Consider the following 57,671-nt stretch of genomic DNA (forward strand, 5'->3'; position numbering starts at 1 on the left):
AGATCTCTTACATCCTTTGTTACACACTTTTCCCCTCATAGTCTAGCAATTCATGGTTGCCAGGTAGAAACTTATGGACCTTATCTCCAAGATTATATGAGGCAGTGATTCTTTTCGAAGTAATCTTACCACTTGCTCCCATACGTGTCAACAAAATTTAACATTTTTCTACATGAAATATCGAACATTCACAAAAAACCATACCAAAGTATTCGTATTCTAAAGAACCACCTTAAATGTAAGCCCTTTCTTTATCGCTGAATATAGTATATAACAAAACCAGCATATAAAAAAGCCTAATTGTAAAAACAATTAGGCTTTTTTTATGAACTTTTTTCTTGTACATCATTAATGAGCACTTCTCGTGGTTTACTACCTTCATAAGGACCTACTACACCATTCATTTCCATTGCATCAATTAATCGGGCAGCACGGGTATAACCAACTCTAAACCTACGTTGCAACATAGAAACAGAGGCTGTTTGCATTTCCACTACGAGCTGAACTGCTTCATCATATAATTCATCTTCTACTTCCTGCTTCGTATCAGGAACATCTTGCGGGATCATATCTTCTTGATATTGCGCTTTTTGCTGACCAATAACATATTCTACAACTCTCTCAACTTCATCATCTGATAAAAACGCACCTTGTACACGTACAGGTTTCGATGCACCAATTGGTATAAATAGCATATCCCCACGACCTAGCAGTTTCTCTGCACCACCGCCGTCAAGAATTGTACGAGAATCTGTTTGAGATGATACAGCGAATGCAATACGTGACGGAATATTCGCTTTAATAACTCCCGTAATGACATCAACTGATGGACGTTGCGTTGCAATAATTAAATGAATACCGGCAGCACGAGCCATTTGCGCTAGACGCATAATCGCATCCTCTACATCCGACGAAGCAACCATCATTAAATCTGCTAACTCGTCCACAATTACGACAATATAAGGTAATTCCGGTTGTTTCGCTTCTGATTGATTATTATGCTCTTTTATATAATCATTATATCCTTCAATATTTCGCGTGCCACTATGAGCAAATAACTCATAACGACGCTCCATTTCACTTACAACTTTTTTCAATGCTTGCGATGCTTTTTTCGGATCCGTTACAACTGGTGTTAACAAATGAGGCACACCGTTATATACATTTAACTCTACCATTTTCGGATCAATCATCATTAATTTTACTTCATGTGGTTTTGCACGCATTAAAATACTAACAATAATACCGTTAATACATACACTTTTCCCGCTACCTGTCGCACCTGCCACTAGCAAATGGGGCATTTTATTTAAGCGGGCTAATACAGCTTCACCTGTAATATCTCGTCCAAGACCTATTAACAACTTCTCTTCCGGATGATTGTTAGCTTTAGAATCAAGAACTTCTCTAAGCGTTACCATGGAGACTTCTGAGTTCGGAACTTCAATTCCTACAGCTGATTTCCCGGGAATAGGCGCTTCAATACGAATGTCTTTCGCCGCTAACGCAAGTGCTAAATCATCACTTAAACCGACGATTTTACTTACCTTTACTCCCATATCAGGATACACTTCATATTTTGTAACTGCAGGACCTCTATGTACTTTTGTTACTTTCGCTTTCACTCCAAAACTTTGGAAAGTACGTTCTAATTTACGAGCATTCTCATAAATTTCCGCATTTTCATTTGTAACTTGCTTATTCTTTGGAAATTTCAATATATCAAGCGCAGGAAGCTTGTAATCTTTATTTTCTACATTTGAAAATTGCATAGGAGGTGCTTGTGTTTCCCCCTCTAGCGATTCAACGATTTTTTCTCCACGCTTTTTCTTCGGCTCTTCAACTGGTGGAGCCTCTTCAATAAACGGTGAAGTGATTAACTCTTCTTCCTCTACTTCAATTCGTTTATCCTCTTCTTCATTTACAGGATAATTCTCAGTGAAATTCGAAATAATCGGAGGATCAATTGAGATTTCTTCCATCGGCTCAATAATTTCTTCATGTTCTGCAGCACGTTTGCTCCTTGTGCTTCTTGTTGTTTTTTTCTTTTCTGTTTGTTCAGCCGTTCTTTTGGCTCTCCAATCTTTATAGTCCCCTTGCATCACTTGAAATTGACTTCTAAGAATTCTACCAACTGGAGCTAACACTTCTCCAATATGCTTATTTGTTATACAAAGTATACCGAGAATAACTAAAATAATACCAATAATATAAGCTCCAACTTCGTCAAATAAGAAGTAACAAGTGGCGAACATAAGTGCACCAAACATGCCACCACCTAAATGAACGCTATCTGGCCCTTTTTTCATTTCAAGAAAGAAATTATCTTTCGTACTTACAATAACAGAAGTATTTTGCACTGCTCCATCTTTCGTAAGAAGGTTAAATAATGTAATATGACTAAACATTAATATCGCCAATACTATTAAATAAAAACCGATTAACCGTTTATTTAAAAGGTTCGGCCATCCACGTTTTATAACGAATGAAACGGATAAAGCTATTACACCTAACACACCAATTATGTACCACTCACCAAAGAAGAAGCGAAAAAATAACACAAACGATTTTCCTACAACGCCTAGCTGTAAAATCGTAATGATTGAAAGTGCAAAAAGAGTTAAACCGACGATTTCATAATACAAAGTTGGCTTTATCGTACGTCTTGCCTTTGCCTTCGTCCCTCTTTGCTTTTGTTTTGCCATTTCTTCACCTCGTGATCTACATATAAGTAAAAATTCCTAAAAAACTCTGCTTATATGTTTGTTTTCTCTATTTTTTCAGGTCTTTATATCTTCTATTTTTACACTTCTTGTAAAATGTTAAATAAACAGAAGAAAGCAGCCCTCTCATGGCTGCTCAACCGTCTTGTTTTTTATATTATACCATAGCTTCTAAACAAAATCCTTCTTTTTGCTAAAAGGTTATTTTCTGTCCCGGCTCAAACTCTAAGTAGTGAAGCGGATCCGTACTTAACACGCGTACAATAGAATAATACCCATGTTCTTCCTCTGAAACCATTAATTCAACACCATTTATATTTACGACTTTTTGACTTTCACATTGCGAATAATCGGCTGGATACACGAGTTGCTCTGGCATAATTGTATATAAAATCATTGTAACATTGTCCCTTCTACATGATCATCCGCGCGATTATCTATTAATTCGTTTAATTTTCGAATCGCATTTCCGATACCACCGACATCATCTATAAGACCATACTTCACTGCATCTCCACCAATTACATTCGTACCAATATCTCGCGTCAAATTCCCTTTCGCAAACATAAGCTCTTTAAAACGATCTTCCGTTACTTTCGAATGCTTCGTCACAAAGCGAATGACTCTTTCTTGCATTTTATCTAAATACTCAAATGTTTGCGGCACACCTATAACAAGACCTGTTAGACGAATCGGATGAATTGTCATCGTCGCAGTTTCTGCAATAAATGAATAGTCTGTAGAAACGGCAATCGGTACACCGATAGAATGCCCTCCGCCTAAAACTAAAGATACTGTCGGTTTTGAAAGTGAAGCGACCATCTCAGAAATTGCTAGCCCAGCTTCAACGTCACCTCCAACTGTATTTAACACTAAAAGCAAGCCTTCAATTTTCGGATTTTGTTCAATCGCAACAATTTGCGGAATAATATGCTCATATTTTGTTGTTTTATTTTGCGGTGGCAACTGAACATGACCTTCCACCTGTCCAACAATTGTTAAACAATGAATACGTGATTCATTCATTTGCGGTACATTCGTTTGTCCAAGCTGCTGAATTTTTTCCACTATTGAAGCTTCTTTTCCGGTTTCTTTCGGCTCAGCCTCTTTCTCTTCATTTGTATAACGATCACGTTCTGTCATATCGCATCCCCTTTCACTCGTATATAATTAGTATTTCTTAAGTTATAAATTTCATTCGATAGAGTGAAAAAAGAAAAAAAATCACCCGTAAAGGTGATTTTTTTATACTTCCATAATAATCGGTAAAATCATAGGTTTTCTCTTCGTCTCTTCGTACAAGAACTGCCCTAATAATTCACGAATATTTTGTTTTAACATAGACCATTCAATTGAATATTCTTTAATTGATTGCTCAACAATCATACGTACAATCTCTGTAGAGCGGTCAATTAACGCTTCTGATTCACGTACATATACAAATCCACGTGAGATGATTTCTGGACCAGAGATAATTTTCTTTTCATCTTTACCCAGTGTTACAACAACTACTAATATTCCATCTTGAGATAACATTTTTCTATCTCGAAGAACGATATTACCAACGTCACCTACACCTAATCCATCAATTAACACATTACCAGCTTGCACTTTGCCAACTAAGTTTGCTTCATCGTCACCAAAAGCAATTACATCGCCTTTTTCTACAATAAAGATATTTTCTCTTGCAATACCTACATCTTCAGCTAAGTATGCATGTGCTTTTTGCATACGGAACTCACCATGTACGGGTACAAAATATTTCGGTTTCATTAAATTTAACATTAATTTTAATTCTTCTTGGCTACCGTGACCTGAAACGTGAACTTTTCTTTCACCGTAATAAACAACTTCAGCTCCCGCTCTAAATAACAAGTCAATAATTTTTGATACAGATATTTCATTACCTGGAATTGGAGATGCCGCGATAATAACCGTATCACCTTTACGAATTGAAATTTGTTTATGAGCTTGCTTTGCCATTCTAGAAAGGGCTGCCATCGGTTCACCTTGGCTACCTGTCGTTAAAATAGCTACCTTTTTCTCTGGGAAATTGTCTACTTCTTGTAGTGAAATAACCATACCTTCTGGAACATCTAAATAACCAAGACGTCTTGCGATATCTACCACTTTCACCATACTACGTCCTACAACCGCTACTTTTCGTCCTGTTTCAGCAGCTGCATCAAATACTTGTTGAATACGATGTACATTCGATGCAAATGAAGCAACGATAATACGTCCTTCTGCGCCGTAGAACACTTTAGAAATTTCTACACCAACTTCTTTTTCAGAACCTGTATAGCCTGGACGCTCAGCATTTGTACTATCAGATAATAAGCATAGAACGCCTTCATTTCCGATTTGAGCCATTTTCCCAAGGTCTGCTCCACTATTTCCAATTGGAGTTTGATCGAATTTAAAGTCTCCCGTATATACGATCGCACCTTTTGATGTATGGAAACAAACACCAACAGAATCTGGAATACTATGTGTCGTTCCAAAGAATGACACCGTTGTAGTATTGAACTCTACTGTTGAATTTGAATCGATTGTTTTTAAATCTACACGGCCTAACATACCCGCTTCGCCAAGTTTTTCTTGTATAAGTCCTACCGTTAATTTCGTTGCATACACTGGAATTGATAATTTACGAAGTACGTAAACAATGCCACCAATATGATCTTCATGACCGTGAGTAATAAATAAACCTTTTACTCGCTCTTGGTTTTCTACTAAATATGTAATATCAGGAATAACGATATCAATTCCAAACATTTCATCTCCCGGGAACATTAACCCTGCATCTACAATAAAGATTTCAGAATCAATTTCAACACAGTACATGTTTTTCCCGATTTCACCTACTCCACCAAGAGCAAATACTTTAACAGACTCATTCTCTTTTCTCTTCATGTTGTTGCCTGGTTTAAAAATCTTTCAAACACTGATTTCACTAAAATTGCAGAGACACCAGGGGAAACTCTACAACCACCATATATTCACCGTCCAAGACGAATGTCCTTACCGTTATGCGATATCATGTCCTTGTTTATTTTTTAAACCAGGTTTCACCTCTCTTTCATTATATAAATCAAATATCTTATTCGATATGATATGAAAATGTAATCAAATTATAATTTTTACCAATTTTGCTAAGCATACCCGTACTAAGCTACTTAGCCATATTATACCTGATACAAGAAATAGAACACAAGTTAAATCGTGCGAAAGAAAAAGGAAAAGAACGCATTCCCAACAAACTTATCGAACTGATGTCCTTTATATTTACTCCGATTTCGTACCCCATATCGTTTTAAAGAAATAGCTATAAATACTCTAAATTTATTTCATAATATAGATTTTAAAGACTTATTTTTCTAGAATTGAACAAAAATACTTATAAAATGGAGTTTTTTTATGAATTACGTCATATTTGAAGTAATTACTCTCAAAAATAGAATTGGTACTTTATTACGTTTATATAAGCGTTCATTCTATAAATAACTATGACTTTTTAATTCCTTTAAAGGGTTAAGATTATTTTCTTTTACATGTTGCAATATATAATGAAAAACCAGTTAATGATCTTATAAAAACATATATAGGCAAGATAAGAAAAGAGAGGGAAAGACTTTCATACAAATAAAAAATGACCTAGTTCTATACTAGGTCATTTTTTATTAACGAGGGATAGATTGCATAACAGATTGTAACGTTACTCTTTCTTCTTCTGTTAATGGAAGAAGTGGTAAACGTACAGAACCTACATCTAATCCAACCATTTGTAACGCTGTTTTTACTGGTGTTGGACTTGGCGCCATAAATAATGAATCCGTTACTCTTACAAGTAATTGATGTAATTTTTGCGCCTTCTTAAATTCACCTGCTTGGAACGCTGCAATCATTTCTTGCATTTCATTTCCGATAACATGAGATGCTACAGAAACGATACCTTTCGCTCCAACTGCCATAGCTGGTAGCGTTAAACCGTCATCACCGCTGTATACTGCAAAGTCGTCCGCTGTTTTTTCAATGATTTCTGTCATTGTTAACACATCGCCGCCTGCATCTTTAATCGCAACAATGTTTTCTATTTCTGATAAACGAACAACTGTATCAACGGAGATTTGTACAATAGATCGTCCTGGAACGTTATATAGCATAACCGGAAGCGGCGTGCTTTCAGCAATTGCTTTAAAGTGCTGATACATTCCTTCTTGACTCGGTTTGTTATAATACGGTGCTACTAGCATTACTGCATCAACACCAACCTCTGTTGCCTTTTTTGTTAAGTCAATAGAAGCATGCGTATTATTACTACCTGTTCCAGCGATTACGGGCACCCTTTTATCGACAACAGATACGACATGGCGATATAACGCTACTTTTTCTTCTGAAGTTAATGTAGGAGATTCTCCTGTCGTTCCTCCTACCACGATTGCTGTTGTACCGTTATCAATTAAATAATTTACCAATTTCGTTGTCTTTGCAAAATCGATATTGCCGTTTATATCAAACGGTGTTACCATCGCGGTTGCAATTGTCCCAAAATCTATCATGGTCTCACTCCTTATTGTTCCAGTTGCTTTTCTTTTGAAAGCTCAAACGCACTATGTAATGCATTTACAGCCTCCACTAAATCAGTTTCTTTTACAAGAACCCAAATAGTTGTATGACTATCTGCTGATTGCAGAATTTGAATACCTTTTTCAGCTAAAGCTGTAACGATTTTCGCAGTAACCCCTGGGTATCCTGCCATTCCAGCTCCTACAATAGATACTTTCGCACAATGCTCTGTCACAATTGGCTCATATCCAAGGTTTTGTAATAGTTCAACTGCACGATTTGATACATTATCACTCACCGTATAAGCTACCCCAGTAGGTGAAATGTTAATTAAATCGACACTGATTCCTTCATTCGCCATTTCTTTAAACACATGCTGCTGCAAATCATATGCTGTTTCTTTTGCAAGTACTTTAATTTGCGTCACATTTGATACATGTGCAATACCTGTAACAGGACGTTCTTCTACATCACGGCCTTTTGTAGCGCCGTCAGATGCTGAAATAAGCGTACCTTCACTATCAGAGTACGTAGAACGTACACGAAGCGGTACTTTTGCATGCATCGCAATTTCAACTGCACGTGGATGAACGACTTTTGCACCTTGGTATGCCATGTTACAAATTTCGTTATACGTTACAGTTTGAAGATGACGTGCATCTTTTACAATGCGAGGATCCGCAGTCATCACACCTTCTACATCTGTGAAGATATCGATATATTCAGCATGAAGCGCAACACCTAAAGCTGAAGCTGAAGTATCACTACCTCCGCGTCCAAGTGTTGTCGTATCACCTTTTTTCGTTTGTCCTTGGAATCCTGTCACAACGATTACATCTACATTTTCTAGCTCTTCGTGTATACGATCACAATTCATTTCAATAATCTTAGCATTTGTAAAATCATCATTTGTTACAAAACCAGCTTGTGCACCATTTAATGCCGCCGCTTTTATACCGTTCTCATTTAACATGTTAGAGAAAACGATTGCTGAGATTAATTCTCCGCATGATAATAATAAATCTTGCTCACGATTAGAAATGTGAGATTCCTCTTGATTTACAAGACTTAACAACGTATCAGTTGCATATGGTTCACCTTTACGACCCATAGCAGATACGACAGTCACTACTTTATAACCCGCATCTAGCGATTTTTTTATATGATGAAGCGCATGCTTACGTCCATTTTCATCACGTACAGATGTGCCACCAAATTTTTGAACAATAATTTTCATATTTTGCACCTTCTCTTAGCCGTTTACACTAATTGTAATTTTACTAAGCGCTCTGCAATTTGAACAGAATTCCATGCAGCGCCTTTTAATAAGTTATCAGATACGACCCAAAGATGGAATCCTTTATCGTTATTTAAATCTTTACGGATTCTTCCAACGAATACTTCGTTTTTACCTACTGCAGTAGCTGGCATTGGATATAATTGCTCTTCTGGGTTATCTTGCAGAACGATACCTTCCGCATTTGCAAGTAAGTTCTTTAATTCCTCTACTGTTACGCCCTCTTTTTCTACTTCAATGTAAACAGACTCAGAGTGACCTGATACAACTGGTAAACGTACACATGTTGCCGCTACTTCTAGCTCTGGCATATGCATAATTTTTTTCGTTTCATTAATCATTTTCATTTCTTCAAATGTAAATCCATTATCTTGGAACTTATCAATCTGTGGAATCGCGTTGAAAGCAATTGGGAAATGTTTCTTATCACCTGATACAGGTAAAACATTCGCCTTCACTTCTTCACCATTTAAGATTGCTTGTGATTGTTCATGAAGTTCTTCAATCGCTGCCGCACCAGCACCTGATACAGCTTGATATGTGGAAACGATTACTCGTTTTAAACCATATTGCTGACGAACTGGCTCAAGAGCTACTACCATTTGAATTGTAGAACAGTTTGGATTTGCAATAATACCGTTATGTTCTTTTAAGTCGTTTTCATTTACTTCAGGTACAACAAGTGGCACGTTTTCTGTCATACGGAATGCACTTGTATTATCAACAACAATCGCACCGCGCTTTGCTGCTTCTGGCGCTAATTGTTTTGATACAGATCCACCAGCACTAAATAGTGCGATATCTACTCCTTCAAAACTTTCAGGAGTTGCCTCTTGAACTGTAAATTCTTCGCCTTTAAATACAAGTTTCTTACCTGCAGATCGTTTAGATGAAAGTAACGTTAACTTCCCGATTGGAAATTCTCGTTTCTCTAAAGTATTTAACATTTGTTCACCAACTGCGCCGGTTGCTCCAACTACAGCGACATGAAAAGTTTTTTGCTTTTCCATCACTATGCCCCTTTCTAGATACCAATCCTTCTATAACTTAGAATGAGAAGGAGTATAGAATACCCCTTCTAATCTTAATAACGTTAATTTTATCATATTCTACAGTAAGAATGATGGTTTCATCAAAAATTGTCCGTTTTTTTTCGTTTTTTAATTCATATATCTGAATTTTTCTACGACAACCGGTTGCAATTGCTTCCCTTGCAGTGCTTCTAATACTGTATCTTCAAGCAGCTCCATGCGTGCTACCATTGAGTTCGGTTTTTTCTCTGGTGCGTCTTGACCGAATGGGACGAAGTAGATGTTTTTTGTGGCCATTAGGCGCATGAGATTTACTCCATTAAGCCCTAAAGCATCATTCGTCGAAACGGCTAATACGACAGGCTTGCCATTTCTTAGCGTCGCTTTTGCTGCCATTAGTACTGGAGAGTCTGTCATTGCATTCGCAAATTTACTCATAGAATTTCCTGTTAAAGGAGCAATTACCATACAATCTAATGGGATTTTAGGTCCAAGTGGTTCTGCGCCAACGATTGAATTAATCGCTTTAAAACCTGTTACTTCTTCAATCTTTTTAATCCATTCTGCCCCTTCGCCAAATCTCGTATTTGTTGATTGAACAGTGTAAGAAACAACTGGACGCACTTCAGCTCCCTCAGCAATTAACTTTTCTAAATGAGGCATTACTTCTTCGTACGTACAATGTGAACCCGTAAAACCAAACCCTATTCTTTTCCCTTTTAAATTCATTCCCCATTCTCCTTTCTTGCGATTACATCTTCTGCTAATAACTGAGAAAGAACGTTCGCTAAAATTTGTCCTGCTGTTTTTGGAGCAACAATACCTGGTAATCCAGGTGCTAACAACGCTTTGACTCCTCTTTTTTCTGCATATCTAAAGTCGGTACCGCCTGGTTTAGAAGCTAAATCAATTACTAACGTATGAGCCGGCATTTTTGAAATGACATTCGCTGTCACAACGAGATGCGGAATTGTATTAATGACAATATCGATATCCCCTACTTCTTTCTCAATGTTCTGCATATGAAAAGGAGAAAACATCATTTCTGTAATACGTGCAATATGTTCCGATCGTCTTGCTCCAACTTTGACATGGGCTCCTAATGATTGAAATGCTCTGGCAACGCTCATCCCTGTTCTACCAAATCCTAAAACCATTACATTAGAACCATGAATTGTATAGTCGGTATGTTGAATTACCATCATTAATGTACCTTCTACAGTTGGTATAGAATTGTAGATTGCCACATCATCACGATCAAATAATTTAATTAGTTTACGGTTTGTAGTAGATACGAGATTTTCCAAGTAAGGCGTACCAATACCTGAATATATAGTAAAATGTTCTGGTGTATTTTCAATTTGTTCTTTCGTTATAGAAACTTTTTCATTTGAAAAAATAGTATCTACTTCTCCCTTGGCATTTGTACCTGCAACTGGCAAAATAATTGCATCTAAAGAAGTGAAATCTAAATTTTGTATACTTTCTTTTGCTGCCCCTGTGAAGCCATGGTCTAACTGATCAAACCCTATCAATGAAAGTTTCGCATCCAATTCAACGAGCTTGCGAATTACTTCTAGCTGTCTTGCATCTCCTCCTATGACAGCAATATGCATCTCAGTCAACATTCCCTAATTCACCTTCTTTTTCTGTCATTTATAAGAAAAGTGCCTACTTTTTCTTTTTCCTCCACATCATATGTAATGTACGAGTTTTAGGTGATTGAAAAACAAAAAGCACCTATCATGTATCCCGCTATTTGTATGTAGGAAGGCCCTACCTCAAAATTCGGCATAGGAAAGATATTCTGTTGGATTTTGCTCTGAGTAAAATGAACAAAAAAAGATGACCAAAATGGCCATCTTTCACTTCGAATTTGAACGATCTGTAATATCACAAAGAATCATATCATGCCCCACTTTTTTAATTTGCCTCCATGCTACTCTTATTTCTTGTGGTTCCTTTTTGAAACCTCCCCATTTCCCAGCAGGTATAATAAGAGCCTGTATTTGTCCATCCTTCTCATCAACCTCTAAATCCACATAACCTAAAACCCCCATTTTTTCTGCTCTTTCTAAATTAACAATTTCTTTCCCACTTAGTTCACTTAATCGCATACTCTCTCCCCCTACCCAAATTATTCATTTAAGTTATCCATAATTAGTACCTATTCTATATACCCACAAAAAATAACCGTATCTCATTTAAAAGAGATACGGTTATTTTTAAATCATATATAGTAATTACAGTTTTATTCCTTTTGGAAGTTTTCCATCTGGACTAATTAATGCTGCAGAAAATTCATCTGTAAACATGTTACGAATTAACTCATCTACATTTTCTTTTGTTACCGTGTTTACACTTTCAATAATCTCATCAAGTGAACGGTGCTTACGAAGTAGCAATTCATTTTTACCATTACGGCTCATACGACTATTCGTACTTTCTAAACTTAACATTAAGTTTCCTTTTAATTGCTCTTTACTATTCATAAGCTCTTTTTCTGTAATACCTGTATTTTTCAATGTTTCTAATGTTTCTTGCATTGTTTCATACAGTGTATCCAATTGTTGGCTACCTGTTCCACCATACAGCGTTAACATACCTGTATCTTCATAAGAAGAATGGTAAGAGAATACTGAGTAAGCTAACCCGCGTTGCTCACGTACTTCTTGGAATAAACGGCTACTCATACTACCGCCTAAAACGTTATTTAATACAATTAAGTTATAAATATCTTCGTGTCCCATTTGTAAGCCTTTATATCCTAAACATAAATGAGCTTGTTCTGTTTCCTTTTTACGTGCTACCTTATTAAAATGGAAAATTGGGCTATGTACTTGTTCACGGTTTGTCGTTCCTTCATAACTACCGAAATATTGCTCTACTGTTTGTAAAAAGGCTTCATCAATATTTCCTGCAATTGATACAACTACATTTTCAGGTGTGTAATGATCCTTAATATATTGACGTAGCGTATCACCTGTAAACGTATTAAGCGTTTCTTCTGTTCCTAAAATAGGATATCCAAGCGGATGCGTTTCATATGTTGCTTTCGTTAACATATCATGCACAATATCATCTGGAGCATCTTCGTACATTTTAATTTCTTCACATACGACATTCTTCTCTTTTTTCAGTTCTTCTTCATCAAATGTTGAATTAAAGAACATATCTGCTAATACATCTAAAGCATATTTAGCATGCTCATCTAGCACTTTTGCATAGTAACAAGTGTATTCTTTTGAAGTAAAAGCATTCACTTGCCCACCAATGCTATCAAATGATTCTGCAATTTCACGTGCACTACGTGTTTCTGTTCCTTTAAAGAACATATGCTCTAAAAAGTGAGAAATCCCGTTATTTTTTTCATTTTCATTTCTTGATCCTGCATGGATCCAAATACCAATCGCAACCGATCTTACAGTTGGTATATTCTCCATAACTATTCTTACACCATTTTTACAAGTATATTTTTTAATCAAAAACTTTCCTCCTACTGCCAGTTTCTCTAAATAAGTGCTATTATTTAATGATAACAAGTTTAAGGATGAATGTCATGCAAATGTATTTAATCTACACGTTTTTCATCCAGTAATTCTGTTATATTCCCTACTTTATATCCTTGTTCCTTCAATTTTGTAATCATTGTATCTAATGCTTCTGTTGTGGACGAAGTAGGATGCATTAATACGATAGCACCTGGATGTATTTTTCTCATTACTCTCTGCAATAGTACACCTGGCTCAGGTCGCTTCCAATCAATTGTATCAACAGTCCACATAATCGTTCCCATTTGAAAATCATCTGCAATTTTCACGACTTCATCCCGAAAACTTCCACTCGGCGGTGCAAACCATCTTACCTTTTGATTCGTAGCTGCTTCGATCATTCGATTTGTTTTTTGTAACTGATCTCTTATTTCATCAGACGATAACGTTTTCATATTAGGGTGTGTGTAAGAATGATTTCCAACTTCTTGATTTGCATCGACAATCATTTTTGCAAATCGTAAATTTTCTTTCACCCAACGTCCTTCTAAAAAGAAAGTCGCCTTCACATCATGCTTTTTCAATATTTCTAATATACGAGGCAAATATTCATTTCCCCATGCCACATTTATTGTTAACCCGACCATCTTTTTATCCGGATGACCTCTATAAATTGGTGCTGGTGATAAATCTTCTAAGTGGACACTCGGTGATACTTCCTTGAATTCAAGATGTTTTTGATCAAACTGCTTTAATTTCTTCATATTGTTATAGGATGCTTCCATATCAACTTGTCTTCCATTATATCCTGGTGTTGCTTTCCATATCTTATCAATCATCGCATTTTGCGGTGCAATCTCATATTGTTTTGCATGCTTTTGAATTTCTTCATATAAGTGATCCTGTGCAAAAACAGAATAAGAACCTGCACTGACATATAAAAAGAATATACATATGTATGCCAATATACGAGTTTTCATATAAACCCTCCCATTAACTATATAAAAAACCATTTTTCTTCTTATCTTTGTTAATTTGAGCGTTATAATGAAAACTATACCTATACTGACATAAAAATATATGCAAATCATATTTTTACATAACAAAAAAAGCCAGTTAAACTGGCTTTTGCTTATTGCTGCTCTTGTTTGTTTTCTTCTTTAGCAGCTTCTTTTTCTTGCTCTTCTTTTAGCAATACTTTTCTAGATAAATTCACGCGACCTTGCTTGTCAATCTCGATAACTTTAACTGTAATTACATCACCGATTTTCACAACGTCTTCTACTTTACCTACACGCTCAAGTGCAAGTTCAGAAATGTGAACTAATCCATCTTTACCGCTGAATAATTCAACGAAAGCACCGAATTTCTCAACACGTTTCACTTTTCCTTCGTAGATTTCACCTACTTGTACTTCGCGAACGATATCCTCGATAATTTTCTTAGCTTTATCGTTCATTTCTTGATTTATTGAAGAAATGAATACTGTACCATCTTGCTCGATGTCAATTTTAACGCCAGTTTCTTCAATAATTTTATTGATTTGTTTACCGCTTGGTCCGATAACGTCACGGATTTTATCCGGGTTAATTGTCATTGTAATAATCTTTGGAGCGTACGCTGATAATTCAGTGCGTGGCTCTGCAATTACAGATAACATATGATCTAGAATGTGCATACGACCAACTTTCGCTTGTTGTAATGCCTCTTCTAAAATTTCACGAGATAGACCATCGATTTTAATGTCCATTTGTAGTGCAGTTACACCGTGTGCTGTACCTGCTACTTTAAAGTCCATATCACCTAAATGATCTTCCATACCTTGAATATCAGTTAAAATTGTGTAATGCTCACCTGATTTAACTAGACCCATTGCAATACCTGCAACTGGAGCTTTAAGTGGAACACCAGCATCCATCATTGCTAAAGTACTACCACAAATACTCGCTTGTGAAGTAGAACCATTTGATTCTAATACTTCAGATACAAGACGTACTGTGTATGGGAAATCTTTTTCAGACGGAATTACAGGCTCAAGAGCACGTTCTCCTAGTGCACCGTGACCAATTTCACGACGACCTGGTCCACGCATTGGTCTTGTTTCACCAACACTAAATGATGGGAAATTGTAATGGTGCATAAAGCGTTTTGATTCTTCTACACCAAGGCCATCTAAAATTTGCACATCGCCTAATGCGCCTAATGTACAAATACTTAATGCTTGTGTTTGTCCACGTGTGAATAAACCAGAACCATGTGTACGAGATAAAATGCCAACCTCTGATGCTAATGGACGGATTTCGTCACCTTTACGGCCATCTGGGCGGATTTTCTCAACTGTAATAAGACGACGTACTTCTTCTTTTACAATTTTATATAAAATCTCATTTACTTGTCCTAATGTATCAGCATCAGCTTCTTGCGCTTCGTAATGCTCAATTACACGCTTTTTCACTTCGTTAATTGCATCTTCACGTGCATGTTTCTCATGTACTTGAATTGCAGAATGCATATCCTTCTCAGCCATTTCACGTACAGCTTGGTTAAGATCAGCGTCAACTTCATAAAGTTTCACTTCTGATTTCTCTTTACCTACAGCTTGTACAATCTCTTCTTGGAATGCAATTAGACGTTTAATTTCGTCATGACCAAACATAATTGCTTCTAACATTGTTTCCTCAGGCACTTGATCTGCTCCTGCTTCAACCATGTTAATTGCATCTTTCGTACCAGCTACAACAAGGTGAATATCACTTTGTTCTTGCTGTTCTACTGTTGGGTTGATAACGAATTCGCCGTTAATACGACCAACTGTTGCACCCGCGATCGGACCTTCAAATGGAATGTCTGAAATCGATAACGCTAATGAAGAACCAAGCATAGCTGCCATTTCAGAAGAACAATCTTGATCAACACTCATTACGATGCTGACAACTTGTACTTCGTTACGGAATCCATCTGCGAAAAGTGGACGAATTGGACGGTCGATTAAACGACTTGCCAAAATTGCTTTTTCACTTGGACGACCTTCACGTTTAATGAAACCGCCAGGAATTTTTCCGACTGCATATAAACGCTCTTCATAGTTTACTGTAAGTGGGAAGAAATCTACATTTTTTGCTTCTTTTGATGCAGTTGCTGTAGATAGAACCGCTGTATCGCCATATCTTACTAATACTGCTCCGTTCGCTTGCTTTGCAAGCTGACCTGTTTCAACTGTTAGCTGGCGACCAGCTAAATCTATCGAGAAGACTTGCTTTTCTTGACTCATTTAAGTACCCCTCTCAATTTAAAGTATTCAATTCTTCTATGTAAATGGATAGTATATCACAATATTCTACCTCTAGTATTACCGAAAATGAAGTAAGCTATAAAGAGTAGAAGATATATTTTTACCTAACAAAAAAGCGGGAATATTCCCGCTTCTTTGACTATCGACGTAAGCCAAGCTTTGTGATTAATTCACGGTAACGTGTGATATCGCTATTACGAAGGTAAGTTAGTAAGTTACGACGTTTACCAACCATCTTTAATAGACCACGACGTGAATGATGATCTTTCTTGTGAGTACGTAAGTGCTCGTTTAGAGTGTTAATTTGCTCCGTTAGGACAGCAATTTGAACCTCTGGAGAACCAGTATCAGTCTCATGAGTTCTAAATTGTGCAATGATTTCATTTTTACGCTCTTGTGTTAAAGCCATCCTATTTCACCTCCTATTAATTAAACCCCCGATTACCTAGCAAGCGTCGGTGAGTCGCAATGCCAAGCAATGGTTGTCATAAAGTACATAACATAGAATACTACTTTTCATTTGAAAAAGCAAGTATATTATTTTCGTTCGCAAAATATTCTTGTGCTGTTTTCTTATCTTTTGCGATTTGTTCAACTAACTCATCGATGCCATTGAATTTCTTCTCTTCTCTTATACGCATATGCCACTCTACTGTAACATTTTGATCATATATGTCTTTGTTAAATTCAAATAAGTGCACTTCAATAGATAGTTGGCGCTCATCTTCTTTAAAGGTTGGTTTATATCCAATATTACATACACCATCGTACCATTCATCGTGAACTTTTAATCTCACTGCATAAACACCTACAGGTGGTAATAGATACTCATCACTTAAACCTACATTAGCTGTTGGGAAACCAATTTGACGTCCACGTTTATCACCGTGTACAACCGTTCCTCCTACTGTATATGCTCTACCTAAAATAGATGGAATTTGCTCCATTTCGCCATTTCGAATTAACTTTCGTAATGCCGTAGAACTTACTTTCTCTTCTTGAAATTCAACTTTTTCAATCACAGTCTGTGTAAACTCCCCTCTTGCATGAAATGGTAAAGTCTCCATCTTTCCTTTTCCTAAACGTCCATATGAATAATCAAACCCTGCTACTACATGCTTTACATTTAAACCAATAATATAATCATCTACAAATTGTTGTGGCAATAAGCCTGCAAATGATTCATCGAATTTAACAACATATAATATATCGATTCCTAAACTCTCGACTATTTTTTCTTTATCACACATTGGTGTAATATACTCCGCATGCGCTTCCTTTTTACCTAAAACAACAGATGGATGCGGATAAAATGTCATCACTGCACTTTTATATCCCTTTTCATCCGCTATTTGTTTCGCAGTTCGAATCACACATTGATGTCCTAAATGAATGCCATCAAAAAATCCTAATGCCATTACAGTAGGTGGTAATTCTAATTTATTTTGTTCATGTGGATGAGTTAAATGAATAAGTTTCACGCTTGAATTCACCTTTTTCTGTAATAATCCTTCCAATAATTCATTATAGCTTTAGTTCTTGATTATTCACAAGTACTTTCATCGGCTTTAGCATACCAGGGTGCTTTGGATGGTGCTCATAAATTGCAAGGCAACGATCGTTTTTATCAAACACTGTTATAAATGGCGCCGTTATTTGCAATTCATTTTTTAAGAACATACCATTCTTTATTTTTTCTGCTTGCTTTTCATCTACAACCATTTTTGGGAATTTACTTAATGCTTCATCAATTGAAATGAAGATAGACTCTACTGTTCCATTTTGCACGTTTTCCTCAATTTCTTCAAATGATATGCAATCCTCTAATAAAAATTCACCAGAAGCCGTTCTTACAAGGTGTGACATATGTGATGGAAAACCAAGTTTTTCACCAATCATTACCGCTAATGTTCTTACATATGTTCCTTTACTACACGTTACACGGAAACGGAATGAAATATTTTCTCCTTCAAACACTTCACGATCATCTAGTAATACAAATTCATGAATTGTAATTGTACGAACTGGACGTTCAACCTCTTGTCCTGCTCTTGCATATTCATATAATTTTTTTCCGTTAACTTTTACAGCCGAAAACATCGGAGGCATTTGCTCAATCGTACCTGTTAATGTGGCAAGAACCTCCTCCACTTCTTTACGAGTAATAACACGATCTACATGTTTCGTTTCCACAACTTCACCTGAAGCATCTTCAGTTGTTGTTGAAAACCCTAATGTTACTTCACCTTCATATGTTTTCGTTTCACTTGTTAAAAATTGTGCAATCTTCGTTGCTCGTCCAACACAAATAGGCAATACTCCTGTTACATCTGGATCTAATGTTCCTGTATGACCAATTCGTTTTTCACGCAATATCTTTCTTAATTTAAATACACAATCGTGTGATGTCATGCCTTTTGGCTTATGTAATAATACTACACCTTCCATATATGTTCACCTCATCGTAATTCTTTCATAATCATTACCTAAAACTTATTTTACATTGAAAAAATGGATAGACAAATGTCTATCCATTATTCTTCACGTTTACCTTCTTTATTAATTTCATGTAAAAGTGTATCAATTCGATGACCATATCCGATAGATTCATCAAATTCAAAGGAAATTTCAGGCGTTTTACGAAGACGAATACGTTGGCCAATTTCTGAACGAATGAAGCCTTTTGCCTTCGCTAAACCTTTTAGTGTACTTTCTTTCTGCTCTTCATCACCTAAAACAGAAATATACACTGTAGCAATTTGTAAATCTCCACTCACTTGTACATCTGTTACAGTAACAAATCCGACACGTGGATCTTTAATTTTACGACTGATGATGTCGCCTAATTCTTTTTTCATTTGCTCGCCTACACGGTTTGCACGTAATTTCATAACTCTTCACCTCATTCAATACCATTCCAATTGTGTTATCGTACGTTCAATTCCAGGAAATGAATCGATATATTCAAGTACACGATTCATTTCTTTTTCACAAATAACACGATTTGAGGATACGGAAACAATCGCAATTTCTGTACGTTGCCATACATCTTGATGCCCTACTTCTGAAACAGCTACGTTATAACGCTGTTTCACACGAGTTAACACCCGTTGCAAAATTGCTCGTTTCTCTTTTAAAGAATGCACATCGTAAATCATACACTCAAATGAGAGAGAAGCGATAATCATCGCTTCACTTCTTCCATAATGTACGCTTCAATGATGTCCCCTTCTTTAAGATCGTTGTATTTCTCAATTGTAATACCACACTCATAGTTTTGAGCAACTTCTTTTACGTCGTCTTTGAAACGTTTTAACGTATCAAGTTGACCTTCATAGATTACCACACCATCACGGATAATACGCACGCCGCTATCACGTGTAATTTTACCATCTGTTACGTAACAACCTGCGATTGTTCCAACTTTTGTTACTTTAAACGTTTGACGTACTTCTGCTTGACCGATTACTTTTTCTTCAAATTCTGGATCTAGCATACCTTGCATCGCTGCTTCGATCTCTTCGATTACTTTATAAATAATGCGGTGTAAACGAATATCAACGTTCTCTAATTCAGCTGTACGCTTCGCATTTACATCTGGGCGTACGTTAAATCCAATTACAATTGCATTAGATGCAGAAGCTAAAATGATATCAGATTCTGTAATCGCACCTACGCCTGTATGGATAATTTTAACTTTAACACCTTCAACATCAATTTTACGAAGTGATGCTGCCATTGCTTCTACAGAACCTTGTACGTCCGCTTTCACAATTAAGTTAATTTCTTTTACATCGCCCTCTTGGATTTGTTGGAATAAATCTTCAAGGCTTAATTTAGATTTCTCACCACGTTGAGCAAGTAACGCTTCTTGTGCACGTGATTCACCGATTTGACGAGCTTTCTTCTCATCAGCGAATGCCATGAAACGATCTCCTGCTTGTGGTACTTCGTTTAAACCTGTAATTTCAACAGGAGTTGATGGACCAGCAACTTTTACACGACGACCAATATCACTTACCATTGCACGAACACGACCGAATGTAGTTCCAACAACGATTGGATCTCCTACTCGAAGCGTACCGTTTTGAACAAGTAATGTCGCAATAGTTCCTTTACCTTTATCAAGCTGGGCTTCGATTACAGTACCAGTTGCATAGCGGTTTGGATTTGCTTTATACTCTTCTACTTCACTTACAAGAAGAATCATTTCTAGTAAGTTGTCAATTCCTTCGCCTTGAATCGCAGAAATTGGTACGAAAATTGTGTCTCCGCCCCATGCTTCTGGAACTAATTCATATTCTGTTAGTTCTTGCATTACGCGATCAGGGTTCGCAGCTGGTTTATCCATTTTATTCACAGCAACAATAATTGGTACTCCTGCTGCTTTCGCATGGTTAATTGCTTCAACTGTTTGTGGCATAACACCGTCATCAGCTGCAACAACAAGGATTGTAATATCCGTTACTTGTGCACCACGAGCACGCATCGTTGTAAACGCCGCGTGACCAGGTGTATCTAAGAATGTAATTTTCTTGTCATTTACTTCAACTTGGTATGCACCAATATGCTGAGTAATTCCACCCGCTTCACCAGCAGTTACTTTAGAGTTACGGATAGAGTCAAGCAATGTTGTTTTACCATGGTCAACGTGTCCCATGATTGTAACTACAGCTGGACGCTCTTTTAAGTTCTCTTCATCATCTTGCTCATCGATGAATGTTTCAAACTCAGTTTCGCTTACAATTACTTCTTCTTCTACTTCAATACCGTAGTCGTTAGCAATTAACTCAATTGTATCTTTATCTAAATCTTGGTTAATTGTTGCCATAATTCCAAGCATGAAGAGCTTTTTAATAATTTCAGATGGCTCTTTGCTTAATTTCTTAGCAAGATCACCTACTGTAAGACTTCCAGAGAAAGTAATTTTATCTGGTGTTTCTACAGTTTGTGTTTGTTGTCTTCCAGCAAAGTTCTCTTGACGCTTATCTTCGTTTCCTTTGCCTTTTTTCTTTTTCTTATTGCTGTTCTTTTTACTACGAACAACTTTTTCTTCTACTTCAAACTCATCTGCAACAGAAGGTTTTTCAGCTTGATACTCATTATCTAATTTGTTTACTACTTCATCGTCTAACATTGTCATATGATTCGAAACCTCGATATTCATTTCTTTTAGTTTTGTCATAAGATCTTTACTTGAGATATTATGTTTTTTCGCATATTCATGCACTCGAATTTTACTCATACCTTCACCCCCGGTAATTTGTATCGAGCATGCTACGCAGCTTTTTCGCAAAGCCTTCATCTAACACAGCTACAACGACTCGCTCATCTCTCCCAATCGCATGCCCTAATTGTTGTCGATTTTCGACCTTTCTCATTGGTACGTTGTAGTACGTCGTTTTATCCGTGATACGCTTTGTAGTATTTACTGACGCATCCTCAGATAGCAACACAAGTTTTGCCTTGCCACTTCGTACTTCCTTTAAAACGAGTTCTTCACCCGAAATAATTTTTCGAGCCCGGTTTGCTAGTCCTAAAAACGATTTCCAATCGGACACTTATTTCGACTCCTTCTCAACAAGCTCAAGAAGTTCTTCATAAAGAGAACTGTCGATTTTCGCTTTTAGATGATGTTCCAAAACATTTTTCTTTTGAGCTTGAAGAATGCTTTCTTTATCTTTTGATAAATAAGCACCTCGTCCTGATTTCTTTCCAGTTAAATCAATAGACACTTCTCCCTCTTTGGAACGAACAATGCGAACGAGCTCTCGTTTTGATTTCATTTCTTGCGTTGCAACACATTTTCGTAACGGAACTTTTCGATTGCTCATACTCATCACCTCTATTCGATTTCGTCTTCAACAGAATCGAATCCGAATGCGACTACGCTATCTTCTTCTGTTACAATACCAAGTTGTTTCGCATCAGACTCACTCTTAATATCAATTTTCCAACCTGTTAATTTAGCTGCAAGACGTGCATTTTGTCCACGTTTACCGATAGCTAATGACAGTTGGTGGTCTGGAACAACAACTGTTGTTGCTTTTTCTTCTTCATCTACAAGTACTTTCACAACTTGTGATGGGCTTAAAGCATTGGCAACATATTCTACTGGATCATTTGACCAGCGAACGATGTCAATCTTTTCACCTTTTAGTTCGTCTACAATGCGTTGTACACGTTGTCCTTTCGGTCCTACACAAGAACCTACTGGATCTACATCAATGTTCTCTGCATGTACAGAGATTTTAGAACGATCTCCTGCCTCACGTGCTACAGAACGAATTTCAACCGTTCCATCATAGATTTCAGGAACTTCCATTTCGAATAAACGTTTTAAAAGACCAGGATGTGTACGTGATACGTAAATTTGTGGTCCTTTTGTTGTTTTTTCTACTTTCGTAATGAATACGCGAATACGATCATGTGGTTTGTATTGTTCGTTTGGCATTTGCTCACTTACAGGTAATAAAGCTTCTACTTTTCCTAAGCTTACATAGATGAAACGAGCATCTTGACGTTGTACGATACCAACCATGATATCTTCTTCACGGTCACTAAACTCAGAGTAAATAACACCACGCTCAGCTTCACGCACTCGTTGTGTTACAACTTGTTTTGCAGTTTGTGCTGCAATACGACCGAAATCTTTTGGTGTTACTTCAATTTCTAGTACGTCACCATCTTGATAGTTTGGATTAATTTGTCTTGCTTCTTCAACAGAAATTTCAAGACGTGGATCAAACACATTATCAACAACGTCTTTACGTGCTAAAACTTGGATTGTTCCCACTTGTGGGTTAAAGCTCACACGAACGTTTTGTGCTTGGTTAAAATTGCGTTTATAAGCAGAGATTAACGCTGCTTCAATCGCATCAATAATAATATCTTTGCTAATTCCTTTTTCTGACTCTAATACGAGCAAGGCATCTAACAACTCAGTGCTCATGAAGATCCCCCTTCTAACTAAAACGTAACAGCAAGTCGCGCATTTGCAACTTTGTCCATTGGAATTTGGATTTCTTTTTTACGTGTTTTAATTGTTAATAATAGTGTAATTGTAGTACCATCGTAGGAAAGCATTTTTCCTTCAAACATCTTTTCACCATCAATCGGCTCATATGTTTTAATTGCCACTTGTTTTCCTACCGCTTGCTGGAAGTCTTTCTCTTTCTTTAATGGACGTTCTGCTCCAGGAGATGACACATCCAAAAAGTAAAGATGAGGAATTGGATCCTCTTTATCTAAAGCTTCGCTTAAACGTTCACTCACCGCACCGCATTCTTCAATGTCGACTCCCTTTTCAGAATCGATGAATACGCGTAAGAACCAGTCTTGTCCTTCTTTCACATACTCTACATCTACAAGTTCAAGATTTAACTCTTCAACAATTGGCTGCGCAAATGCTTCTACAACTTCTGTGACTTTCTTATCCATAAACAGCCTCCTTCCTGCCGCCATGTACCATTCACAAGAAAAGACCCCGTCCATAGAACGGTCTATCTTATTCTTTCTCGTTAGCTAACAAAAGCCCCTGCCGTTAAGCAGGGAATATCTGTCTTAGTATTACCAAATTTAAGAAGTAAAACTTGTAACAAAATATGTATATACGACAGAAATTTCTTACCTCTCCACATCAATAAAATGTAGATAGTAACACGAAAGAGTGGGTTTCCCCACTCTTCTTTTCACACAATATACATGACATGGTTATCTCGGTTAATAGTATACCATACCAAATGTTGATTTGCAAAGACTTTTCCTACCTATCAGAACAGCGATAACTGGTTTTGATCCGGCAAATCACCTAAACAACCTTGACTATCTAAATACTCAATAATTGTTTTCGAAACCTTACTACGCTGCTGCAAGTCTTCTTTTGATAAGAATTCTCCATTTTTGCGTGCTTCCACAATACTTAAAGCTGCGTTTGTACCAAGACCAGGCACCGCATTAAATGGAGGGATTAATGAGTCTCCATCAATAATAAAGTCTGTTGCATGTGAGCGATATAAATCCACCTTTTGGAATGAGTATCCACGCTCACACATTTCAAGTGTCATTTCTAGTACAGTCAATAAACTCTTCTCTTTCGGTGCTGCATCTAAACCTTTTTGCGCAATTTCATCAATTCTTGCACGTATAGATGCTGAACCTTTTGCCATCGCTTCTACGTCAAAGTCATCTGCACGAACCGTAAAGTATGCCGCATAGAATAAAAGCGCGAAATGTACTTTAAAGTATGCGATACGCACAGCCATAAGTACGTAAGCAGCCGCATGGGCTTTCGGGAACATGTACTTAATCTTCTTACATGAATCAATATACCAACCTGGTACATTATTACTTTTCATGTCCTCTTCCCATTCTTCTGGTACACCTTTACCTTTACGTACTGACTCCATGATTTTGAAGGCTAATGATGGGTCTAAACCTTGATAGATTAAATATACCATGATGTCATCACGACAACCGATAACTTCACTCAGCGTACATGTACCGTTATAAATTAACTCGTTTGCATTACCAAGCCATACGTCCGTACCATGTGATAACCCAGAAATTTGGACTAACTCTGAGAACGTCGTCGGTTTCGTCTCTTCTAACATCTGTCTTACGAATTTCGTACCAAACTCTGGTATACCAAGTGTACCTGTTTTACAGTTAATTTGTTCCTCCGTTACGCCTAACGATTCTGGCCCTGAGAAAATTTTCATTACTTCTGGATCGTCCGTTGGGATTGTTTTTGGATCAATACCACTTAAATCTTGTAACATACGAATAACTGTCGGATCATCGTGTCCTAGTATATCAAGCTTCAGTAAATTATCATGAATAGAGTGGAAGTCAAAGTGTGTTGTTCTCCACTCAGCACCTATTGAATCTGCTGGATACTGTATTGGTGAGAAATCAAAAATGTCCATATAATCTGGCACAACGATAATACCACCTGGATGCTGCCCTGTTGTACGTTTTACACCGGTACATCCTGCTACTAAGCGGTCAATTTCTGCATTTCGAATTGTTAAGTTATGATCATTTGCATAACCTTTTACATATCCATAAGCAGTTTTTTCCGCAACTGTACCAATCGTTCCTGCACGATATACATAATCTTCACCGAATAGTACTTTCGTATAGTTATGGGCACGTGGTTGGTATTCCCCGGAGAAATTCAAATCGATATCGGGTACCTTATCTCCTTTAAATCCAAGGAACGTTTCGAACGGAATGTCATGTCCATCTTTTACATATGGAATATTACAAGTTGGACATTCTTTATCCGGTAAGTCAAAACCAGAACCTACAGAACCATCATTAAAGAATTCTGATTGCTTACATTTCGGACATACATAGTGTGGTGGTAATGGATTTACTTCTGTAATTTCCATCATCGTTGCAACGAATGATGAACCTACCGATCCACGCGAACCTACTAGATATCCGTCTACTAACGATTTTTTCACAAGCTTATGTGAAATTAAATAAATTACGGCGAATCCATGCCCGATGATACTTTTTAATTCTTTTTCTAAACGAGCTTCTACAATTTCAGGTAACTCTTCACCATAAATGCTACGCGCCATTTTATAACTCATATCACGCGTTTCATCATCTGCACCTTCAATTTTCGGTGTATATAGATCATCTTTTACTGGATGAACATCACCAATTAATGATGCAATCTTTTGTGTATTCGTTACGACAATTTCTTTCGCTACATCTTCACCTAAAAATGAGAAACACTCTAACATTTCATCCGTTGTACGGAAATGTACAGGTGGTAATGAATGTCGGTTTAACGGATTCGCTCCACCCTGTGAACTTACTAAAATTTTACGATACATTGCATCTTCTGGATTTAAGTAATGCACGTTTCCTGTAGCCACAACTGGTTTATCTAACGTCTCACCTAGTTTTACTAAGTTAGAAATAATTGTTTTTAATTGTCCCTCATCTCGAACGAGTTCACGCTCTACTAAATGACGTAACACTTCTGGTGGCATTACTTCAATGTAATCGTAGAACTGCGCAATTTCTTCTACCTCTTCAGGAGCTTTTTGCATCATCGCCTCAAACACTTCACCTTTATCACAAGCCGTTCCTACTAAAATACCTTCACGATACTTTTTTAATAGTGATCTTGGTACTCGTGGTACACGGTAAAAGTAATTTAAATGAGAATATGAAACAAGTTTATATAAATTTTTCAATCCAACATCCGATGTAGCAAGTAATGTCATATGACTTGGACGCCCGCGCTTATATGCATCCCCTTGTCCCATACTATCGTTTAATTGATCGTGATATTCAAAACCTTTTTCAATTACATCTTTTAACATTTTCACTAGTAAGTATCCCGTTGCTTCTGTATCATAAATTGCACGGTGATGCTGAGTTAATTCAATGTCCATCTTTTTACACAACGTATTTAAACGGTGATTTTTCATTTCTGGGAATAAGAATCGTGCAAGCTCTAACGTATCTATTACTGGATTTTTTGTTTTTTCTAAACCAGCTTTTTTAAATCCTACGTTAATAAAGCCCATATCGAAGCTTGCGTTATGAGCAACAAGTGTATGGTCGCCCATCCATTCTTCAAACTTTTTAAACACTTCGTCCACTTCTGGTGCGTCGGTTAACATATCATCTGTAATACCTGTTAATTCAATGATCGTTGCCGATAATGGTTGATGCGGATTTGCAAAAGATTCAAAGCGGTCAATAATTTCGCCGCCTTTTACTTTTACAGCAGCTAACTCAATAACTGTATCATATACAGCTGATAAACCTGTCGTCTCAACGTCGAAAACAACATACGTTTCCTCTGCAAGTAAACGATGCGCTTCGTTATACGCTATTGGTACACCGTCATTCACTAAGTTTGCTTCCACACCATATATAACTTTAATTCCAGCTTTTTTCCCAGCTGAATATGCTTCTGGGAATGACTGTGCAACAGCATGGTCTGTAATGGCAATAGCCTCATGCCCCCATTTACCAGCTTGAGCAACAAGCTTAGAAACTGGAGTAACAGCATCCATTTGACTCATTGGCGTGTGAAGATGGAGCTCTACTCGTTTTTCACCTTCTGGTGCTTTATCTTTACGAGACGGTCCTGTTATTTCATTAATATCATTTGCAATCATTACTAAATCTCGAACAAATGTATCATTTTGAACAGAACCACGAGCCTTCACCCACATTCCTTTTTTCAAGGATTGTAGCATTGGAATATCTTCTTTATCACGTGAGAACATTTTGATCATAATCGAATCTGTATAATCCGTTATTTTTAAAGTTAATAACGTACGTCCACTACGAAGCTCTTTCGTTTCCACATGGAAGACATATCCTTGAACTGTTTTTCTTCTTTCTTCATCTTGAATTTCTCGCATTGGTGTAATCTCTTCATCTGGCTTAATAAGATACCCGAGTGTGATCGGCCCTTCATGCACAACGCTGCTTTCTTCAGCTTGCTTCTTCGCCATTTCTTCCATAGCTTGTATAACACGCTCGCGGTCTTCTTGCTGCGTTTGCTCACGAAACTTTTGCATTTCTTCTGTATTTTGCTGTATATGTGTGTCTAACTGGAAACGCGGGAATCCAAAAGCCTCGTATTGATCCCCTACTGGTTTCGCAACGTTTTTCTTTAAAGCAGTAGATTCCAGCTCATTATTCACATTTATAAGTAACTTCACTCCATTGACCTGCGGAAGCTGCTTCTTTAAATAAGCAAACATAGGTGAAAATGTAATTCGTTCCGTACAAAGTGGCCAATACGCCCTCACTTCTTCTTCAGTAAATTGTTTGTTCTCTGTTTCTAATGCAAATGTTGTTCTTGCAATATGAGAAAATGATTGCTTAAGCTTTGTTTCTAGCAATTCATATAATTCTGTAGGCAAAATACGTGGCACTTGTAAATTAAAATGCCAACTTTTATTCGCTTTATCGATAACGAGCCTTTCAATACCACCGCCTTGTAAATATTGATTTATAAGGTCGTCTGGTATTTGCAACTGCTGGAGCAAAATTTGAAATCGCTCTTTTTGTTCATTTGTTAAAGACATAAGCACTCTCCTTCCATTTGCTATTATAAATTGAAACGTACTACAAAGAAAGATTTCTCCCTTCTTCTTTTACAAAATACGTTTACAAAGAAAGAGAAGGTACCTCATTACGAGGTACCTCTTCCTATTTTAAAATATTAGCAATATATGTTTGAAGTTCTTCTACTTTTACTTCTTCAGACTCACCTGTAGCACGTACTTTCACTTCTACAATACCTTCGTCTGCTTTTTTACCAACTGTCACGCGAACTGGAAGGCCGAATAAATCAGCATCAGCAAATTTAACACCTGCACGTTCTGCACGATCATCTAGTAATACTTCATATCCTTGCTCTTGTAATGAGTTGTAGATGTTTTCACCCATTTCACGTTGTGCATCAGACTTCATATTCACTGGAATTACATGCACATGGAACGGTGCAACAGCTTTTGGCCAAACTAAACCGTTCTCATCATTAAACTGCTCTGCAATTGCTGCCACTGTACGAGACACACCAATGCCGTAACAACCCATAATAAGTGGTTGTGTTTTTCCGTTTTCATCTAGGAATGTTGCGTTCATTGCTTCACTATAACGAGTTCCTAATTTAAATACATGACCAACTTCAATTCCGCGTGCGAAAAGAATTGTTCCGTTTCCGTCTGGAGATTGGTCTCCTTCTTGAATGAATCGTAAATCCGTATATTGACTTACTTTAAAGTCACGTTCTGGATTTACATTTACATAATGGAATCCTTCTTCGTTCGCTCCTGAACATCCGTTGACAATTGATGCTACAGCGTGATCAGCAATAATTTCGATATCACCTGTTACACCAATTGGACCTAATGAACCAACTTCACAATTTAATAATTCTTTTACTTCTTCATGAGAGGCAAGCTCAACAACGGAAGCACCGTATACATTTTTCACTTTTACATCGTTTACTTCATGATCACCACGAACAAGTACCACTACTAATTTCTCATCTACTTTAAATACCATAGACTTAATGCACTTTTCAGCTTCGATGTTTAAGAATGCAGATACTTCTTCAATTGCTTTTTGGTCTGGTGTTGCTACTTTTTCAAGCTCTTTTTCTGCTTCGTCACTCTTCGTATACGTAGCTACAACAGGAGCCATTTCGATGTTCGCTGCATAATCAGATGTATCAGAGTATGCAATTGTATCTTCACCAACATCAGATAATACCATAAATTCATGTGTATCTTTTCCACCCATTGCTCCAGAATCAGCAATAACCGCACGGAAATTCAAGCCACAACGAGCAAAAATGTTAGAGTATGCTTTGTATAAGCGATCGTACACTTCATCTAAGCTCTCTTGCGTAGCATGGAAAGAGTATGCATCTTTCATTAGAAACTCTCTTCCACGTAATAAACCGAAACGAGGTCTTTGTTCATCACGGAATTTTGTTTGAATTTGATATAATGTTAACGGTAATTTTTTATACGATTTCACTTCATCACGTACAAGATCCGTAATTACTTCTTCATGTGTCGCTCCTAATGCAAATTCACGAGCGTTACGATCTTTCATACGCATTAATTCAGATCCGTAAGAATACCAACGACCTGACTCTTGCCATAATTCTGCAGCTTGCATCGCTGGCATTAATAATTCTACAGCACCTGCGCGCTCCATCTCTTCTCGAACGATACGTTCTACTTTGTGTAGTACTTTTAATCCAAATGGTAGAAAACTATAAATACCAGAAGCATTTTGACGCATAAAACCTGCACGAAGTAATAACTGATGACTCTTAATCTCCGCATCAGCTGGAACTTCACGTAATGTAGGACTAAATACCATACTTTGTTTCATTTATTCGCACCTCTTCATTTTACTCTTACACGCAGGAAAACCCCTCACCTCGAGTTAGGTGAGGGATTTTATTCTACGAGCTCTATTTCATTATAAGTTTCACTTTATTTTACAAGAAAAACTTACGAATGTCATTCCAAGTTACAACTAACATAAGTAACATTAATAATGCAAAACCAATAAAGTGAACCATTCCTTCTTTTTGACGGTCAATTGGTTTCCCGCGTAACGCTTCAATTAAGAAGAAGAACAAACGTCCACCGTCTAAAGCAGGAACTGGTAGTAAATTAAATAAACCAAGGTTAATACTTAAAACGGCTGCTAAATTTAATACACGCGTAAATCCATAATCTACCACTTGATCTGTAAGATTATAAATTCCTACTGGACCTGACAACTCATTAATAGAGAATTGACCCGTTACTAATTTCACAAGAGATTCAAAAATTAGTTTCGTCCAATAATATGTTTGTTCAAAACCTGATTTAATCGAACCCATTACTGTTTTCTCTACTGGAGTGTAAACACCAATTCTACCAATTTCTTCTTTACCTTCTTTATCAAGCGTTGGCGTTACTTTCACATTAAACTGTTCACTATCACGCTTTACTTGTAACGTAAGTTCTTTATTCGGGTTTTCACGTACAATGGTAACAACATCTTTCCATGTACTTGTGTTTTTCCCATCAATAGCTTGAATTGTATCATTTTCTTTTAATCCAGCTTGCTCTGCTGCACTATTCTCCATCACTTTTCCGACCATTGGTTTGTCAACAGGAACACCTTGTACAAATCCAAGAATCACAAAAATAACAAATGCTAAAATGAAGTTCATTGCAGGACCCGCAAAGATCGTTAAAGCACGTTGACCTAATTTCTTAGAGCCAAACTGTCTATTATACGGAGCAATTTGAATTTCTTCACCAGCAGTAATAATACGGGCCTTTTCATTCACTCGGAATGTTTGCAGCTCTTCCTCGTACTCTTCATAACCCGAAATTGTTAAATTATGCTCTAAATCAGATTGTTCGACTTCAATAACGCGAACATTTGGATACTTTTCATATCCATCAAAAACTAATTTTACAACTTCGTCTTTTTCGTTTAATACAAGTCCAACCTTTTTCCCAGGCTTTAACTCAACTGTATCTGCATCCTCGCCAGCCATTCTTACATAGCCGCCAAGGGGCAGTAATCGAATCGTATACACCGTTTCATTCTTTTCAAATGAGAATATTTTCGGACCAAAACCAATCGCAAACTCACGGCATAAAATACCTGCTCGTTTTGCGAAATATAGATGCCCTAGCTCATGGAAAAATACGAGTGCACCGAAAATTAATATAAAGGCAATCGCTGTATTCAATTCCATACCACCTTTGCTAAATTTGTTCCATCACAAACCGTCTTGTGGCTGCATCAATTTCCAGAATTTCCTCTAAGCTTGGACGTGCAATGACATTGTGATGGTTCATTGCTTTTTCAATGAGGTCTTCCACTGTCAAGAAACCAATTCTCTTTTGTAAAAAAGCTTCAACAGCTACTTCATTCGCTGCATTCATTACAGCTGGCATACTTCCACCTGTTTTTCCAGCTTCATACGCAAAGCGCAAGCAACGGAAACGTTCTTGATTCATTTTCTCAAAATGCAATGTACCCATTTCCCATAAATTTAACTGCTTTGTGTCTGAAAGAGGTAATCGATCAGGATATGTAAGTGCGTATTGAATTGGCACTCGCATATCAGGTGAGCCAAGCTGTGCCATCACACTACGATCTTCAAATTCAACCATAGAATGAATAATACTTTCTTTATGTAAAACAACATCGATTTGCTCATAAGGGATACCGAAAAGCCAATGTGCTTCAATTACTTCTAGCCCCTTATTCATCATTGTAGCAGAATCAATTGTAATTTTCGAACCCATTGACCAGTTTGGATGTCGAAGCGCATCTTCTACGGTCACATGATGCAATTCATCTCTCGTTTTATCACGGAAACTTCCACCAGAAGCCGTTATAATTAGTCGAGAAATTCTTTTTTCATTTTCACCATTCAAGCATTGAAAAATAGCTGAATGTTCACTGTCTACTGGAAGTAACGAAACATTATGTCTTCGCGCTGCTTCCATTACAAGATGCCCTGCAGTTACTAACGTTTCTTTGTTTGCAATTCCAATTGTTTTTTTCGCCTCAATTGCACGAAGTGTCGGTAACAACCCTACGCTACCTACAACAGCATTTACTACAATCTCCGCATCTGGATGTAATGCTACTTCTAAAAGTCCTTCACTACCATATACAATTTTTGTATTACCAGAGACAGCTTGTAATTTTAAAACATCTTCCTCTCTTTGCACAGAGACAATTTGCGGAGAAAATTCTTGAATGACTTTTACTGCATAGTCAATATTTTTCCCTACAGAAAAAGCAACGAGACGGAATTGGTCTGGGTGCGAGCGTAATACATCTAAAGTTTGTGTACCAATTGATCCGCTTGCACCTAATAAACTAATGTTTTTCATGACTCCAACCCCTCGTTCATTTATTAATTGTATTGTAATAAGAAGTAGAGAATTGGTAAAACGAATAACCAACTATCTGTTCGATCTAATATACCACCATGTCCAGGTAAAATTGTACCTGAATCTTTTACGCCATAATGACGTTTAAATGCAGATTGTACTAAATCACCAATTTGTCCAAAAATAGAAATGATAATTGTCAGCACAATTAAAATTACTACATTCGATTCCACTGGGAAGAACATGTTGTAAACAAGCGCCACAATAATTCCACAAACGATGCCGCCTAATGAACCTTCAATCGTTTTATTTGGACTAATTTCTGGCCATAATTTTCTTTTTCCTAATGCTTTTCCTACGAAATATGCACCTGAATCAGTAGCCCATATAACAAATAATGCGCAAAACACATATTTAATTCCTAAAATTCTCGTTTCATTCAAATATAAGAATCCCATTGCAACATATGTTGTCGCCATTAGTAAAAATGAAGCATTATCAAAAGTAAATGTATTCTTAGAAAGGACTGTATATGATAAAAGTAATAGAACAATCACAAATGTGATTTCTAATTTACCTAATCCAATCCAAGTAAACAGTTCTGATGCACTACTTGGAATTAAAATAATCCATAATAATACTGCAGCTAAAACTGTTGGTACTGAAATAAGCGTAAGCTTATTCATACGAATTAATTCATATAAACCTATAGAAGCAAGTGCATACACTAAAACCGTAAAAGGCACGCCACCGTAAATTACGATGGGAATGAATAGCGCGGCAGCAACCACTCCAGTAATAATTCTCTGTTTCACTACCAAACCCTCTCTTTCTACACGCCTCCGAATCTGCGCCCTCTATGCTGAAAGTCTGTAATCGCATTTAGCAAATGTTCCTCGGTAAAATCTGGCCAATACACATCTGTAAACCAAAATTCCGAATATGCAATTTGCCATAACATGAAATTACTAATACGTAGCTCTCCGCTCGTACGGATTAACAATTCTGGGTCAGGTAAAGAACTCGTCATTAGGTAGGAAGAAAGCATTTCTTCGCTTACATCTTCAACACGAACTTTTCCTTCCTCACTATCTTTCATCATATGTTGCACAGCAGAAACGATTTCATCTCGACTTCCATAGTTTAACGCGAAATTCAGAATTAATCCCGTATTCTCTTTCGTCTCTTCCATGGCCTTCTCCATCGCTCTGCGTGTATGCGTAGGAAGACGATCTTGTTGCCCTATTACACGGACTTGTACGTTCTCTTCAATCAATTCTGGTAAAAATGTACCTAAAAATTCTTCTGGAAGCTTCATTAAATAATCAACTTCCTTTTTTGGTCTTTTCCAGTTCTCAGTTGAAAAAGCATAAAGAGTTAATACTTTCACATTAAGTTTGCTTGCAAATTTTGTGATTTTCTTTACAACTTGCATGCCTTCATGATGTCCCGCAATACGAGGCATCGCTCTCCTCTTTGCCCACCTTCCATTACCATCCATAATAATGGCAATATGTTCTGGGATGTATCCTTTTTTCACTTCTTCAACGAGATGATCAAACGATGTGTCCTTTTTACCTTTAAAAAAAGGAAAGTTTTTAAACATCATTCATACCCTCCAACAAGCAGACGTATGCCTAAAAGTGTAAAAAGACCCCCTTAAGAAGAGGGTCATATTTGCGAAAGTATCGCTATTACACTTCCATGATTTCTTTTTCTTTGTTTTTTGCGATTTCGTCAACTTTTGCAATATATTTATCTGTTTCTTTTTGGATATCTTCAGTATATCCTCTTAAATCGTCTTCTGTAATCTCGCCAGCTTTTTCAAGCTTCTTAAGATCATCGTTACCGTCACGACGTACGTTACGAACAGCAACTTTTGCTTCTTCAGCATATTTTTTCACAACTTTTACAAGATCACGACGACGCTCTTCTGTTAATGCAGGGAATGCAATACGAATTACAGTTCCATCATTAGAAGGGTTTAAGCCTAAATCTGCTTTTAAAATTGCTTTTTCGATATCACCGATAGAAGTTTTATCATACGGTTGAATTACAAGTAAACGTGCTTCTGGAACTGTAATGTTCGCTAATTGCACAACTGGTGTTGGTGCACCATAGTAATCAACTTGTACTTTATCTAATACAGACGCGTTTGCACGACCAGCGCGAACTGTTGCTAATTCGCGTGAATAAGCAGCAACCGCTTTTTCCATTTTTTCATTTGCAGACTTCAATACTTGTTGTCCCATATTTATTTCCCCCTTACAACTGTTCCGATATTTTCGCCTAACACGGCACGTTTAATATTCCCTTTTTCCATAACTGAGAATACAATTAATGGAATATCATTATCCATACATAGAGAAGAAGCTGTAGAATCCATTACACCTAAACCTTCTTTTAATACATCTAAGTAAGTAAGTGTTTCGTATTTCGTAGCTGTTGGGTCAATAGATGGATCTGCATTATATACGCCATCCACATTGTTTTTCGCCATTAAAATTACGTCAGCTTCAATTTCCGCTGCACGTAATGCTGCCGTTGTATCTGTAGAGAAGTATGGGTTACCAGTACCTGCTGCAAAGATAACAACACGTTTTTTCTCTAAGTGACGAACTGCTTTACGACGAATGTAAGGCTCTGCCACTTGACGCATTTCAATTGAAGTTTGTACGCGAGTTTGAATTCCGATGTTCTCCAAGCTATCTTGAAGAGCTAATGAATTCATAACTGTCGCTAACATGCCCATGTAATCCGCTCCTGCACGATCCATGCCCATCTCACTTCCAATTTTTCCACGCCAAATGTTACCGCCGCCAACAACAACAGCAACCTCTACATCTAGTTCTGCAATTTCTTTCACTTGTTCCGCAACTGACTTAATAACAGCTGGGTTGATTCCAAATCCTTGCTCGCCAGCTAAAGCTTCTCCACTCAGCTTTAAAACGACACGATTATATTTCGGTTTACTCATAATGAACCTCCAATTGCTTACATCTTTATTTTAAAAAAGGGAACACAATGTGTTCCCTAATCTGTATTAGTTACTACCTTTTACTTGGTTCATTACTTCTTCAGCAAAGTTGTCTTCGCGTTTTTCGATACCTTCACCAACAGCGTAGCGAACGAATCCTTTTAATGTTGCGCCTTTAGACTCAACGAATTGACGAACTTTCATATCAGGGTTTTTAACGAATGCTTGGTCAAGTAAGCAAATCTCTTCGAAGAATTTGCCTAGACGGCCTTCAACCATTTTTGCAACGATTTTTTCAGGCTTGCCTTCGTTTAATGCTTGTTGTGTTAATACTTGACGCTCATGCTCAACTTCTTCAGCTGTTACAGCATCACGATCGATGTATTTTGGGTTAACTGCAGCGATGTGCATTGCTACGTCTTTAGCAGCCGCTTCATCAGTAGAACCTTCAAGAACTGTTAGAACACCAATGCGTCCACCCATGTGTAGGTAAGCACCGAATGCATCTGCATCAGTTTTTGATACGATTTCGAAACGACGAAGTGTAAGCTTTTCACCAATTTTAGCGATTGCTTCGTTGATGTGCTCTTCAACTTTTTTACCGTTTTCCATTGTTTGAGCCATAGCTTCTTCAACGTTAGCAGGCTTCTTAGCTAATAGGTGAGCAGCTAATTCTTTAATTAATGTTTGGAAACCTTCGTTTTTCGCAACGAAATCAGTTTCAGAGTTTAATTCTAAGATTAAACCGTCGTTACCGTTTGTTTCGATGAAAGTTAAACCTTCAGCAGCGATGCGGTCTGCTTTTTTAGCAGCTTTCGCGATACCTTTTTCACGTAAGAAGTCAATTGCCTTCTCCATGTCGCCGTTAGTTTCTGTTAAAGCTTTTTTGCAGTCCATCATACCTGCGCCAGTTTTTTCACGTAATTCTTTTACCATTTGTGCAGTGATTGCCATACTTTTCATCCTCCTAAAATATGTATTTATACCTTTTATAAAGGTGTTTATACCTTAAAAAAGGTGATAAAAGGCCGAACCCCTTATCACCTTTCCAACTTTGTTACGCAGTAACAGTTTCTTCACCTTGTTTTGCTTCAAGGATCGCGTCTGCCATTTTAGATGTAAGAAGTTTTACAGCACGAATTGCATCATCGTTCGCTGGGATAACGTGATCGATTTCGTCTGGATCACAGTTTGTATCAACGATACCGATGATTGGAATGTGTAATTTGCGTGCTTCAGCAACTGCAATACGCTCTTTACGAGGGTCTACTACGAATAATGCACTTGGAAGACCTTTCATATCTTTAATACCGCCTAAGAATTTCTCAAGACGCTCTAACTCTTTTTTAAGTTGAACAACTTCTTTCTTAGGTAGTACTTCGAAAGTACCATCTTCTTGCATTCTTTCGATGTCTTTAAGACGCTTGATACGCTTTTGGATTGTTTGGAAGTTAGTTAAAGTTCCACCTAACCAACGTTGGTTAACGAAGTACATACCAGCACGAGTTGCTTCTTCTTTAATAGCTTCTTGTGCTTGTTTTTTAGTACCTACGAATAAGATGTCTCCGCCTTCAGCAGCGATGTCACGCATAACTTTGAAAGCTTCCTCAACTTTTTTCACAGTTTTTTGTAAGTCGATGATGTAGATACCGTTACGCTCTGTGAAAATGTAACGCTTCATTTTTGGGTTCCAACGACGAGTTTGATGTCCGAAATGAACACCAGCTTCAAGCAATTGCTTCATAGAAATTACTGACATAATATAGTTCCTCCTAAATGGTTTTTGATATCCTCCGTTTACTTCATCTCTAAGCGAAACTACAAACGTAGCACCAACACTTAAATCAGTAAACGTGTGTACTTTGTACTGACACCACTGCTTACTATATCATACTGAAATATTACAATCAAGTCGAAAATGCGAACAATGTAAAACTTTCTTTGTTCATACTCGAATTCTAGTATTACCAACCTACATTTCTTTTAAGCAAAAAAAGTGAAATGCAATTCATGGCCTTTCAAAAAAATGCGATTATGACGCTATGTACGAACAACATCAATCTGTTATACAAAAAAACTCTCCTCAAAAAATGAGAAGAGTTTTATAAATTAGTTTGTTTTTAATTTAGCAAGTTCATGTAAGAATTTGTCGTTTAGTACTTTAATGTATGTTCCTTTCATACCTAAAGAACGCGACTCAATTACACCAGCACTTTCTAATTTACGAAGTGCATTTACGATTACCGAACGAGTGATTCCTACGCGGTCAGCAATTTTACTTGCAACAAGTAAACCTTCTGTTCCGTTTAATTCTTCGAAGATGTGCTCGATTGCTTCTAACTCACTGTAAGATAATGAGCTGATCGCCATTTGAACAACAGCTTTGCTACGTGCTTCTTCTTCAATTTCTTCTGCTTTTTCACGTAAAATTTCCATACCTACAACAGTTGAGCTGTACTCAGCAAGAATTAAATCATCATCTAAGAACTCTTGACCAAGACGAGCTAAAACTAATGTACCTAGACGCTCACCGCCACCAACGATCGGTACGATTGTAGTTAAGCCTTGACCAAATAATTCTTTATTTTCTACTGGGAATGCTGTGTAAGCACTGTTTACATCTAAGTTTGAAGATGTTTCTGTAATGTTGAATAAGCTTTGTGTATACTCTTCTGGGAATTGACGCTCTGCAAGCATTTGTTTCATACGCTCATTCTCGATTTGTTGGTGAATTGCATAACCTAGTAATTTACCACGACGGCTTACTACGAATACGTTCGCTTCGATTACTTCACACATTGTGTCAGACATTTCTCTAAAGTTTACAGGCTTTCCTGCTGCGCTCTGTAATAACGCATTTAATTTTCTTGTTTTTGCTAATAATTCCATTTCAAAAGTTCCTCCTACATGTTACTCACATATTTTTTCATCACTTGGAAACTAGGGCGAGTCACCTGATGACACTATTACAAAATAAACTGGCTCACATCTTTATTTTTAGCAATCGTTGCTAATTTTTCCTCAACGTATTGAGGCGTTATCGTTATTTTCTCTAACGTAATTTCAGATGCTTCAAACGATAAATCTTCAAGGAGCTTCTCCATAATCGTATGAAGTCTTCTTGCTCCAATATTATCTGTATCCTGATTAACTTGATAAGCAATCTCAGCAATCTTACGAATAGCTTCGTCTGAAAATTCAATTTCTATACCTTCAGTCGCTAATAAAGCAATATATTGTTTAATTAACGCATTATCAGGCTCGATTAATATTTTAACAAAATCATCCGTCGATAATTTTGTTAATTCTACTCGAATCGGAAATCTCCCTTGTAATTCCGGAATCAAATCTGACGGTTTAGACATATGAAACGCTCCAGCTGCAACGAATAAAATATAATCCGTTTTTACTGATCCGTATTTTGTCGCAACATTTGATCCTTCTACAATTGGTAAAATGTCACGTTGCACACCTTCACGTGATACATCTACACTATTCGACTGCTTACCAGCAATTTTGTCAATTTCATCGATAAAAATAATCCCGAGCTGTTCAGCACGATAAACAGCCTCTTGTGTAACTTCATCCATATCAATTAAGCGCTGTGCTTCCTCATTTGTCAAGACTTTTCTTGCTTCTTTTACAGAAAGTTTACGTTTTTTTGTTTTTTTCGGCATAAAACTTCCTAATGCATCTTGAAAATTCATCCCCATTTGTTCCATGCCAGTTCCTTGCAGCATATCGAACATGGAAGACTGTTGTTCAGTCACTTCAATCGATACAATTTCATCTTCAAGAAGTCCTGCAGCAAGCTTTCTTTCCACATCTTGACGTTTCTTTTCGATTTCAACATCTTCCTGTGAATCTGTTGTTTGATTCGAATTTTGAGCGCCACCAAATAGCATTTCTAATGGGTTTTTAAATCCAGATTGCTTCTCCGGACTCGGCACTAAAATTTCAACAAGACGTTGGTTCGCTTGTTCTTCTGCTTTGTCTTGTACTTTTACTACCATTTCTTCTTTCACAATGCGAACTGACGTTTCCACAAGGTCACGTACCATCGATTCTACATCTCTACCTACATATCCAACTTCTGTAAATTTCGTGGCTTCAACCTTAATAAAAGGTGCTCCAACGAGTTTCGCCATTCGTCGTGCTACCTCTGTTTTACCAACACCTGTCGGTCCAATCATTAAAATATTTTTAGGTGCAATTTCATCACGTAGATTTTCAGCTAATTTACTTCGGCGGTATCGATTTCTTAAAGCTACAGCAACCGCTTTCTTCGCATCCTTTTGACCGATAATGTATTGATCTAATTTTTCCACAATTTGACGCGGAGTAAAATGTAAATGCATATAAAATGCCTCCCTTACGATTCTACAATTCTTCCACAATTATATTGTGGTTTGTATACACACAAATATCGCCTGCAATGTCTAAACTCGCTTTCGCAATTTGCTTCGCTGTTAAATGTTCACTTGCATATTGTTTTAAAGCACGACCTGCTGAAAGCGCATAATTTCCGCCAGATCCAATTGCTAAAATACCATCATCCGGTTCAATCACTTCTCCCGTACCTGAAACAAGGAGCATCGTTGTTTTATCCATGACAATGAGCATCGCTTCTAGCTGACGTAACATTTTGTCACCGCGCCATTGCTTCGCCATCTCAACAGCAGCACGCTGCAAGTTTCCATTATACTCTTCTAATTTCCCTTCAAACATTTCAAAAAGAGTAAATGCATCAGCAACTGAACCTGCAAAACCAGCTAAAACTTTCCCTTGAAAAAGTTTACGAACCTTACGAGCTGTATGTTTCATTACAACAGCATTTCCCATTGTCACCTGGCCATCTCCAGCCATTGCACATTCTCCATTATGATGAACTGCAAATATCGTTGTAGCGTGGAAATTTCCCATAGAAAAAACTCCTTTATATGTTTTTATAGCTTTAAAAGCAATTTATGCCCGTGGGTGATGCTTCATGTAGACAGAACGCAATCTTTCTTTAGAGACATGCGTATAAATTTGTGTCGTAGACAAATTTTCATGACCGAGTAGCTCCTGTACAGTACGTAAATCTGCCCCTTCATCTAACATATGTGTAGCAAATGTATGCCTTAACATATGAGGACTTATACGCATTGTCAGTGAAGCTTTCTTAATGAGTTCATTTAATACATAGCGTACTCCTCGACTTGTCAGCGGCGTGCCTTTCGCATTTAAAAATACCATATGAGATTGTTCTTCAGTTTTCTTGGCTAACTGTTTTCTCCCGTTCTCTATATAAGTAATTAAAGCATCTTGTGCATAGCTCCCGAACGGAATATACCTTTGTTTTTTTCCTTTTCCCATTACTAAAATTGTTCCCACCGCAAAATCAATATCGGTAAGTTGTAAATTGACACATTCACTCACACGGATCCCGGTCGCATACATCAACTCTAATAAAGCTTGATTCCTTTGACCTAACGGGGTTTCCGTATCAGAAACTTCAAATAATTCCTCTAATTCTTCAGCATATAAAAACTTTGGGATTGACAATTCTTTTTTGGGGAGTGACGCAAGTGCAAACGGATTATCCTTCCGATAACCTTCACGCATCAAAAAACGATATAAACTTCGTAAGCTTGATACTTTTCTTGCGACAGATTTACGGGCTAACTTTTCATCGTGCAACGTCGTTAAGTACAAACGAACATCCGCGTATGTAATATCTAAAAAAGAGGATATGCCTTCTCGCTCCATAAATTGCACAAAATGTTCTAAATCATTTTGATAACTTGCAATTGTATATTTTGAATAATTTCTTTCAATTTGTAAATATCCAACGAATAATTGTAACAATTTCTTCACATTCACACAATTCACCTCAATAAAGGCTACTAAATCGTATCACAACTTAGTAGCCTTTGCAAGAAATTTAACTAAATATTTACAAAATTTCGAATCGTTTCTAAAGCGCGTGCTGCATAGGCTTCATTACGTTCTGCTTTTTTCTTAATTTTCTTCTCTAACGGTGCAAACAGACCGAAGTTTGCATTCATTGGCTGGAAGTTTTTCGCGTTTGTCGCAGTAATATAATTCGCCATACTTCCCATTGCAGTTACAGGTGGCAATACAACCGGCTCTTCACCTTTTACAAGTCGAGCAGCGTTGATACCTGCTAGCAATCCTGAAGCCGCCGATTCAACATACCCCTCTACTCCAGTCATTTGACCAGCGAAGAATAAATCATCACGTTGTTTATATTGGTATGTTGGACGAAGTAAGTTAGGTGAATTAATAAACGTATTACGATGCATTACACCATAACGTACAATCTCTGCGTTTTCCAGTCCCGGAATCAACTGTAACACTTCTTTTTGCGGTCCCCATTTTAAATGCGTTTGGAAACCTACGATATTGTATAACGTCCCCGCTGCATCATCTTGACGTAACTGAACAACAGCATATGGCGTTTTCCCTGTTTTTGGATCTTCTAATCCAACAGGTTTCATCGGTCCAAATACTAGTGTTTGTCTTCCTCTACTTGCCATAACTTCTACCGGCATACAACCTTCAAAGAAAATTTCTTTTTCAAATTCTTTTAAAGGTACTGTTTCAGCAGCGATTAAAGCCTCGTAAAAACGGTCAAATTCCTCTTCCGTCATTGGACAGTTTAAATATGCCGCTTCACCTTTATCGTAACGAGATTTTAAATACACTTTATTCATATCAATGCTGTCTTTCTCAACAATCGGTGCTGCTGCATCATAGAAATAAAAGTAGTCTTCACCCGTTAATTCTTTTAATTGCGCAGAAAGATCAGGCGACGTAAGTGGACCTGTCGCAATAACAGTAGGACCTTCTGGAATTTCAGTGATTTCTTCATTCACCACAGTTACGTTCGGATGATTTTTCACATATTCCGTTACTTTTGCCGCAAATTCATGACGATCTACCGCTAAAGCCCCTCCTGCTGGTACAGAACACTCATCAGCTGCACGAATAATAACAGAATCCATTAAACGCATTTCTTCTTTAATAACACCAACAGCATTTGTTAATGTGTTTGCGCGAAGCGAGTTACTACATACTAATTCTGCAAATTTATCTGTGTGATGAGCTGGCGTTTGCCTTACCGGTCTCATTTCGTATAATCTTACTTGGACACCACGTTTTGCAATTTGGTAAGCTGCTTCACTTCCTGCAAGACCTGCGCCAATGACGTTTACTACTTGTGTTGTCATATATTTATCACCTTTCCTTTTCTTCCCGAAAAAAATGTGAGCAGTTACGCTCACATTTGTTGTTCTTCTTCATAATCACACGAAATACATTGTACTTGTACGCCTTTTTTCAACTTCTTCTCTACTAGCATACCTTCACACTTCGGACATTTACGGCCAATCGGCTTATCCCAAGATACAAAGTCACACTCTGGATACGTACCGCACCCATAGAAAAGACGTTTCTTTTTATTACTACGACGTTCAATAATTTGACCTTTATCACATTTCGGACAAGTAACACCGATTTCTTTCACAATCGGTTTTGTATTACGACAATCTGGGAAATTCGAGCAAGCCATAAATTTCCCGTATTTACCCATTTTAAAGACCATTGGGTGATTACATAATTCACAATCTTCCCCAGCTGGTTCATCTTTAATTTCCACTTCACGCATTTCTTTTTCCGCTTTTTCTAAACGCGGTTCAAATCCTACGTAGAAATCATCAACAATTTTTACCCAATTCGCATTTCCTTCTTCTACTTCATCGAGGCTTTGCTCCATGTTAGCAGTAAATTCAATGTTAATAATTTCCGGGAAAAACTCTAAAATAAGTTCAATTACTATTTCACCTAGTTCAGTTGGAACGAAGCGTTTATTATCCAAACCTACATATCCACGTTTTTGAATCGTTTCAAGTGTCGGTACGTAAGTCGACGGTCTTCCAATTCCAAGCTCTTCAAGTGTTCTTACTAAACGAGCCTCTGTATAGCGCGGCGGAGGTTGTGTAAAGTGTTGCTTCGGTTCTAAATCCTTCGAAAATACGGTTTCCCCTACTTCTAAAGGTGGCAACATCTTATCCTTTTCTTCAGCCCCATCATCTTTCGACTCTACATACACTTTCATAAATCCTGGGAACTTTACAACCGATCCACTTGAACGGAACTGAACATTATTATTAATGAGTCTCGCTGTCACAGTATCCATTATAGCAGACGCCATTTGACTTGCAACAAATCGCTCCCAAATCAATTTATACAATCGAAGTTGGTCACGACTTAAGAAACTCTTTAGTTCCTCTGGCTTTCTCATTACCGAAGTAGGACGAATTGCCTCATGCGCATCTTGTGCGTTCGACTTCTTCGTTTCTTTCTTCTTTTCTGTTCCTATGTATTCCGTACCAAACGCCTCAGTAATGTACGTACGTGCCTCTGTTTGAGCTGTTTCTGAGATACGTGTTGAATCAGTTCTCATATACGTAATAAGACCTACAGTTCCTTGTTTTCCAAGATCAATTCCTTCATACAATTGCTGCGCAAGCATCATCGTTTTCTTTGCTCGCATGTTTAACTTACGCGCCGCCTCTTGTTGCAAGGAAGATGTTGTAAATGGTAATGCTGGATTACGTTTTCGCTCTTTTCTCGTTACATTTTCAACTGAGAACGCATTATCTTTCAGCCGTTCAATTATTTCATTCACTTGTGTTTCATTCGTTAATTGAACTTTTTCACCATCTACACCGTAAAAGCTTGCTTCAAATGTGTCTTTCCCTTTCACAAATTCTGTCTTAATTGTCCAGAATTCTTCAGGCTCGAAACTTTGTATTTCTCTTTCACGTTCGATAATTAAACGAACTGCTACAGATTGTACGCGTCCTGCACTTAATCCTTTTTTTACTTTCTTCCATAATAAAGGACTAATATTGTAACCAACAAGACGATCTAGTATACGTCTTGCTTGTTGTGCATCTACTAAATTCATGTTAATCGCGCGAGGATGTTTGAATGATTCTTTTATTGCATCTTTTGTAATCTCATTAAACACAACTCGGCAATCTGATTCAACGTCCACATTTAACGTATTGGCTAAATGCCAAGCAATAGCTTCCCCTTCGCGGTCTGGATCGGCCGCGAGATAGACTTTCTTTGCTTTTTTTGCTGCTGATTTTAAGTCTTTTAAGACGGGACCTTTACCACGAATGGTAATATACTTCGGGGTGAAGTTGTTCTTTACTTCTATCCCCATTTGGCTTTTAGGTAAATCGCGAACGTGTCCCATAGACGCGACAACTTTGTATTTTTTCCCTAAATATTTCTCAATGGTCTTCGCCTTAGAAGGCGACTCCACGATTACGAGGTAATCTGACATGCTAGTGCCTCCTTAAGAGGTGGATTCAAGTCTTCATTAATCTTATTGATTTCTCTTGTTTTTGTCAATCAAGAATGAATATACCATACAGTGCCTATCTACCATTTGTCAATAATTGTTTAATAAAAACATAAAAATATAAGGTTAATTTAAAATCTCTTCCAGTATATCTTCTGCATTTCTTACTAGTTTCGCTCCTTGTTGAATGAGATGATTTGTTCCTGATGCACTATCTATAAATATAGGTCCAGGCAGTGCAAATACCTCTCTATTTTGCTCTAGAGCAAGGTCTGCGGTAATAAGTGTTCCACTTCTTGATTTCGCTTCTACAACTAAAACACCTTTACTTATGCCACTAATAATTCGATTCCTTTTTGGAAAATACCATTTTTTCGGTGCGTAGTGCGGAGGATACTCTGTTAATAACAATATATATTCATTCCACACTTCATATAAATATCGATTCTCTCTTGGATATATATACGATAATCCATGTCCTAGTATCGCAATTGTTGGGCAATGCCGTCTTACTGTAATTTCATGAGACATCGCATCTATCCCTCTTGCAAATCCACTGACAATAAGCCATTCTTTTTCTAATAATGGATGTAAAATAAATTTCAAACTTTCATATCCATATAAAGTCGGTTCTCTCGTTCCAACAACCGCTAATTTATTCACTTTATTGAGAAAATCTTTTTCTCCTTTTCCATATAATACAAAGGGAGGATCTTGTATTTCACGTAATAATTTTGGATAATCTTCATCCCATATTGTCATATAAAAGAATCGATTTTTCTCTAAATAAGATATATATTGTGGGAGATTTGAACTTTGAAGAAAATTTACTAATTCTGAAGATTTTTTCGAGGATATTCCAGTGTAACATTCAATTTGTTTTGCATTAAAATTGTATATTTCCTTCAATTCTGGATCGACATGTAATAGCCTCTCTATCGCCTTCCAATGGTCTGCTAACAAGTAATGAAGATGTAATAATCGTTCTCTTTTCATCCTAATTCTCCTTACCCATAATTTTTATTATGTTAACAAGAAGTTTGTAAAAAGACACCTTCAAGCAAGAAGGTGTCTTTCAACAGATTAGTAGTTTTTACAAGTCTCAAATAGACCTTTTTCTTTTAAGACAGAGATTAGCGTTTCACCCATAACTGCTGGAGTTTCCGCTACTTTAATACCACAAGCTTCCATCGTTTTAATCTTTTCTGCAGCAGTTCCTTTACCGCCAGAAATGATTGCACCAGCATGACCCATACGTTTGCCAGCAGGCGCTGTTTGGCCGCCAATGAAGCCTACAACCGGTTTTGTCATATTAGCTTTCACCCATTCAGCTGCCTCTTCTTCCGCTGTACCACCGATTTCACCAATCATAATTACAGCATGTGTTTCTTCATCTTCATTAAATGCTTTTAACGCATCAATAAAGTCTGTACCGTTAACAGGGTCTCCGCCGATACCTACAGCCGTAGATTGACCAATACCTTCTTTTGTTAACTGATGTACAGCCTCATACGTTAATGTACCAGAGCGAGATACGATACCTACATGACCTTTTTTATGAATGTACCCTGGCATAATACCAATTTTACATTCATCAGGTGTGATAACACCTGGGCAGTTCGGTCCAAGTAAACGTGTATGTTTACCAGCCATATATCTCTTTACATTTACCATATCTAATACAGGAATTCCTTCAGTAATACATACTACTAAATCAATTTCTGCATCAACTGCTTCCATAATTGCATCAGCCGCAAAAGCGGGTGGAACGTATACAACTGAAGCGTTTGCGCCTGTTGCTTTCACTGCATCTTCTACAGTATCAAATACTGGTACACCTTCAATATCAGTGCCACCTTTACCTGGCGTTACACCACCGACAATTTTCGTACCGTATTCTATCATTTGCTTTGTGTGGAATAACCCTTGAGAACCTGTAATACCTTGAACAATAACTTTTGTATCTTTATTAACTAATACGCTCATTTTTCTCCCCCGCTTTCTATTAGCCCACTAGTGAAACAATTTTTTGTGCACCGTCTGCCATAGATTCTGCTGCAACAATATTTAAGCCAGACTCATTTAAAATTTTCTTACCTAACTCTACGTTTGTACCTTCAAGACGTACAACTAAAGGCAATTCAAGACCTACTTGTTTCGTTGCTTCAATAACACCTTCTGCAATAACATCACACTTCATAATGCCACCAAAAATGTTAACGAAGATACCTTTTACATTTTTGTCAGAAAGGATAATTTTGAATGCTTCTGTAACCTTTTCAGCTGTCGCACCGCCACCAACATCTAAAAAGTTAGCTGGATCGCCATGGTAATGTTTAATGATATCCATAGTAGCCATCGCTAAACCTGCACCATTAACCATACAACCGATATTTCCATCTAAAGGAATGTAGTTTAAGTCATATTTAGAAGCTTCGATTTCTTTTGCATCTTCTTCATCAAGGTCACGAAGTTCTAAAATATCCTTATGGCGATATAAAGCATTAGAATCAAAGTTTAATTTCGCATCTAATGCCATAACTTTACCATCACCTGTTGTAACAAGTGGGTTAATCTCTGCGATAGAGCAATCTTTTTCGATAAAAGCACGGTATAAGCCCATCATAAACTTCACAGCTTGTCCTACAAGCTCTTTTGGAATATTGATGTTAAATGCAATTCGGCGTGCTTGGAAGCCTTGTAAGCCTACTGCTGGATCAATATATTCTTTAAAGATTTTTTCAGGTGTTTTTTCTGCTACTTCTTCAATTTCTGTTCCGCCTTCTTCAGAAGCCATTAAAACAACTTGAGAAGTTGCACGGTCTAAAACAAGACCTACATAATATTCTTTTTTAATATCGCAACCTTCTTCGATAAGTAAGCGTTTTACTTCCTTACCTTCAGGACCTGTTTGATGTGTCACAAGTGTAGTTCCTAAAATGCTCTCTGCATATGTACGAACTTCATCTAAATTTTTTGCAACTTTTACTCCGCCAGCTTTGCCGCGTCCACCAGCGTGAATTTGTGCTTTCACTACACATACATCCGTTCCTAATTCTTTCGCCGCTTCTACAGCTTCTTCTACTGTAAATGCAACCTTCCCGTTCGGAACGCTAACCCCATAGCTTCTAAGGACTGCCTTACCTTGGTACTCATGGATATTCATGGTCCCATCCTCCCCTGTTTTCCTGTTTTACTCGAAAAGTTTTTTAATGTTTAAAAAACATTACATTGCCATTGTATAAGATGATTGGCACGCTGTCTACAATAAAGTGTCAGAAAACTGAAATCGCTTTATTCTTTTTGGAAAATAGTAATGTTTATATGTCAAAATACAAAATAAGCTGCGTTTTCGCAGCTTATTTTTGAATCATATCTTTAATTGGCGCAAACGATTTTCGATGTTCTTCTAATATGCCATGCGCTTCAATCGCTTCTAAATGTTGTTTTGTGCCATATCCCATATGTTGTTCAAATCCATATGCAGGATACTTTTCTCCAAGCTCTTTCATCATACGATCTCTCGTTACTTTCGCAATAATGGATGCAGCTGAAATAGAAATACTTTTTGCATCACCTTTAATAATAGATGTTTGCGGAATTGGTGTAGGGAGTTTCATCGCATCAATTAATAAATATTGTGGTGTACAAGATAAATTCGCAACAGCATCTAACATCGCTTGTTTCGTCGCTTGATAAATATTTATTTCATCAATAACTTGCGGTGATACAATTCCAACTCCAATTGCAATTGCTTGCGCTTTAATTTCATCATAAAAACGCTCACGTTTCGCTTCACTCAACTTTTTCGAGTCATTTAACCCCGGAATATAAAAATCCTTAGGAAGAACGACAGCTGCCGTCACAACAGGCCCAGCTAACGGTCCACGACCTACTTCATCTATACCTGCGATATATGTGAGACCTTTTTCACGTAATGCATTTTCATATTTAGACATTTCTAGAAATTTTTCTTTTTCCTTTTGTGCTAACTCTTTTTGTTTATACCACTTCGAAATGAGCTTTTGTACCCCTTTTCGCTCATCTTTCATTAATATCTGAAAGCGGTCGTCCTCTTCACTCATAATTTCTTGTAGTAAATGTTCCGCCTCTTGAATCGTCACTTTTTGCATTCATGCCACTCCCTTTATATACAAAAAAGAAAAGACGTACAAACGCACGTCTTATACTTCTTCTACTTTTTCTGCATCTTCTGTCTGCTCTGCAAACTCTTCTGGTGTTTCAAACGTCATTTTTCCAAGTTTGCCACCACGAAGCTCACGAAGTACAAGTTCAGATGTTTTATCATAATCAATCATTCCGCCGCCCATTAAACAGCCTCTATTTTTTCCAATCGCATCAAATAACTCCACGATATCTTCTGGAATGTCATTTAAATTATAGCGCTCTTTTAATCGCTCTGGGTAATGTTTCTCCATAAAACGTAGCGCATAAACAGCTACGTCTTGTAGATTTAAAATAGAATCTTTAATTGCACCAGTCGTAGCTAGACGTAATCCAACTAATTGGTCCTCAAATTTAGGCCATAGTATACCTGGTGTATCAAGTAATTCCATTTCCTTCCCAACTTTAATCCATTGCTGAGCTGTTGTCACACCAGGACGATCTCCTGTTTTAGCAATATTTTTCTTCGCTAACTTATTAATCAACGTAGATTTACCAACATTCGGTATCCCCACAATTAATGCACGAATCGCTCTCGGTCTAATACCTTTTGCAACCATTTTATCAAATTTCTCTTTCACTAACACTTTACAAGCCGCTGCAATTTCCTTCATACCTTGTCCAGCCTGTGCGTTAATTGAAATTGCCATATGGCCTTTTTCTTTAAAATATGCGATCCATTGCTTTGTTAAACGATCATCTGCCATATCCGCTTTATTTAAAACAACAAGCCTCGGTTTATGTGTAATAATCTCATCGATCATCGGATTTCGAGAAGATAAGGGTAATCGAGCATCTACAAGCTCAATTACAACATCAATTAACTTTAATTTTTCTGTTACTTGGCGTCTAGCCTTTGCCATATGTCCCGGGAACCATTGAATTACCATGTTGCCACCTTCTTTTTCTTTTATTTCACAATACGAGCATCTTTTAACGGCCAATATAGTATATTTGCCTTTCCAATCACTTGGTCCATTGAAATTGTACCAATCGAACGGCTATCTTTACTAAAACGACGATTATCGCCTAAAACAAATAATTGACCTTCTGGAACAGTTTTCTTTCCTGTCATTTCTTCAAGAGTGAAATCATATGTAAGCGGTCCGTCAGCAATTTGTTTTTTCTGCTTGTCTAAATACGGCTCCTCATAAGCCTTTCCGTTAACATATAGTTTATCATTACGATACTCTATTTCATCGCCTGGCAGGCCGATAATACGCTTAATATAATCTTTATCTTCCGTTGCTCGGAATACAATAATATCAAATCGTTTCGGATCTCCTATGTGATAACCAATTTTATTAACAATCATTCGATCGCGATCATGTAATGTAGACGCCATCGATACTCCATCTACGAGAATTGGCGCAAAGAAAAACTGTCTAATAACACCTGCTAATACAACAGCTATCAAAATTGCCTTGATCCATTCCCAAAGTGAACTCTTTTCTTTCTTCATGCTTTTCCCCTCCACGATTATGTAAGCTGATCGTATTATATCAAAATTTTATATAGATTGGAAAAAGGGAGCTTGTGCATTTACAAGCTCCCATACATGTCTTATCGAATTTCTTTAATACGTGCTTTTTTACCGCGAAGGTTACGTAAGTAGTATAACTTAGCACGACGTACTTTACCACGGCGAAGTACTTCGATTTTCGCGATTCTTGGCGTGTGAACTGGGAATGTACGCTCTACACCTACACCGTAAGAAATCTTACGAACTGTGAATGTTTCACTGATTCCGCCACCACGACGTTTAATTACAACACCTTCGAAAAGCTGAATTCTTTCACGAGTTCCCTCAACTACTTTTACGTGTACACGTAAAGTGTCTCCAGGACGGAATGAAGGAAGGTCAGTTTTTAATTGGCCTTTTGTAATTTCTGCGATTAATTGTTGCATATTAAATTCTCTCCTTTAAACAGATGCTCTTATAAAGTCTAAATAAATTACAGCGGAACATCGTTAATACGGCTACTGATTTCAGCAGCACAAGTGTTATAATAGCATATTGCTAAGGCTGTTGCAATAGAAAATATATCAAGCACTTATTTGCCTTCTTTAATCTGTTCTAGCCACTTCTTTTCTTGCTTAGACAATTCTCGTTCTTCTAGTAAATCCGGTCTACGCGTGTACGTACGACGCAACGATTCTTTATGTCGCCATTCATCAATATTTTTATGATTTCCCGACATTAATACATCTGGCACTTTCATACCACGAAAATCAGCTGGACGTGTATAATGAGGATGCTCTAATAAACCTGTACTAAACGAATCCTCGACTTGTGAAGCATGATTTCCTAGTACTCCTGGAAGGAGACGTACGACACTATCAGTTATAACCATAGAGGCTAACTCTCCACCCGTTAATACATAGTCACCGATAGAAATCTCATCTGTTACGAGATGTTCACGAATTCGTTCGTCATATCCTTCATAATGCCCACATACAAAGATTAAATGTTCTTCCTCTGCAAGCTCTTCCGCTTTCTTCTGAGTAAACCTTTCACCTTGCGGACACATTAAGACAACTCGCGGCTTCCGCTCTGTCTCTTTCGTTAAATCTTCTACAGCATCAAAAATAGGCTGAGGAGTTAACACCATCCCAGCGCCGCCACCATACGGATAATCATCCACACTATTATGCTTACTCGTTGTATAATCGCGGAAATTGACAACACGAAGCTCTACCGCTTCTTTTTCTTGTGCTTTCTTTAAAATTGAAGATCCAAACACACCTGTAAACATATCTGGAAACAAAGTTAAAATGTCAATTTTCATTATAGTAGCCCTTCCATTACATGAATGGTTACTAATTTATTCTCAATGTTAACTTGAAGCACAACATCATCAATATAAGGAATTAACAAATCTTGACCTTTTGGACGTTTAATTACCCAAACATCATTTGCACCAGGAGATAGAACTTCTTTTATTGTCCCTAGCACTTCTCCTTCTTCCGTTACAACGTTGCAACCAATAATTTCATGATAGTAGTATTCACCTTCAGCTAGTTCGCCTAATTGATCTTCAGGCACTTTTAAAAGAGAACCTTTAAACTGTTCTACTTCATTTACATTCCCATATCCTTCAAATGTCAATAAATCAAATGTTTTATGTTGACGATGAGAAGTAATCTTTACTGGGAAAGGCTCTCCACCTTTTTCATTCGATATGTATAACGTATTCCCTACTTTATATCGCTCTTCTGGAAAATCCGTACGAGAAACCACACGAATTTCTCCTTTTACGCCATGAGTATTTACAATTTTTCCTACGTTAAACCATTTTGTCATAAACAGTATGTCACCCCTGGTTTCTATATAAATTAAGCATCCCCATTTCACATATGGAACATGCAACTTCTCTTTAAATGTTAAAAAAGGGAGAGGAATAACTCCTCGCCCTTTTTACGTTTATTGAATTTCCAGTGTTACTTTTTCACTATTGTGATGTCCCACTGAATACAAGAGCATTCGAATTGCTTTCGCAACTTTCCCTTGTTTTCCAATGACTTTTCCAACATCCTCAGGATGTACAGTTAATCGATACTTTATCTCTCCGTTGTAAAGTTCCTGTGTAACTTTTACATCTTCAGGATAATCGACAAGAGGCTTGACAATCGTCTCGACTAACTTCTTCATAGTCATTGCCTCAATTACTTACCTTGTTTAGATAAGTGGAATTTCTCCATGATACCTTGGTTAGAGAATAAGTTACGAACTGTATCAGATGGTTTAGCACCATTTCCTAACCATTTTAATGCTGCTTCTTCGTTGATCTTAACTTCAGCTGGTTGAGCAACCGGATTGTAAGTACCGATTTCCTCAATGAAACGTCCGTCACGAGGAGAACGAGAATCTGCAACAACTACACGATAGAAAGGAGTTTTTTTAGCTCCCATACGTTTTAAACGAATTTTAACTGCCATTTATAAAGCACCTCCGAATTTATTTCACACAGATAATTATATTAGCAAAAAGACTATTGCTTTGTAAAGTATTTTTTCTTAACAGAGCCATCTTTTTTCCTTACATGAATGGAAACTTCAATCCACCTAGTCCTTTTTTCTTACCTTTTTGCATTCCAGTCATCGTTTTCATCATTTTTTTCATATCATCAAATTGCTTGATTAAACGATTGATTTCTTGTACCGTTGTACCGCTACCTTTGGCAATGCGTTTTTTGCGACTAGCATTGATTATTTCCGGTTGTTCTCGCTCTAATTTAGTCATAGAACGAATAATTGCCTCAATATGCCCAATTTGTTTTTCATCAACTTGTGCATTTTTCAGCCCTTTAATTTTATTTGCACCAGGAAGCATTCCTAACAATTCATCAAGCGGTCCAAGTTGACGCACTTGTCCAAGTTGTTCTAGGAAATCGTCAAGTGTAAACGAAAGCGTACGCATTTTTTGCTCAAGTTCTTTTGCTTTCTCTTCATCAACTGTAGCTTGCGCTTTTTCAATTAACGTTAAGACGTCTCCCATCCCTAAAATACGGGATGCCATACGTTCTGGATGGAACGCTTCAAGTGCATCTAGTTTTTCACCCATACCAGCAAATTTAATTGGCGTATTTGTAACAGCTTTAATAGATAATGCCGCACCACCGCGCGTATCACCATCCAGCTTCGTTAATACAACCCCTGTTAAACCTAGCTGTTCATGGAAACTTTGTGCAACATTAACCGCGTCTTGTCCTGTCATCGCATCGACAACAAGGAAAATTTCATCCGGTTTCGCAACTTCTTTCACTTTCGCTAATTCATCCATTAGTTCTTCATCAATATGCAGGCGACCTGCTGTATCAATTAAAACATAATCATGATGATCTTCTTTCGCTTTTGCAATCGCTTGTTTCGCAATTTCAACAGGACTTACTTGATCTCCTAAAGAGAATACAGGCATGTCCAATTGCTTCCCTAATGTTTCAAGCTGTTTAATCGCTGCAGGACGGTAAATATCCGCCGCAACAAGCATTGGTTTACGATTATGCTTTTTACGAAGCAAATTCGCAAGCTTACCTGTCGTCGTTGTTTTACCTGCACCTTGCAGACCAACCATCATAATAACAGTCGGTGGCTTATTAGCAACAGCAATTTTGCTTTGCTCTCCGCCCATAAGTTCTGTAAGTTCTTCCTGTACAACCTTAATTACTTGTTGTCCAGGTGTCAAACTTTTCATTACATCTTGTCCGACAGCACGTTCAGATACACGCTTTACAAAATCTTTTACTACTTTAAAGTTAACGTCCGCTTCTAAAAGAGCTAGACGAACTTCTCTCATCATTTCTTTCACATCGGCTTCAGAAACTTTCCCTTTGCCGCGGATTTTTTGCATCGTCTGTTGAAGTCGGTCGGCTAATCCTTCAAATGCCATATTGCCGCCCTCCTAATCTAATTTTTCGATAGCTTCAACAACTTGTTTCATTTCTTCATTCACATGCTCTTCTTCGCTGATTAGCTGTTTTAGCTTTGCAACAAGTCGCTGTCGCTCTTGAAACTTTTGAAGTAATACTAATTTTTCTTCATATTCTTCAAGCATCGCTTCAGTCCGTTTAATGTTATCATACACGGCTTGGCGACTTACATCAAATTCTTCCGCAATTTCACCAAGAGATAAATCATCTAGATAATAAAGCGACATATAACTTCTTTGTTTTTGCGTTAACAACGATTGATAAAAATCAAATAAATAGTTCATTCTCGTTGTTTTTTCGAGCATGTTGGATCATCCTTTGTTAAGTGATTTCCCTTTACATGAATTAGTTTACATGGAGTACAAAAGAGTGTCAAGTTTTTTTCTTAACATCTCATATTTTTATAGAAAAAGAAGCGGAAAATACCGCTTCTTTCACTTATACTTCTTCTGTTTCTACTAAGTTCGCAAATAAACCATATACATATTGTTCTGGATCGAACTGTTGCAGATCATCCATTTGCTCTCCTAATCCAACGAATTTCACCGGTACATCCATTTCGTTACGAATTGCTAATACAATACCACCTTTAGCAGTTCCATCTAACTTCGTTAAAACAATACCAGTCACATTCGTTGCTTCACGGAATGTTTTCGCTTGACTTAAACCGTTTTGTCCTGTTGTTGCATCAATAACAAGTAATACTTCATGAGGAGCTCCTGGTACTTCACGCTCAATTACACGCTTTACCTTCTCTAACTCTTTCATTAAGTTTACTTTATTTTGTAAACGTCCTGCTGTATCACATAGTAATACATCTACTTTACGTGCTTTTGCAGCTTGTACAGCGTCATACATAACCGCTGCTGGATCAGACCCTGATCCTTGTTTAATCACTTCTACCCCAACGCGATCGCCCCATACTTCTAATTGTTCAATCGCTCCAGCACGAAATGTATCTCCTGCTGCTAATAAGACAGACTTACCTTCTGATTTAAACTTATGAGCCATCTTACCAATTGTTGTCGTTTTACCTACACCATTCACACCAACAAATAAAACAACTGTCAATCCATCCTTTTGCTCATTAATTTCATTAGTAAAATCACTGTCACCTTTATAAATCTCTATTAATTTTTCCGAAATAACAGCTTGTACTTCTTTTGGATCTTGAATATTACGACGTTGCACTTCTTCTTTCAGCTGGTCGATTAATTCCATCACTGTCGAAACGCCAACATCTGCACCGATTAAAATTTCTTCTAATTCTTCGAAGAAATCTTCATCTACTTTACGGTAACGAAAGACTAAATCATTTACTTTATCTGCAAACGAATTTCTCGTTTTTTCTAATCCTTGTTTAAACTTCTCTGTTACCGTATCTGTTTGTTTTGAAATTTTTTCTTTTAGTTTTTTAAAAAAGCTCATACTGTCCCATCCTTTCTATTTGCTTGCAACTAGTTCTTCTCCATCATCTAAACGAACCGAAACAAGTTTAGATACCCCTGACTCTTGCATTGTTACACCGTACAATACGTCAGACTCTTCCATTGTACCTTTTCTATGTGTAATTACAATAAACTGTGTCTCATCACTAAATTTCTTTAAATACTGAGCAAAACGGGCAACGTTTGCCTCATCAAGAGCAGCCTCTACCTCATCTAATACACAGAATGGGACTGGGCGTACTTTTAAAATACCAAATAGCAGCGCAATTGCCGTTAAAGCACGCTCTCCACCTGAAAGTAAACCTAAGTTTTGCAGTTTCTTCCCTGGCGGTTGCGCTACGATATCAATACCCGTATTTAATAAGTCCTCTGGATTCGTCATAACTAAATCCGCTCTACCGCCTCCAAATAATTCAGAGAACACCGATTGAAACTCCATTCGAATTCCTTCAAACGTAGTAGAAAAGCGTTTTTTCATTTCTTCATCCATTTCAGTAATAAGTTGGTGCAATGTCGTTTTTGCTTCTTCTAGATCATCTTTTTGCTCTAGTAAGAATGTATGACGCTCTGCCACACGCTCATACTCATCAATTGCTCCTAAGTTTACTGTACCTAGCTCTTCGATGGAGAGTTTAATTAGTTTCACCTTTTTACGTGCATCCTCAGCAGGCATCACCATTGTATACTTCAGTTTTGCCGCTTCAAATGAAATCGTATATGTTTCACGTAAATGTTGTAATCTATTTTCTAACTCTACATCAAGTCGGTTTATTTTTACCTCTTGATCTTTCAACATCTCAAGAATGTATTTATGTTTACCTGTTGTTTCTTTCAGGTTACGCTCTAACTGTTCTACTCTCTCTTGTAACGATACACGTTGTTCACGACGAGAGCGAATTAACTCTGAAGTTTGATTACGATCATATGCTTTCTTCTCAATCATATTCGTAATTTGTTCTTCACCACTTGAATTCGATGTCATTTCTTGTTTTAAGAATGCTAAATCCTCTTTCGTTTTGACAAGCGTTGCATCGGTTTCTTCTTTTTCCTTCGTCAATCGTTCTACTTTTTCTTTTTGATTAGATAAGCGTTGTTGCTTTTCAGCTGCTAACACTTTTAACTCAGTCATTTCTTTTTGAACTTTTTCTTTCGAAGAATGTTGCTCACTTTTTTGTTTTGTTAAAGCTGTGATTTTGCTATCTAATTCCGTAATCTCTGCCTGAAGAGTCGCTAAAATCTTTTCTAACTCTTCTTTACGGCCTTGCATTTTCACTTGGTCTTGCAAGAACCCTTCAATCTCTAAATCGTAAATAGATAACCGATCATTAATACGATGTTCTTCTAATTCTAAGCGACTAATTTCTTCTCTTAATTTCTGTTCATCTACACGCTCTGCTTCTACACTTTGCCTTAGTTCGCGTAT

Annotated in this window: 54 protein-coding genes and 1 riboswitch (1 of these 55 running past the window's edge); all 54 genes read right to left on the reverse strand. The window is 37.3% G+C overall.

Annotated features, from left to right (window positions below):
* Positions 1-18 precede the first annotated feature (18 nt).
* A riboswitch (purine riboswitch) is annotated at positions 19-120 on the reverse strand.
* 203 nt (positions 121-323) lie between these two features.
* Positions 324-2,705, reverse strand: coding sequence for a DNA translocase FtsK (locus ACTT1L_RS05480; protein ID WP_001118775.1), 2,382 nt, complete (start codon positions 2,703-2,705; stop codon positions 324-326).
* A 211-nt stretch (positions 2,706-2,916) separates the two neighbouring features.
* On the reverse strand, positions 2,917-3,120 hold the full coding sequence (locus ACTT1L_RS05485) for a YlzJ-like family protein (protein ID WP_000605027.1): 204 nt from the start codon (positions 3,118-3,120) through the stop codon (positions 2,917-2,919).
* Positions 3,117-3,866, reverse strand: a complete 750-nt coding sequence (gene tepA, locus ACTT1L_RS05490; RefSeq protein ID WP_048557655.1) for a translocation-enhancing protein TepA — start codon at positions 3,864-3,866, stop codon at positions 3,117-3,119. Before tepA ends, ACTT1L_RS05485 begins: the two co-directional genes overlap by 4 nt.
* Before the next feature lie 102 nt (positions 3,867-3,968).
* The gene (locus tag ACTT1L_RS05495; RefSeq protein WP_000823084.1) at positions 3,969-5,639 is read right to left on the reverse strand and encodes a ribonuclease J; all 1,671 of its coding nucleotides are present in this window, start codon (positions 5,637-5,639) and stop codon (positions 3,969-3,971) included.
* Positions 5,640-6,406: 767 nt separating this feature from the next.
* Positions 6,407-7,285: a 4-hydroxy-tetrahydrodipicolinate synthase gene (gene dapA, locus ACTT1L_RS05500; RefSeq protein ID WP_000564761.1), complete on the reverse strand. Its 879-nt coding sequence runs from the start codon at positions 7,283-7,285 to the stop codon at positions 6,407-6,409.
* A gap of 11 nt (positions 7,286-7,296) precedes the next feature.
* Positions 7,297-8,529 (reverse strand): aspartate kinase, encoded by a 1,233-nt coding sequence (gene dapG / locus ACTT1L_RS05505; RefSeq protein WP_000692473.1) that lies wholly within the window; start codon positions 8,527-8,529, stop codon positions 7,297-7,299.
* 23 nt (positions 8,530-8,552) lie between these two features.
* Positions 8,553-9,599: an aspartate-semialdehyde dehydrogenase gene (gene asd / locus ACTT1L_RS05510; RefSeq protein WP_000414848.1), complete on the reverse strand. Its 1,047-nt coding sequence runs from the start codon at positions 9,597-9,599 to the stop codon at positions 8,553-8,555.
* A 150-nt stretch (positions 9,600-9,749) separates the two neighbouring features.
* Complete coding sequence (dpaB, locus tag ACTT1L_RS05515) at positions 9,750-10,349, reverse strand: dipicolinate synthase subunit B (RefSeq protein WP_001049480.1); 600 nt, start codon at positions 10,347-10,349, stop codon at positions 9,750-9,752.
* Positions 10,346-11,248: a dipicolinic acid synthetase subunit A gene (gene dpaA / locus ACTT1L_RS05520; RefSeq protein ID WP_000954725.1), complete on the reverse strand. Its 903-nt coding sequence runs from the start codon at positions 11,246-11,248 to the stop codon at positions 10,346-10,348. The genes dpaB and dpaA overlap by 4 nt, the downstream gene beginning before the upstream one ends.
* A 237-nt stretch (positions 11,249-11,485) precedes the next feature.
* Positions 11,486-11,737, reverse strand: a complete 252-nt coding sequence (locus tag ACTT1L_RS05525; RefSeq protein WP_001239753.1) for a YlmC/YmxH family sporulation protein — start codon at positions 11,735-11,737, stop codon at positions 11,486-11,488.
* A 126-nt stretch (positions 11,738-11,863) separates the two neighbouring features.
* A complete protein-coding gene (locus tag ACTT1L_RS05530; protein ID WP_000592994.1) occupies positions 11,864-13,105 on the reverse strand; it encodes a M16 family metallopeptidase in 1,242 nt (413 codons plus the stop codon).
* An 86-nt stretch (positions 13,106-13,191) separates the two neighbouring features.
* A complete protein-coding gene (locus ACTT1L_RS05535) occupies positions 13,192-14,091 on the reverse strand; it encodes a polysaccharide deacetylase family protein (RefSeq protein ID WP_000857421.1) in 900 nt (299 codons plus the stop codon).
* A gap of 152 nt (positions 14,092-14,243) precedes the next feature.
* Entirely contained in the window at positions 14,244-16,382 is a 2,139-nt protein-coding gene (gene pnp / locus ACTT1L_RS05540) for a polyribonucleotide nucleotidyltransferase (protein ID WP_000076746.1), read from the reverse strand.
* 160 nt (positions 16,383-16,542) lie between these two features.
* The gene (rpsO, locus tag ACTT1L_RS05545; RefSeq protein ID WP_001229392.1) at positions 16,543-16,812 is read right to left on the reverse strand and encodes a 30S ribosomal protein S15; all 270 of its coding nucleotides are present in this window, start codon (positions 16,810-16,812) and stop codon (positions 16,543-16,545) included.
* A 100-nt stretch (positions 16,813-16,912) separates the two neighbouring features.
* The gene (gene ribF / locus ACTT1L_RS05550; protein WP_000766710.1) at positions 16,913-17,884 is read right to left on the reverse strand and encodes a bifunctional riboflavin kinase/FAD synthetase; all 972 of its coding nucleotides are present in this window, start codon (positions 17,882-17,884) and stop codon (positions 16,913-16,915) included.
* A 43-nt stretch (positions 17,885-17,927) separates the two neighbouring features.
* Positions 17,928-18,851, reverse strand: a complete 924-nt coding sequence (gene truB, locus ACTT1L_RS05555) for a tRNA pseudouridine(55) synthase TruB (RefSeq protein ID WP_086707489.1) — start codon at positions 18,849-18,851, stop codon at positions 17,928-17,930.
* Between the two features lie 86 nt (positions 18,852-18,937).
* Entirely contained in the window at positions 18,938-19,294 is a 357-nt protein-coding gene (rbfA, locus tag ACTT1L_RS05560) for a 30S ribosome-binding factor RbfA (RefSeq protein ID WP_000776443.1), read from the reverse strand.
* 15 nt (positions 19,295-19,309) lie between these two features.
* Positions 19,310-19,591 carry a DUF503 domain-containing protein gene (locus tag ACTT1L_RS05565; protein ID WP_442821826.1) on the reverse strand — a complete coding sequence of 94 codons (282 nt, stop codon included), beginning with the start codon at positions 19,589-19,591 and terminating at the stop codon, positions 19,310-19,312.
* Positions 19,588-21,648 (reverse strand): translation initiation factor IF-2, encoded by a 2,061-nt coding sequence (gene infB / locus ACTT1L_RS05570; protein WP_000036342.1) that lies wholly within the window; start codon positions 21,646-21,648, stop codon positions 19,588-19,590. Before infB ends, ACTT1L_RS05565 begins: the two co-directional genes overlap by 4 nt.
* Before the next feature lie 4 nt (positions 21,649-21,652).
* The gene (locus ACTT1L_RS05575) at positions 21,653-21,964 is read right to left on the reverse strand and encodes a YlxQ family RNA-binding protein (RefSeq protein WP_001286523.1); all 312 of its coding nucleotides are present in this window, start codon (positions 21,962-21,964) and stop codon (positions 21,653-21,655) included.
* Positions 21,965-22,237, reverse strand: coding sequence for an RNase P modulator RnpM (gene rnpM / locus ACTT1L_RS05580; protein WP_000071128.1), 273 nt, complete (start codon positions 22,235-22,237; stop codon positions 21,965-21,967).
* A gap of 11 nt (positions 22,238-22,248) precedes the next feature.
* Positions 22,249-23,355 (reverse strand): transcription termination factor NusA, encoded by a 1,107-nt coding sequence (gene nusA / locus ACTT1L_RS05585; RefSeq protein ID WP_000102609.1) that lies wholly within the window; start codon positions 23,353-23,355, stop codon positions 22,249-22,251.
* A gap of 17 nt (positions 23,356-23,372) precedes the next feature.
* On the reverse strand, positions 23,373-23,843 hold the full coding sequence (gene rimP / locus ACTT1L_RS05590) for a ribosome maturation factor RimP (RefSeq protein WP_000359097.1): 471 nt from the start codon (positions 23,841-23,843) through the stop codon (positions 23,373-23,375).
* A gap of 332 nt (positions 23,844-24,175) precedes the next feature.
* Positions 24,176-28,477 carry a PolC-type DNA polymerase III gene (locus ACTT1L_RS05595; RefSeq protein WP_000059980.1) on the reverse strand — a complete coding sequence of 1,434 codons (4,302 nt, stop codon included), beginning with the start codon at positions 28,475-28,477 and terminating at the stop codon, positions 24,176-24,178.
* Positions 28,478-28,601: 124 nt separating this feature from the next.
* Positions 28,602-30,302, reverse strand: coding sequence for a proline--tRNA ligase (locus ACTT1L_RS05600; RefSeq protein ID WP_000814314.1), 1,701 nt, complete (start codon positions 30,300-30,302; stop codon positions 28,602-28,604).
* A gap of 109 nt (positions 30,303-30,411) precedes the next feature.
* A complete protein-coding gene (rseP, locus tag ACTT1L_RS05605) occupies positions 30,412-31,668 on the reverse strand; it encodes an RIP metalloprotease RseP (RefSeq protein WP_001090249.1) in 1,257 nt (418 codons plus the stop codon).
* 16 nt (positions 31,669-31,684) lie between these two features.
* On the reverse strand, positions 31,685-32,827 hold the full coding sequence (gene dxr / locus ACTT1L_RS05610; RefSeq protein ID WP_061185434.1) for a 1-deoxy-D-xylulose-5-phosphate reductoisomerase: 1,143 nt from the start codon (positions 32,825-32,827) through the stop codon (positions 31,685-31,687).
* Between the two features lie 23 nt (positions 32,828-32,850).
* The gene (gene cdsA / locus ACTT1L_RS05615) at positions 32,851-33,642 is read right to left on the reverse strand and encodes a phosphatidate cytidylyltransferase (protein WP_000813584.1); all 792 of its coding nucleotides are present in this window, start codon (positions 33,640-33,642) and stop codon (positions 32,851-32,853) included.
* A gap of 17 nt (positions 33,643-33,659) precedes the next feature.
* Positions 33,660-34,436, reverse strand: coding sequence for an isoprenyl transferase (uppS, locus tag ACTT1L_RS05620; RefSeq protein ID WP_000971301.1), 777 nt, complete (start codon positions 34,434-34,436; stop codon positions 33,660-33,662).
* Positions 34,437-34,521: 85 nt separating this feature from the next.
* Positions 34,522-35,079, reverse strand: coding sequence for a ribosome recycling factor (gene frr / locus ACTT1L_RS05625; RefSeq protein WP_000531500.1), 558 nt, complete (start codon positions 35,077-35,079; stop codon positions 34,522-34,524).
* A 2-nt stretch (positions 35,080-35,081) separates the two neighbouring features.
* Positions 35,082-35,804: a UMP kinase gene (pyrH, locus tag ACTT1L_RS05630; RefSeq protein WP_000042663.1), complete on the reverse strand. Its 723-nt coding sequence runs from the start codon at positions 35,802-35,804 to the stop codon at positions 35,082-35,084.
* A 66-nt stretch (positions 35,805-35,870) separates the two neighbouring features.
* Entirely contained in the window at positions 35,871-36,758 is an 888-nt protein-coding gene (tsf, locus tag ACTT1L_RS05635) for a translation elongation factor Ts (protein WP_001018580.1), read from the reverse strand.
* 103 nt (positions 36,759-36,861) lie between these two features.
* On the reverse strand, positions 36,862-37,563 hold the full coding sequence (gene rpsB / locus ACTT1L_RS05640) for a 30S ribosomal protein S2 (RefSeq protein WP_000111483.1): 702 nt from the start codon (positions 37,561-37,563) through the stop codon (positions 36,862-36,864).
* Positions 37,564-37,913: 350 nt separating this feature from the next.
* Complete coding sequence (gene codY / locus ACTT1L_RS05645; RefSeq protein WP_000421288.1) at positions 37,914-38,693, reverse strand: GTP-sensing pleiotropic transcriptional regulator CodY; 780 nt, start codon at positions 38,691-38,693, stop codon at positions 37,914-37,916.
* Between the two features lie 77 nt (positions 38,694-38,770).
* Complete coding sequence (hslU, locus tag ACTT1L_RS05650) at positions 38,771-40,162, reverse strand: ATP-dependent protease ATPase subunit HslU (protein WP_000550081.1); 1,392 nt, start codon at positions 40,160-40,162, stop codon at positions 38,771-38,773.
* A gap of 22 nt (positions 40,163-40,184) precedes the next feature.
* Entirely contained in the window at positions 40,185-40,727 is a 543-nt protein-coding gene (hslV, locus tag ACTT1L_RS05655) for an ATP-dependent protease proteolytic subunit HslV (RefSeq protein WP_000526271.1), read from the reverse strand.
* Between the two features lie 42 nt (positions 40,728-40,769).
* A complete protein-coding gene (xerC, locus tag ACTT1L_RS05660; protein WP_001101228.1) occupies positions 40,770-41,669 on the reverse strand; it encodes a tyrosine recombinase XerC in 900 nt (299 codons plus the stop codon).
* A gap of 65 nt (positions 41,670-41,734) precedes the next feature.
* Positions 41,735-43,039 (reverse strand): FADH(2)-oxidizing methylenetetrahydrofolate--tRNA-(uracil(54)-C(5))-methyltransferase TrmFO, encoded by a 1,305-nt coding sequence (trmFO, locus tag ACTT1L_RS05665; protein ID WP_001998091.1) that lies wholly within the window; start codon positions 43,037-43,039, stop codon positions 41,735-41,737.
* Positions 43,040-43,089: 50 nt separating this feature from the next.
* The gene (gene topA / locus ACTT1L_RS05670; RefSeq protein WP_001286973.1) at positions 43,090-45,168 is read right to left on the reverse strand and encodes a type I DNA topoisomerase; all 2,079 of its coding nucleotides are present in this window, start codon (positions 45,166-45,168) and stop codon (positions 43,090-43,092) included.
* A 144-nt stretch (positions 45,169-45,312) separates the two neighbouring features.
* Positions 45,313-46,182: a DNA-processing protein DprA gene (gene dprA / locus ACTT1L_RS05675; RefSeq protein WP_061131599.1), complete on the reverse strand. Its 870-nt coding sequence runs from the start codon at positions 46,180-46,182 to the stop codon at positions 45,313-45,315.
* 87 nt (positions 46,183-46,269) lie between these two features.
* Positions 46,270-47,172 (reverse strand): succinate--CoA ligase subunit alpha, encoded by a 903-nt coding sequence (sucD, locus tag ACTT1L_RS05680; RefSeq protein ID WP_442821827.1) that lies wholly within the window; start codon positions 47,170-47,172, stop codon positions 46,270-46,272.
* 19 nt (positions 47,173-47,191) lie between these two features.
* A complete protein-coding gene (gene sucC, locus ACTT1L_RS05685; RefSeq protein ID WP_001020785.1) occupies positions 47,192-48,352 on the reverse strand; it encodes an ADP-forming succinate--CoA ligase subunit beta in 1,161 nt (386 codons plus the stop codon).
* Positions 48,353-48,545: 193 nt separating this feature from the next.
* Positions 48,546-49,319: a ribonuclease HII gene (rnhB, locus tag ACTT1L_RS05690; RefSeq protein WP_001174725.1), complete on the reverse strand. Its 774-nt coding sequence runs from the start codon at positions 49,317-49,319 to the stop codon at positions 48,546-48,548.
* Positions 49,320-49,370: 51 nt separating this feature from the next.
* Positions 49,371-50,261: a ribosome biogenesis GTPase YlqF gene (gene ylqF, locus ACTT1L_RS05695; RefSeq protein WP_000236700.1), complete on the reverse strand. Its 891-nt coding sequence runs from the start codon at positions 50,259-50,261 to the stop codon at positions 49,371-49,373.
* 20 nt (positions 50,262-50,281) lie between these two features.
* Positions 50,282-50,833, reverse strand: coding sequence for a signal peptidase I (gene lepB, locus ACTT1L_RS05700; RefSeq protein WP_000711857.1), 552 nt, complete (start codon positions 50,831-50,833; stop codon positions 50,282-50,284).
* 101 nt (positions 50,834-50,934) lie between these two features.
* Positions 50,935-51,279, reverse strand: a complete 345-nt coding sequence (gene rplS, locus ACTT1L_RS05705) for a 50S ribosomal protein L19 (protein ID WP_001186516.1) — start codon at positions 51,277-51,279, stop codon at positions 50,935-50,937.
* Positions 51,280-51,425: 146 nt separating this feature from the next.
* The gene (gene trmD, locus ACTT1L_RS05710) at positions 51,426-52,160 is read right to left on the reverse strand and encodes a tRNA (guanosine(37)-N1)-methyltransferase TrmD (protein WP_000686892.1); all 735 of its coding nucleotides are present in this window, start codon (positions 52,158-52,160) and stop codon (positions 51,426-51,428) included.
* Positions 52,160-52,675, reverse strand: a complete 516-nt coding sequence (gene rimM, locus ACTT1L_RS05715; protein ID WP_044791576.1) for a ribosome maturation factor RimM — start codon at positions 52,673-52,675, stop codon at positions 52,160-52,162. The genes trmD and rimM overlap by 1 nt, the downstream gene beginning before the upstream one ends.
* A 120-nt stretch (positions 52,676-52,795) precedes the next feature.
* Positions 52,796-53,023: a KH domain-containing protein gene (locus ACTT1L_RS05720; RefSeq protein WP_000737403.1), complete on the reverse strand. Its 228-nt coding sequence runs from the start codon at positions 53,021-53,023 to the stop codon at positions 52,796-52,798.
* 14 nt (positions 53,024-53,037) lie between these two features.
* A complete protein-coding gene (gene rpsP, locus ACTT1L_RS05725; RefSeq protein WP_000268750.1) occupies positions 53,038-53,310 on the reverse strand; it encodes a 30S ribosomal protein S16 in 273 nt (90 codons plus the stop codon).
* 100 nt (positions 53,311-53,410) lie between these two features.
* Positions 53,411-54,760 carry a signal recognition particle protein gene (ffh, locus tag ACTT1L_RS05730; RefSeq protein WP_000863461.1) on the reverse strand — a complete coding sequence of 450 codons (1,350 nt, stop codon included), beginning with the start codon at positions 54,758-54,760 and terminating at the stop codon, positions 53,411-53,413.
* A 12-nt stretch (positions 54,761-54,772) separates the two neighbouring features.
* Positions 54,773-55,105: a putative DNA-binding protein gene (locus ACTT1L_RS05735; protein WP_000891062.1), complete on the reverse strand. Its 333-nt coding sequence runs from the start codon at positions 55,103-55,105 to the stop codon at positions 54,773-54,775.
* Positions 55,106-55,238: 133 nt separating this feature from the next.
* Positions 55,239-56,228 carry a signal recognition particle-docking protein FtsY gene (ftsY, locus tag ACTT1L_RS05740; protein WP_000007646.1) on the reverse strand — a complete coding sequence of 330 codons (990 nt, stop codon included), beginning with the start codon at positions 56,226-56,228 and terminating at the stop codon, positions 55,239-55,241.
* A 15-nt stretch (positions 56,229-56,243) separates the two neighbouring features.
* A protein-coding gene (smc, locus tag ACTT1L_RS05745; protein ID WP_000479000.1) for a chromosome segregation protein SMC crosses the window boundary here: on the reverse strand, positions 56,244-57,671 show its 3' end. The gene runs 2,142 nt beyond the window's last position; only the last 1,428 of its 3,570 coding nucleotides appear in the window; its start codon lies off the right edge, out of view; its stop codon occupies positions 56,244-56,246.

This window comes from Bacillus sp. FH, from assembly GCF_052216825.1.
GTDB classification, from domain to species: domain Bacteria; phylum Bacillota; class Bacilli; order Bacillales; family Bacillaceae_G; genus Bacillus_A; species Bacillus_A paranthracis.

Coding starts and splice junctions, on each gene's coding strand:
- rpsB (WP_000111483.1), bottom strand. CDS start 37,563: ATGTCAGTAATTTCTATGAAGCAATTGCTTGAAGCTGGTGTTCATTTC.
- ftsY (WP_000007646.1), bottom strand. CDS start 56,228: ATGAGCTTTTTTAAAAAACTAAAAGAAAAAATTTCAAAACAAACAGAT.
- topA (WP_001286973.1), bottom strand. CDS start 45,168: ATGTCAGATTACCTCGTAATCGTGGAGTCGCCTTCTAAGGCGAAGACC.
- dxr (WP_061185434.1), bottom strand. CDS start 32,827: ATGAAAAACATTAGTTTATTAGGTGCAAGCGGATCAATTGGTACACAA.
- ACTT1L_RS05565 (WP_442821826.1), bottom strand. CDS start 19,591: ATGATTATCGCTTCTCTCTCATTTGAGTGTATGATTTACGATGTGCAT.
- rimM (WP_044791576.1), bottom strand. CDS start 52,675: ATGACAAAATGGTTTAACGTAGGAAAAATTGTAAATACTCATGGCGTA.
- uppS (WP_000971301.1), bottom strand. CDS start 34,436: ATGATGTTTAAAAACTTTCCTTTTTTTAAAGGTAAAAAGGACACATCG.
- ACTT1L_RS05485 (WP_000605027.1), bottom strand. CDS start 3,120: ATGATTTTATATACAATTATGCCAGAGCAACTCGTGTATCCAGCCGAT.
- ylqF (WP_000236700.1), bottom strand. CDS start 50,261: ATGGTAATTCAATGGTTCCCGGGACATATGGCAAAGGCTAGACGCCAA.
- rimP (WP_000359097.1), bottom strand. CDS start 23,843: ATGGATAAGAAAGTCACAGAAGTTGTAGAAGCATTTGCGCAGCCAATT.
- dpaA (WP_000954725.1), bottom strand. CDS start 11,248: ATGTTGACTGAGATGCATATTGCTGTCATAGGAGGAGATGCAAGACAG.
- hslV (WP_000526271.1), bottom strand. CDS start 40,727: ATGGGAAATTTCCACGCTACAACGATATTTGCAGTTCATCATAATGGA.
- ACTT1L_RS05525 (WP_001239753.1), bottom strand. CDS start 11,737: ATGCGATTAAGTGAACTAAGTGGGAAAGAAATTGTTAATTTAGAAAGA.
- codY (WP_000421288.1), bottom strand. CDS start 38,693: ATGGAATTATTAGCAAAAACAAGAAAATTAAATGCGTTATTACAGAGC.
- ACTT1L_RS05480 (WP_001118775.1), bottom strand. CDS start 2,705: ATGGCAAAACAAAAGCAAAGAGGGACGAAGGCAAAGGCAAGACGTACG.
- dapG (WP_000692473.1), bottom strand. CDS start 8,529: ATGAAAATTATTGTTCAAAAATTTGGTGGCACATCTGTACGTGATGAA.
- pnp (WP_000076746.1), bottom strand. CDS start 16,382: ATGAGTCAAGAAAAGCAAGTCTTCTCGATAGATTTAGCTGGTCGCCAG.
- rpsO (WP_001229392.1), bottom strand. CDS start 16,812: ATGGCTTTAACACAAGAGCGTAAAAATGAAATCATTGCACAATTTAGA.
- ACTT1L_RS05495 (WP_000823084.1), bottom strand. CDS start 5,639: ATGAAGAGAAAAGAGAATGAGTCTGTTAAAGTATTTGCTCTTGGTGGA.
- tsf (WP_001018580.1), bottom strand. CDS start 36,758: ATGGCAATCACTGCACAAATGGTAAAAGAATTACGTGAAAAAACTGGC.
- rbfA (WP_000776443.1), bottom strand. CDS start 19,294: ATGAAATTACGTGCAAACCGTGTAGGCGAGCAAATGAAAAAAGAATTA.
- rpsP (WP_000268750.1), bottom strand. CDS start 53,310: ATGGCAGTTAAAATTCGTTTAAAACGTATGGGAGCTAAAAAAACTCCT.
- ACTT1L_RS05595 (WP_000059980.1), bottom strand. CDS start 28,477: ATGTCTTTAACAAATGAACAAAAAGAGCGATTTCAAATTTTGCTCCAG.
- nusA (WP_000102609.1), bottom strand. CDS start 23,355: ATGAGCACTGAGTTGTTAGATGCCTTGCTCGTATTAGAGTCAGAAAAA.
- ACTT1L_RS05535 (WP_000857421.1), bottom strand. CDS start 14,091: ATGAAAACTCGTATATTGGCATACATATGTATATTCTTTTTATATGTC.
- dapA (WP_000564761.1), bottom strand. CDS start 7,285: ATGATAGATTTTGGGACAATTGCAACCGCGATGGTAACACCGTTTGAT.
- infB (WP_000036342.1), bottom strand. CDS start 21,648: ATGAGTAAAATTCGAGTGCATGAATATGCGAAAAAACATAATATCTCA.
- dprA (WP_061131599.1), bottom strand. CDS start 46,182: ATGAAAAGAGAACGATTATTACATCTTCATTACTTGTTAGCAGACCAT.
- ACTT1L_RS05720 (WP_000737403.1), bottom strand. CDS start 53,023: ATGAAGAAGTTAGTCGAGACGATTGTCAAGCCTCTTGTCGATTATCCT.
- sucD (WP_442821827.1), bottom strand. CDS start 47,172: ATGAGCGTATTAGTTAATAAAGATACAAAAGTTATTGTTCAAGGTATT.
- trmD (WP_000686892.1), bottom strand. CDS start 52,160: ATGAAAATTGACATTTTAACTTTGTTTCCAGATATGTTTACAGGTGTG.
- ACTT1L_RS05735 (WP_000891062.1), bottom strand. CDS start 55,105: ATGCTCGAAAAAACAACGAGAATGAACTATTTATTTGATTTTTATCAA.
- truB (WP_086707489.1), bottom strand. CDS start 18,851: ATGGAAGGTGTAGTATTATTACATAAGCCAAAAGGCATGACATCACAC.
- trmFO (WP_001998091.1), bottom strand. CDS start 43,039: ATGACAACACAAGTAGTAAACGTCATTGGCGCAGGTCTTGCAGGAAGT.
- hslU (WP_000550081.1), bottom strand. CDS start 40,162: ATGCATTTACATTTTACTCCGCGTCAAATTGTGGAAAAATTAGATCAA.
- tepA (WP_048557655.1), bottom strand. CDS start 3,866: ATGACAGAACGTGATCGTTATACAAATGAAGAGAAAGAGGCTGAGCCG.
- rnpM (WP_000071128.1), bottom strand. CDS start 22,237: ATGAGCAATCGAAAAGTTCCGTTACGAAAATGTGTTGCAACGCAAGAA.
- pyrH (WP_000042663.1), bottom strand. CDS start 35,804: ATGAGTAAACCGAAATATAATCGTGTCGTTTTAAAGCTGAGTGGAGAA.
- frr (WP_000531500.1), bottom strand. CDS start 35,079: ATGGGACAACAAGTATTGAAGTCTGCAAATGAAAAAATGGAAAAAGCG.
- lepB (WP_000711857.1), bottom strand. CDS start 50,833: ATGAAGAAAGAAAAGAGTTCACTTTGGGAATGGATCAAGGCAATTTTG.
- sucC (WP_001020785.1), bottom strand. CDS start 48,352: ATGAATATCCATGAGTACCAAGGTAAGGCAGTCCTTAGAAGCTATGGG.
- ffh (WP_000863461.1), bottom strand. CDS start 54,760: ATGGCATTTGAAGGATTAGCCGACCGACTTCAACAGACGATGCAAAAA.
- dpaB (WP_001049480.1), bottom strand. CDS start 10,349: ATGAATTTAAAAGGGAAAAGAATAGGGTTTGGTTTTACGGGTTCACAT.
- rplS (WP_001186516.1), bottom strand. CDS start 51,279: ATGCAACAATTAATCGCAGAAATTACAAAAGGCCAATTAAAAACTGAC.
- asd (WP_000414848.1), bottom strand. CDS start 9,599: ATGGAAAAGCAAAAAACTTTTCATGTCGCTGTAGTTGGAGCAACCGGC.
- rnhB (WP_001174725.1), bottom strand. CDS start 49,319: ATGCAAAAAGTGACGATTCAAGAGGCGGAACATTTACTACAAGAAATT.
- ACTT1L_RS05600 (WP_000814314.1), bottom strand. CDS start 30,302: ATGAAACAAAGTATGGTATTTAGTCCTACATTACGTGAAGTTCCAGCT.